Source organism: Lysobacter sp. Hz25 (assembly GCF_046097045.1).
GTDB classification, from domain to species: domain Bacteria; phylum Pseudomonadota; class Gammaproteobacteria; order Xanthomonadales; family Xanthomonadaceae; genus Lysobacter; species Lysobacter antibioticus_B.
In genome coordinates, this window is the sequence record NZ_CP175666.1 from 4,636,821 (window position 1) to 4,694,491 (window position 57,671).

Consider the following 57,671-nt stretch of genomic DNA (forward strand, 5'->3'; position numbering starts at 1 on the left):
AGCAAGATCAAACGCCAAAAGCTTCCGCCACTAAAGCGGCGGGTTACTTTCTTTTGTCATAAGCAACAAAAGAAAGGTAACCAAAGAAAAATGCTTTTCTTTGAATCACAGGCCCGCACGTTCGGTGCCAACGCGGGGATTTTTCATACGGGACATCCCTGTCCCGATGAAAAACGGCCCGCATCCATGCGGGCCGCCCTCCGGGTCTTCGATTGCCTTCGCTAGTGCTGGGCGACGCACTGCAACAGCAACAGCGCCGACATCAACATCAACATCAACATCAACATCAACATCAACGGCACAGCCTGGGACTGCAGCCGTCATGAAAGATGCGACGCCAACTTGAGCTACGAGTCGCGGCTCACGCCGCTCCTACAAAGGGGGCCTGCCAATAACTCACCGTCGGGAACTGCGCTGCTTCTATCGCGAAGATTTCGCCATCGCCACATCGCGCTGCCAATAGCCACGCAACTGCTCGCGTTGCCGCGGGCTCAGTCCCTCGCTGCAGGCCTCCAACAATTCGTTCGCAGCGGCCGCATCGCCGGCCACCCAGGATTCGCGCGCCGCCTCCAGCAGGGCGCGGCGGCGTACATCGAGGTTGCCGAACGGGTCGAACCAGGAATCCACGCGCGCGGCATCCTTGACTCCGGTCCAGGCGAAACGCGCATCGCCGGCGTCGGCGGCGATGGCGCGGTAGCGCGCGATGGCGTCGCCGCGCTCGATCCGCCCTTGCAGCATATCCAGGCGAACCCGGAACAGCCGCGCCTGCGGCGTCGCGCCGTCGGCTTCCAGCGCCGCCACCGCGCGTCCGACGTAGCCGTAATCCACCGGACCGGCTGCCGATTGCTGGCCGAGCAGGTTGAAACTCGCGATCGCGGTGCGGTACTCGGTGCGGTCGTGCGCCGCGATCGCTTTCGCATCGGGCCGCCCCAGCGACGACGGTTGCACCAGGCGCACGCCGGGTTCGTCCTTGACGATCGCTTCGATATCGTGCTTGTGGAACTCGCCCACGACCACCACCACGGTGCCGCCCGGATGCGCACGCGCCGCGGCGGCGATGCGCTGCGCCTGCAGATAAGTGCGGTAGAGATAGAGCCGGCGCGGCAGGTCGTTCTTGGCGCGGGCGGACGGCGTCGCCGCCCAGTTCGTCACCTTATGCAGCTTGGCCGGGTCGTCGGCATGGAAGAAGTCGCGCGTCGACGCTTCCTGGCCGAAGGCGAGAAAGCCCATGAAACCCTTGGCCGGGCGCAGCTCCGGCGGGGCATCCAGGCTCAGGCCGAAGCCAAGCCGCTGGTCCTCCGCCGGCGGCTCCCAGTCGATCGGGCACAACTCGATCCCATGCCGGCGCGCGAACGGCACCGCCACGTCCTGGACTTCATAAGTGAACTCATAGAAATCGCCGCGCGCGAATGCTTCCGGCGCACGCTCGATGCAGATCGCATCGGGTTTGGCGCGATCGAGGAACGCGTCCAGCAGTGCCGGCTGGTCGCGCTCGGACACCAATTGCGCCGCGTGGTCGACGCCCAGGACGATCACCGTCGCCGGCGTCGCGCCGGCTTGCGCCGCCTGCGCGCCGAATGCCTGCGACGGAAACAGCAACAGCACCGCCAACCACCACTTGCTCATGTGCGCTCCGCTCCGATTCGACGACCCGGCCACGCTGTCACGGCACCGCGGCGCGCGCCCGTGCCGTTGGTCGCGGTCGGTCGCGCTACTGCTGGCGCAAGGCCTCGATGGGGTCGAGCTGCGAGGCCTTGCGCGCCGGGTAATAGCCGAAGAACAGGCCGGTCGCGATCGAGAAGCCCGCCGCCAGGGCGATGATCTGCCCGTTCAAGGCGATCGGCAGGGCGCCGAACTTGCCGACCAGGATCGTGCCGACCACGCCGATGGCGATGCCCAGCGCACCGCCGATCAACGAGATCAGCATCGCCTCGGCCAGGAACTGGCGCTGGATGTCGCTGGGGCCGGCGCCGACCGCCATGCGCAGGCCGATCTCGCGGATGCGCTCGGTCACCGACACCAGCATGATGTTCATGATGCCGATGCCGCCGACGATCAACGAAATCGTCGCCACCGCACCGAGCAGCAGGGACATCAAACGCGTGGTCTGGGTGCGGGTGGCGACCACCTCGGCGATGTTGCGCACGCTGAAGTCGTCGTCGCCGCCAGGCTGGATCTTGTGACGCTGGCGCAGCAGCCCTTCGATTTCCTCTTGCGCATAGGCCACGTCCTCGGCGCGGCCGACGCCGACCGCGATCTGCATGACCGCACCGGTCGGCAGCCCCATCGCGCCCAGCAATCGCCGGCGCCCGGTTTCCAACGGCACCAGCACCACGTCGTCCTGGTCCTGGCCGAAACCGCCCTGCCCTTTCGGGTTGAGCGTGCCGACCACGGTGAACGGCACGCGCCCGAGACGCACGGTCTGGCCGATCGCGTCCTCGTCGCCGAACAGTTCGCGCCGCACGGTTTCGCCGAGGATCACCGACTTGGCGCCGCTGCCGTAGTCGCGCGCCTCGAAGCTGGCGCCGGAGGCGATGGTCCAGCCGTTGATGTCGAAGAAATCCGCCTGCACGCCCTGCCACTGCGTCGACCAGTTGTTCTCGGCGTAGACCGCCTGGGTGCCACCGCGCAACGAGGCGGCCACGTACTGCACTTCCGAGACTTCGTTGCGGATCGCCTCGCCATCGGCCTCGTTCAGGGTGAAGAAACTCGATGCGCTCAGGCGCACGCCGCCGGTGCCGCGTCCGCCGCCGCCCGAGCTGATGTCCAGGCGGTTCGAACCCAGTCCCGAAACCAGTTTGTCGATTTCCGACTGCGTGCCCTGGCCGACCGAGACCATCACGATCACTGCGGCGATGCCGATGATCACGCCGAGCGAGGTCAGCGCGCTGCGCAACCAATTGCCGCGCAGGGCGAAGATGGCGGTGCGCAGGACTTCCATGAAACTCATGCGCCGGCCTCCTGCACGTGCAGTTCGCCGTCGCGCATGACGAAGGTGCGATCGGCGTGCGCGGCCACGTCCGGGTCGTGGGTGATCAGTACGACGGTGTGGTCTTCGGCCTGCAGACGCTTGAACAGAGCGAGGATCTCCTCGCCGGTGCGGGTGTCGAGCGCGCCGGTGGGTTCGTCGGCGAGCAGGATCGGCGGACGGTTGATCAGCGCGCGCGCGATCGCCACGCGTTGCTGCTGGCCGCCGGACAATTCGCTCGGCCGATGGCCGGCGCGGCCGCTCAGGCCGACCGCGTCGAGCGCCTCCTGTGCGCGGAGCATGCGCTCGTCGCGCGGCACGTTGGCATAGCCCATCGGCATCGCCACGTTCTCCAGCGCGCTCATGCGCGGCAACAGGTTGAAGCCCTGGAACACGAAGCCGATCTTGTCGCGGCGCAGGATGGCGCGCTCTTCGGCGTCGAGGCTGGCCACGTCGATGCCGTCGCACAGATACACGCCGCTGGTCGGCGTGTCGAGGCAGCCGATCAGGTTCATCAGGGTCGACTTGCCCGAACCCGACGGCCCCATGATCGCGACGAACTCGCCGCGCGCGATCGTCATCTCGACGCCTTGCAGGGCGATCACTTCGGCCTCGGTGCCGGGCGAATAGACCTTGCCGAGCGCGCGGGTCTCGATGACCGCGGTGGCGTCAGCGGTGTCGCCGCTCATTTCGTGCCGCGTCCGCTGCCGACCACGATCTCGTCGCCTTCCTGGATGTTGCCCGATACCTCGGTCCAACTGCCGTCGCTGGCACCGACGCGGACCACGATCTGTTCCGGCTCGCCCTTGACCAGCTTGTACAGCGGCACGCGGCGCGCGGTGACCAGGTTGGCGATCTCGGCATCCCACTGCTTGCGCTGGGCATCGCTGAGCGTGGCGCGGAACGGGCCGAACTGCTGGTTGAAGCGTTCCTGCATGCGCTGGCGCGCCGCGCCGGAGACCGCGCCGCCGTTGCGATTGCCGCGGTTGTTGTTGCCGCCACCGCCGCCCGGGCCGCGCCCGCCGCCGATGATGATCGGCGCGCCGCCACCGCCGCCCGGCGCGGCTGCAGTCGGCGCCGCGGTGCGCGCGGCCATGCGTTGCTTCATCTGCTCCAGTGCGGCGTCGAACGCCGCCTGCTGGTTCGTATCGAGCTTAAGCGCCTGGGCCACCCGGGGCAGATCGCCGCTGAGGCCGCCGCGCGCGCCGCCGGCCGGACCGTTCGCGGCGCCGGCACCGGCCGCTTCGTCGGCCGGCTTGTAGCGCAGCGCGGCATTGCTGACCCGCAGCACGTCGTCGCGGCGGCTGACCTCGATCTCGGCGTTGGCGGTCATGCCCGGCAGCAGCACGCCGTCGCCGTTGTCGACCGAAACCACGACCGGATAGGTGATGACGTTGCTGGTGTTGGTCGCCGACAGCCGCACCTGCTGCACGGCGCCGCGGAACTGACGATCGGGAAACGAGTCGACGGTGAAATTGACGCTCTGGCCCGGCTTGACCTGGCCGATGTCGGCCTCGTCGATGGCCAACACGATTTCCATCTTCGACAGGTCTTCGGCGATCTGGAACAACACCGGCGATTGCAGGCTCGCGGCCACGGTCTGGCCGGGCTCGATGCTGCGCGTCAGCACCACGCCGTCGACCGGCGCGCGGATCACCGTGCGCTGCAGATTGAGGCGCGAGGTCTGGGTCGAGGCGATCTGCTGGTTGATCTGGGCTTCGGCGCCGGCCAACTGGGCGCGGGCCTGGTCGCGCGCGGCGCGGGCCAGGTCGGCGTCGCTGCGCGCGACGAGCTGGTTCTTGGCCAGTTCCGACTTGCGCTGGTAGTCGAGCGCGGCGTTGCGCAGGGTCGCCTGCGCGGTGGCGAGGCTGGCGCGGGCGTTGGCGACCTGGGCCGAGCCCTGGGCGATCTGCGCCTCGTAGGTGGCCGGATCGATGCGCGCGATTACCTGGCCCTTGGTCACCCGGTCGTTGTAGTCGGCCAGCACCTCGGTGACCTGGCCGGAGATCTGGCTGCCGACGTCGACGGTCGAGATCGCCGAGAGTGCGCCGGTGGCCGAGATCGCGACACGGATGTCGCCGCGTTCGACCTTGGCGGTGCGGTAGGCGCCCGCGGCGTCCTCGGCATTGCGCTGACGGTAGTAGGTCCAGGCGCCGCCGGCCACGGCCAGCGCCACCGCCGCGACGACGATGCGCTTGGGCCACGGCGATTTGCGGCGCCCGTTGTTTTTCGTCGCGGGTGAGGTCGGCTTGGCTGCGCTCATGGGACTCGGATCGTGGGCTATGAAAGCGCGAACGCGCGTGGCTGAATGCGGTTGACAGCGCTCGCTGTATTGACCGCATCGGGCGCGAACGGTTCAGTATCCGCCACGGCCGGTGCAGGCCAAGCGAGCGCTTGGCGACAGGCGATTCTGCACAGGGATTCGCCAGGGCGCGAAAGCGTCGCAGCCCGCGGCCGGGCTTCAGGCGCCGGGTCGGCGCGGCAGCGGCGGCATGTGGGTGCTCAGGGTGGCGCTGCCGGGGCGGAAGCGGATCACCGCGGTGGTGCCCTGCTCGGGCGCGCTGGTCAGGGTGACCGGCCAGCCGAAGCGTTCGCCGAGCCGGCGCACGATCGACAGACCCATGCCCTTGCCGTCGCCGACCGAGAAGTCGGCGCGGTAGAACGGGGTGAAGGCCTTGGTCAGGGTTTCCACCGACATGCCGATGCCGGTGTCGCGGATCTCGATGCTGTCGCGGCTCAGGCGCACGTCGATGCGGCCCTGGTCGGTGAAGCGCACCGCATTGCTGAGCAGGTTGCCGACCATGACCCCGAGCGCGTGCGGCGGCGCGGTCAGGCGCGGCCCGCCCTCGTCGTAAAGATGCAACTCGACCGGTTTGCCGTTGAGCAGCGGCAGGATGCGCTCCATCTCGTTGTCGACGATGTCGCGGACCAGGAAATCTTCGGACTGCGGCTCGACGTCGGACTCGCGCGCCAGGATCAGGAAGGCGTCGATCACCGCCTCCATGTCGCGCCCGGCGCGTTGCACGCGCAGCAGCGAGCGTTGCGCGCGCAGGGGCGTGTCGGGGTCGGCCAGCATCAGGTCGGTGGCGACCCGGATCACCGTCAACGGCGTGCGCAGTTCATGGCTGGCGTCGCGGGTGAAATCGCGCTCGCGCTCGACGAAGTCGCTGACTCGTTCGGCCAGGCCGCTGAGCGAGCTCGACAAGCGGCGTACTTCGCTGCCGGGGTCGTAGGGAAATTTGATCGGCTCGATCAGGCTGGTGTCGGGATCGCGCGGGTCCCATTGCGAGACCACGTTAGCCAGCCAGCTCACCGGCGAGACCAATCGCTTCGAGGTGCGGTAGGTATGCCAGGAAATCAGATAGGTCGTCAGCAACGACAGCAGCAGCGAGAACAAGCCGGTGTAGAGGATCGCCTCGTCGATCAGCTCGGTGGCGTAGATCATGTAGAAGGTGCCGGGCTCGCGCCGGTCCACCAGCACCACCCGGCCGCCGCCGGGCAGGTTGTGCAGGCCCGAGTCGACTCCGCGGATCACCATCGGCAGCAGCGAGTCGCTGGCGCCGGTGGGGACGAAATGGCCGCGCGTGGTCGAGGTGCGCGGCAACGGATAGTTGGGGTCGCGGATGCGCCCGGCCCAGTAGTCGTCGGCCTCGCGCTGCATGCGCTGTTCCAGCACTACGTGGCGCACCGCGAGTCCCGCCAGGAGGATGCCCAGCGTGATCGCGATGCTGCCGATCAAGGCTTGCAGAATGAACGCGAGCTTGATCTTGCGCGGTAGCCCCTGCGGCATGATCGCGGCCGGTCAGTCCGGCGGCTGGGAGATGTCTGCCACCCGGTAGCCGGCGCTCTGCACGGTATGCAAAAGCTGCTTGTCGAACGGCTTGTCGATGGTCTTGCGCAGGTTGTACAGATGGCTGCGCAAGGTATCGGAATCCGGCAAGCCGTTGCCCCAGATCTCGCGCTCGATCTCTTGGCGGCTGACCACGCGCGGCGATTCGCGCATCAGGATGGTCAACAGGCGCAAGCCGATCGGCGAGAGCTGCAACTCGCTGCCGCCGCGGGTGACCCGCAGGCTGGCCGGGTCGAGCACCAGATCGGCGACCTTGAGCACCTCGCCGCCGACCTGGCGGCGCTCGCGCCGGATCAGGGCGCGCAGGCGCGCTTCCAGTTCCTGGATCGCGAAAGGCTTGGTCAGGTAGTCGTCGGCGCCGGCGCTCAAACCGGTGAGCTTCTCGTCGAGCGTGTCGCGTGCGGTCAACATCAGCACCGGCGTGGACTTGCGGGCCTCTTCGCGCAGCTTCTTGCAGACCTCGATGCCGTCCATGCGCGGCAGCATCAGGTCCAGGACGATCACGTCGTAACTGTTCTCGGTGGCAAGGCGGTAACCGTCGAGACCATCGGCCGCATAATCGACCTCGAAGCCGCGGCTTTCGAGGTACTCGCCGACCATTTCGGAGATATTGCGGTTGTCTTCGACGATCAGGACCAGCCCCCCGTCTCTCGTACCCTGCATGCAGCCTCTCCATTCCTTCAGTTTTGTGAAGGTTGCCCTCGCCAAGGTGGACGGCCCGTGAAGACCCTCGTTACGCTGACCGCCCACTCCGTCACGAAACGCCCCGATGCTCGCCGAACGCCTCTACCCGATCCTGCTTTTGCTCGGTTCGAACATCTTCATGACGTTCGCCTGGTACGGCCATCTCAAATACAAGTCGTCGCCGTTGATGATCGCGATCGCGGTCAGCTGGGGCATCGCCCTGTTCGAGTACTGCCTGCAGGTGCCGGCCAACCGCCTCGGCAGCGCGGTGTACTCGGCGCCGCAGCTCAAGGGCATGCAAGAGGTCATCACCCTGCTGGTGTTCGCCGGCTTCTCGGCCTGGTACCTCGGCGAGCCGCTGAAGTGGAACCACTGGGCCGGGTTCGGCCTGATCGTGGTCGCAGCCTGGCTGATTTTCCTGGATTGAGCTTCCCGGATTGATCTTCGCGAATCGAGCGCGGCGCAACGACCCGATCAAGGCCCGCACAAGGACTCGACCTCGACCTCGCGCTGCCAGCGCTGACCACGGACAGTCACCGTCAGATGGCCCTTCCAGCGGGTAAGGGTGCTGGCGTCGTCCATCCCCGCGCGCGCCTGCACCGCCTGCGCCGCCGGCAACCGGGTCCAGCGCCCGTCCTCCTCGACCGACAGGGTCGGCGCGCCCAGGCGCAGCTCCGCCGAAAGCTTCTCGCCCGCATCGGACCAACGCAGGGTCTGACCGCGCTGCCGCTGCAGGCCCAGTGCTTCGATATCCGAATGCGCGCCCTCGCGGCGCAAGGCATAGGGCTGGCCGCCGATGGACAGATGCAGCGCGGGCCAGGCCGCCAGCGCCGAGTTTTGATCGTCGCGGTTGCGCCACAGCGTCGCCAGTGCGGAACCGCCCTCGGCCGATCCGGCCCCGGCCAGATAAACGTGGACGATGGGACAGGTCTTGCTGTCCATGCTTTCGCTGAGCCATGGCGACACGCGCATCGGCACATCGGGCTGCGCGGCGGTCGCTGCCGACACCAGGCCCGGCCACAGGCAAGTCAACACGAGGCCACACACAGCGATCTTGAGATTCACGACATCTTCCTTGATGGATGGGAGCCGGCGCGACTCGCCCACTTCGCGTCTATTGTGGGGTTGTTTCTTGGGGCGCGTTCGGGCGGGTCGCTCAGAACTTGATCTTGCCGGTCAGGATGTCCTTGAACATCACCCAATCGCCGACGAAGGAATACAGCGGATGCTTGAAGGTGGCCGGACGATTCTTCTCGAAGAAGAAATGCCCGACCCAGGCGAAACCGTAGCCGCACAACAGCGCCGCCAACAGCAGCCAGGGCCGGCCTTGGGTCAAGGCCAGCGCGAGCAGCACCAGCACGCCGCAACTGCCGATGAAGTGCAGACGCCGGCTGGTGCGGTTGCTGTGTTCGCTCAGATAGAACGGATAGAACTCGCGGAAACTCGCAAAACGGTTCGCCATGTCCCTGTCCTCGCCTGATCGCCCGCGTCGCTCAATCGCCGGCCTTCGCCGCGTCGCCGCCGAACATGCCCCGCGCCTTCAGCACCGTGCGCTTCTTGACCTCGAACAACTCGTCCACCGGGCTGCCGGTCAGACAATACGCCTTGTCGCCGTCGATGCGGAAATGCTCGCTCGCAAACAGCTTGCGCCGGTCCTTGCTGGACCACTCAGGCTTCAGCGGATGGTAGGCATCGCTGCCCCATGGCATCGGCCTGGCTTCGGCGATGCCGCGACGATCCTCGCTATCGCGCTCGCCCACCGGTCCGCAACCGAACCAGGCGCCGGACGGGGCCCTGAACACCGGGTAATACTGGTATTTCTGATGGTAAAGCTGGTTGCCGTCGCGCGATACGAACAGCAAGACGCTGGAGAATTGCGCGAACGCCGGCTCACCATAATGGTCGTAGGCCTCGAACTCGATCGTATCGCCCTGATACTCGCCATAGACAAGCTGCTCGACCCGGTACCTCGCCTTGAAGGCGGCGTCTATCAGGATTGTGTTCTCGTCGAGCACGGGCTTGAACCGTTCGACCGACAGTTTATTGCCGACGAACACGATCAGGTTTTCCTGCTCCGTTGCTTCGACCGAGAAACATGCGGCTAACAGACAGGCCAGCGACCACCGGCGCATGCGATGATTCATGGCGTTCCCTCGCTTATCGATCCTGCACGCATCCTGCCGTGCCGCTCGCAGCGCCGCAAGATCGGGCGCGCCGCTGGGCGCGAACGCCGCGCTCAGGATTCGCCGCGTTCGGCGCGCTTGCTCTTGTCCCAGTACGCGTCCTGACCTTCCAGCGGCAACTCCGCCAAGGCCAGGCCGTCTTGCGCGGCCAGGGTTTCCATCGCGCGGAAACGGCGCTCGAACTTGAGGTTGGCGCGACGCAACGCGGCACCGACGTCGACCTTGCCGTGGCGGGCCAGATTCGCGCAGACGAACAGCACGTCGCCGATCTCGTCCTCGAGGCGGTCGTGCGCGGCCGCATCGTCGGGCGCGGCGGCGACCGCGGCGAACTCGGCGCGGACTTCCTCGATTTCCTCGTGCAGCTTGGCGATCACCGGGCTCACGTCGGGCCAGTCGAAACCGACCGCGGCCGCGCGCTTTTGCAGTTTCACCGCACGCTGCCACTCGGGCAGGCCGCGGGCGATACCGGCCAGCGCCGAGGTGTCGACCTCGCCCGCCGCCTCGCGCTCGCGGCGCTTCTGTTCTTCCCAGGCCACGGTCTGGGCCTCGACGTCCTCGACGCTGGCGTCGCCGAACACGTGCGGATGACGGCGCACCATCTTGTCGCTGATCGCCGCGACCACGTCGTCGAAAGCGAACGCGCCCTGCTCCTCGGCCATGCGCGCATGGAACACGACCTGCAGCAGCAGATCGCCGAGTTCGTCCTTCAACGAGACAAGGTCCTTGCGATCGATGGCGTCGGCGACTTCGTAGGCTTCTTCGATCGTATACGGCGCGATCGAAGCGAAATCCTGTTCGATGTCCCAGGGGCAGCCGCTGTCGCGATCGCGCAGGCGCGCCATGATCGTCAACAGCCCGGCGATGCCCGGCGGCAGGTTCAGCACTTCAGCCATCGAGCCACTCCTTCCACGGCAGAGCCAGGTCGCCCACGGCGACGAAATCGCCGTTGAGAATGCCGGCGCGCTGGTTGTAACGGAACGGCCGGCCCTGCGGGTCGAACACCGCGCCGCCCGCGGCTTCGAGCACGCACTGGCCGGCGGCGGTGTCCCATTCGCTGGTCGGGCCGAAACGCGGGTACAGGTCGAGACCGCCTTCAGCGATCCGGCAGAATTTCAACGACGAACCCAGGCTGAGCATGTCGATGCCGCCGGGCGCTTCGCGCTGCAGGCGCGCCATCGCCCGTTCGGCGCGGTCGCTGTGGAAGGAGCGGCTCGCCGCGATTCGCAGCGGCTGCGCCGCCGGTGCGCGCACCTGCACTTCGCGCTCGTCGTCGCCGTCGCGGCGGTAGGCGCGGCCGCCGCGCTGGGCATGCCACAGCGCTCCACCGACCGGTGCCTGGATCAGGCCGAACACCGGCACGCCGTGGTCGATCAGGGCCAGATTCACCGAGAACTCGCCGTTGCGCTTGACGAATTCGCGGGTGCCGTCGAGCGGGTCGACCAGCCACAGGCGCGACCATTCGCGGCGCTGCTCGAAACTGACCTCGTGCGCGGATTCCTCCGACAGCACCGGGATGTCCGGGGTCAGGCGGGCGAGCCCGTCGACGATGAGGTGGTGCGCGGCCATGTCGGCGGCGGTGACCGGCGAAGCGTCGGCCTTGCGTTCGACCGCGAACTCGCCATCGTAGACGGTCAGGATCGCGGCCGCGGCGGCGCGGGCGATCGCGATCGCGCCTTCGATCTGTTCCGGGCTGAGCAGGGCTGGTTTCACAGGGGCTGCGCTCACGCTTGCGGCTCCGGGTGCGGCTCGCCGTTGCGCAGCCATTCGCGGGCGATGAACAGCGCGGCGATGCTGCGGCCTTCGGAGAAATCCTCGCGCAGGATCAACTCATGCAGGTCATCGAGTTTCCATGGCACCACTTCGAGCTCTTCGGGTTCGTCGCCGGGCAGGCGCTCGGGGTAGAGATCGCGCGCCAGCACCAGATGCGCCTGGTGGCTCATGTAGGTGGGCGCCAGGGTCAACGAGCGCAGCACCTTCAACGAGCGCGCGCCATAGCCGGCTTCTTCCTTGAGCTCGCGGTCGGCGGCCTCGATCGGGCTTTCGCCGGCGTCGATGCGGCCCTTGACCAGGCCGAGCTCGTAGCGGTGCACGCCGGCGGCGTATTCGCGCACCAGCAGCACGGTGTCGTCGTCGATCATCGGCACCACCACGACCGCGCCGTGGCCGCGCCCGTGCAGGCGCTCGTACTGGCGGCGTTCGCCGTTGGAGAACTCGAGATCGAGCCGTTCCAGCCGGTACGGACCGGCCTCGTGCTCGGTGACGTGATGAATGGTCGGCAGCCGCCGGGTCATGGCGCGGCTCCGGGCGTGAGCAGGGAGCGGAAAGGCACGATAATAGGGGGATGCGAGAGATCACTCACGACACGACGATGCTAACAGAGCCGGGCGCCGACGCGGCGGACTCCTGGCGCGAACGCGACCTGGCGGTGCTGTGGCACCCCTGCACCCAGATGCGCGAACACCCCCATACGCTGCCCTTGCTGCCGATCGCGAGCGGGCAAGGGCCGTGGCTGATCGGCCGCGACGGGCGTCGCTATCTGGATGCGATCTCGAGTTGGTGGACCAACCTGTTCGGGCATGCCGAACCGCGCATCGCCGAGGCCATCGCGACCCAGGCGCGCACCCTCGAACACGTGATCCTGGCCGGCTGCTCGCACGCGCCGGCGGTCGAACTCGCCGAACGCTTGCTGGCGCTGGCGCCGCGCCAGGACGGGCGTGCGCCGCTGAGCAAGGTGTTCTACGCCGACAACGGCTCGGCCGGGGTCGAGGTGGCCCTGAAGATGGCCTTCCACTGGTTCCGCAACCGCGGCATCGAAGGCCGGACCAAGTTCATCGCCCTGGAGAACGGCTACCACGGCGAAACCCTCGGCGCCCTCGCGGTCGGCGACATTCCGCTGTACCGGCGCATCTACGCACCGCTGCTGGCCGAGTCGCTGTTCGCGCCATCGCCCGACGCCTACCTGTGCGAACCCGGCCAAACCCCGGCCGAGCGCGCCGAACAGGCGGCGACGGCTTTGCGTCATCTGCTCGAACGCCATGCCGACGAAGTCTGCGCGCTGATCCTGGAGCCGCGCGTGCAATGCGCCGGCGGCATGCGCATGCACGACCCGCTGTATATCAAGCTGGCGCGCGAACTGTGCGACGAGCACGGCGTGTTCCTGATCGCCGACGAGATCGCGGTCGGCTTCGGCCGCACCGGCACCTTGTTCGCGAGCGAGCAGGCCGGGGTCATGCCCGATCTGCTGTGCCTGTCGAAGGGCCTGACCGGCGGCGCCCTGCCCCTGGCCGCGGTGCTGACCACGCAATCGATCTACGACGGCTTCCTCGATGACTCACGCGAGCGCGCCTTCCTGCATTCGCACAGTTACACCGGCAACCCGCTCGCCTGCGCGGCGGCGCTGGCCAGCCTGGACATTTTCCGCGACGACGACATCCTGGCCCGCAACCGCGCCAGCAGCGCGCGCATGGCCCGGCTCGCCGCCGATTTCGCCGATCATCCGCACGTCGCCGACGTGCGTCAGGCCGGCATGATCGTCGCCTTCGAGCTGACCCGTAACGGCGACAAGCGCACGCCGTTCGACCCGGCCGCACGCATCGGCCTGCACGCCTACCGCGCCGCACTCGACCGCGGCGTGCTGCTGCGCCCCCTCGGCGACGTGCTGTACTGGATGCCGCCCTATTCGATCGACGAGGACGCCCTGGGCTTGCTCGCCGAGACCACGCGCGCGGCGATCGATCATGCCGTGCGGGAGGCCGACGCATGCGCCTGACCCGAGTCCATGTCGATGCCGATCTCGCCGCCGGTCGCGAGATCGCGCTGCCCGAAGGCCCCGCCACGCACCTGGCGCGCGTGCTGCGCCACGAAGTCGGCGACGCCTGCGTGCTGTTCAACGGCGACGGCCGCGACTACCACGGCCGCATCGTCGCGCTCGGCAAGCGCGAGGTGCGGGTGGCGGTCGAATCGGCGCAGGAGGTCGAACGCGAATCGCCGCTGCCCCTGGTGCTGCTGCAAGGCATCGCCCGCGGCGAGAAGATGGACCTGATCCTGCAGAAGGCCACCGAGCTCGGCGCGCACGCCGTGCATCCGTTGTGGTCGCAGCGCAGCGAGGTCAAGCTCGACGAAGCGCGCGCGGAGAAACGTCATGCGCATTGGCGCAGCGTGGTCGCGTCGGCCTGCGAACAGAGCGGGCGGGCGCGCGTGCCCGAGGTCTCGGCGCCGCGTTCCTTGGCGGCGACGCTGGCGGCGCTGCAGCCCGGCGGCCTGCGCCTGATTCTCGACCCGGAAGGCGAACTCGCCTTCGCCACCTTGTCGGTCGAGATCGAGGCACCGGTACTGCTCGCGATCGGCCCGGAAGGCGGCTGGTCGCCGCTCGACCGGCAGCAACTGCGCGATGCCGGCTTCCAGGGCCTGCGCCTCGGCCCGCGCATCTTGCGCACCGAAACCGCCGGCCTGGCGGCGATCGCGGCCTTGCAGGCGAAGTTCGGCGATCTGGCTTGAGCGACGTCTCGTTGTCGCTTTAAAGGCAAAAGCAAAATCCCCCCTGCCCCCCTTTTCAAAGGGGGGGGAACTGCACGCTTCGACCGCTGCTGTTGCCCCTTCCGGAAGAGCCGGCCTCTTGCCTCTTCCAGAAGAGCCGGTGCTGTTGCCCCCTTTGGAGAGGGGGCGGCGCCTGCGCAGCAGGTGCGGGGGATTTGCTGTTGCTGTTGCTGTCGCCCCATCCGCCCCGGGGCAACAACGCTCAGATCTTGAAATAGATCCGCCGCGCGTCCAGCCAGCGCACCACGCCCCACCACAGTGCGACGAAGACCAGCGCGAACGCCAACGAAGGCAGATAAGGCCCGAATAGCGGCGTCATCCAGTCGGCGAAACCGCGGCGGTAGATCGGTTGCAGCCAGCCCATACCCATCAGCAGATACAACAGCAAGGCCGAGCCGCCGTAAGCGGCGATGGCGTTGACGCCGAAAGCGCGTCCGAGCGCGGGCCAGCCGCGACGGTCGATCAGGTCGTGGAACACGGCCAGCACCCAACACGACAGACCGCCGCTCCACAGCACGTAGGCGGGGGTCCACAGGTTCTTGTTGAGCGGCTGCCAATACGCCCCTACCCAGCCAGCGAGCAGGCAGACCGCGCCGGCGATCCACAACGCGCGCAGATGGCCGCGACGCAGCCAGTCGCCGGCGCGCAGGCCGAGCAAGGCGGTCGCCAGCGCGCCGAGCGTCGACACCAGGCCTTCGGGGTCGTGGCCGCGGCCGCTGGCCGGGTCGATCTGGAAAACGTGGACGCCGAACAGCGCGCTGTCGAAACGACTGGCGATGTTCTCGAAGGGCGCATAACTGCCGCCGGCTGCGAGCAAAGCCGCATAGCCGAACAGCAACGCGCCCCAGGCGAGCCACTGCGCCCGCGCCGGCAGGTACAGCGCGATCAGCGCCGCCGCGGCGAAGCACAGGCCGATGCGCTGCAACACGCCGGGCACACGCAAATGATCGTGGCCGATCGCCCACATCGCGCAGACATGCAGCAGCAGGCCGAGACCGACGATGCGCAACGCGCGCCACAGCGCCGGACGCAGCAAGATCGCGGCCGCCACGCCGTGATCGCGGCGAGGCATCAGCGCCAGCGCGATCGACACGCCGACGATGAACAGGAACATCGGGAATACGAGGTCGGTCGGGGTGAACCCGTGCCAGTGCGAATGCAGCAAGGGCGCGTAGACATGGCCCCAATCGCCCGGATTGTTGACCAGCAGCATCGCCGCGACGGTGAGCCCGCGCAGGGCGTCGACCGAGGCATAGCGTTTCGGCGCCGCCGCGGCCGATGGCGGGCGGGACGGCAGGCCAGACGGCGGCGGCGCGCCGCGTTCCTGCGGCGCCGGACTCACGCCGCTTGCGCGAGCGCTTCGCCGATCATCGCTTCCAGCGCTTCCAGATCGGGCAGCAGGGCCGGATCGTCGTTGAGCAGCACGCGCGCCTGCACGGCATGCGGCAGCACGTCGCCTTCGCGTCCGGCGACCGACAAGCTCTCGCGCGACACCGTGACCAGGCGCGGGAAGCCCTGGGTCAACAAAGCGAAATACGGCAGGCGCGAGGCGGCGCTGAGCGCCTTCAGCACCACGACCTTGCTGCCCAGGCCGCCCTGTTCGCGGGCGAGCCCGGACAGTTCGCCGAAAGCGACCAACGGTAGATGCCAACCGCGCCAACGGATCTGGCCGAGCAACCAGCGCGGAGCGTCCTCGATCGGCGCCGGCGGCGCGTAGGACAGCACCTCGGCGATGGTCGCGTTGGGCAGCAGCAGGCGTGCGCCGCCGACCTGGATCAACACGCCGCGGATGTCGGCCTGCGAGGTGGCTTCAGGGGCTGCGTCGCTGATCTGGTTCTCGTTCGACATCGCTTCGCGTCCTCGCCGCGGATTGCGCGGCCTTCAACGGGTGGAACTGTTGCGGTGGATTCCTTGATGCCGGAATCCGGGATTCGGTGCCGTCGCCAGGCGGCGACGGCGTTCGGGCGCTTGGCCTGAGGCCTTAGATCGCGCTTTGTACGGACCAACGCGAGGCCAGCTTGGCGGCCAGATCGGCCGGCTGTCCGCTGCCGGCGCCGCGCGCGATCGCCGCGCTGGCCGCGGCCGCGTCGTAGCAACCGTCGGGCGACTGACCGGCGACCATCGCGCCGTGCGCGGACAGCTTCATCGCCGTATCGACCTGGGCCGGGTCGGCGCCGCTGAACAACAACACCGCGCTGTCGGAGGCAGGCAAGGCGTCGATCACTTCGGCGCCTTCGACGAACTGGATGCCGCTGTCGCTGACATCGATGCCGAGCCCCGCCGGCAGGATGTAGATCACCCCGTCGATGGTGCGCGTGCCGGGTTCGGCGAGCTTGACCAGCACCGAGGTGGCGCGCTGCATCTGCGCGACCAGTTTGTCGTAGCGGCCACCGTCGAGACGCTGTTGCACCAGCACCGGCCGACCGAAATTCTCCGGCAGCGCGCCGAGCAACTGGCGCACCGCATCGGGTCCGCCGATACCGGCGAGCACGAGCACGGCGCCATTGCGGGTCGAGGTCGGCACGCTGTCGTCGACCAGTTCCAGGCCGGAAATACGGCGCTCGATTTCGTCGAGATCGTGCTTGCCCACGCCTGCGTTGCCATGCGCACCGCTTTGACCGGTCGCCGCGCTGACCAGGCTGGCCTCGTCGCTGAACGACCAATCCGGCACGGCAGGCGCCGGCGGCAACGGCGCTTTCGGCGCCGCTTGCAGGTCTTCGTTCAAGTCGAATTCGAAGTCGCTCTCGAAGTTGCGCGCTTCGGCCGCGGCGCGTTCGTTGCGGCCGTCGTCGAAATCGAGCGGCGCGACCGTCGATGCGGATTCGGGCCCTGACTTGTCGTCCTGGATCGAGAAGGCGCTGTCGAAGTCGATCAGCTCGCGGACCTGGTCCTGCGGCGGCGCGCGCCACACTTCCAGATCGCCCAGCCCGGTTTCGTCGAGCGCGGGCACGTCGGCATGGGCCGCGGCCGGCTCGCCCCACTCGCCGAGCGTCTGCGAATACGGCGCGGCGTTGCCCGGGACCTCGTCGCGGCTGTCGACCGCTTCCAAGGTCAGGTGGCCGATGTCGAAATCGTCGGCGGCGACCGCTTCGGTGGCGATGATTTCTTCGGCTTCGAGCTGTTCGGCTCCGTCCTCGGCCATCGCTTCGGCGGTGATGAATTCGATACGGTCTACGGCCGGCGGCGGCGACGGTGCGACCCGCGCCAGCTCGCCGATCTGTTCGGCGGCGACGAACGACAACGGGTCCAGCGAGGCTTCGGCCGAGGCCGGATCGAACCCGACCGGCTCCTGCGCCAACGGCGATCCTGCCGCGAACGGACGCTCGAACCCGGTCGAGATCAGCATCGGATCGGGTTCCGGCTCGGGCTCGCGGCCGGGCGGCAACACGTCGTCGTGGCGGTGCAGCTTGGCGCTGAGATGGCGCGCCCAACGCGCCTCGTCCCAGCCCTCGCGCGACACCGTCAGTTCGGCTTCCTCGAAGATCACCTCGATCGAGGGATCGACCAGCAGGTTCTCGAAACGGTCCAGCGCGTCCTCGGTGGCCGGGTCGAGCACGACCACGACCACGTCCGGATCGGCGGCGTCGAGCGCAGCCGGTTCCAGCGCGGTCGGATCGCCCACCAACACTAGGTTCGCGCCGGCATCGCCGAGCGCGCTACGCAAACGGTCGCAGGCCACGCCGGCCCGCGCCAACAACGCTACGCGACGTTCTGCTTCAGCCATGATGACGCGCGATTCCAAGCAGTTCGAACACGTTGCGGATCAATTCAAGCTCCTGATAAGGCTTGCCGAGATAGCGCTCGACACCGATCTCGAACGCGCGCTGGCGATGTTTCTCGCCGGTACGCGAGGTGATCATCACGATCGGCACTTCGCGCATGCGCGCGTCGGCCTTCATCTGGGTGGCCAGCTCGTAGCCGTCCATGCGCGGCATTTCGATGTCGAGCAGCATCAGGTCGGGCACGCGCTCGGCCATGCGTTCGAGCGCATCGATGCCGTCCTTCGCGGTGATGACCTCGAAGTTGTGGCGTTCGAGCACGCGGCCGGTGACCTTGCGCATCGTCACCGAGTCGTCGACCACCATCACCAGCGGCACGCGGCGGGTCTCCGCCGGCGCCGGCGGCGGCTCCACCACCTGGGCGAAGTCGAGCAACTGCGCGGTGCGGCGGCGCACCAGCGGCGCGACGTCGAGGATCACCACCACGCGGCCGTCGCCCATGATGGTCGCGCCGAAGATGCCCGGCACCGACGCCACCTGCGGGCCGACCGGCTTGACCACGATTTCGCGGTTGCCGATGACCTGGTCGATGGTGATGGCGGCGCGCAGATCGCCGGAGCGGATCAGCAGCAACGGCATCTGCAACTGGCCTTCGGCCTTGGCCGGCGCGTGGCCGATCAGGGTGCCGAGGTCGTGGACGAGATAGTCTTCGCCGCCGTAACGGTAGCTCGCCTCGCCCGCGTCGAGCAGTTCGCGCGACAGGCGGCCGACGCCGCGCACCGAAGCGATCGGCACGGCGAAGGTGATGTCGCCGATGCGCACGAACACCGCCTGGGTGACCGCGAGCGTCTGCGGCAGGCGCAAGGTGAAGTGGACGCCGTGGCCGGGACGCGAGTGGATGTCCAAGGTGCCGCCGAGCTGACGCACTTCGCTAGCGACCACGTCCATGCCGACGCCGCGGCCGGCGAGGCGGCTGACTTCGTCGGCGGTGGAGAAGCCCGGCTCGAGGATCAGCGAGTCCAGGTCGGCTTCGGCGATGACCGCGTCGGCACGCACCAGGCCGCGTTCTTCGCCGCGGCGACGGATCGCCGCACGGTCGAGACCGGCGCCGTCGTCGGCCACTTCCAGCACGACTTCCGAACCTTCGCGGCGCACCGCGATGCGCACCGTGCCTTCGTCCGGCTTACCGGCGGCGCGACGCTGTTCGGGACGTTCCAGGCCATGCGCGACGGCGTTGCGGAGCATGTGCTCCAGCGGCGCGGTCATGCGTTCGAGCACGTTGCGGTCGAGTTCGCCCTGGGTGCCTTCGAGCTTGAGCGTGACCTGCTTGCCCAGTTCGCTCGAGGCCTGGCGGACCACGCGGCGCAGACGCGGCAGCAAGGTGTCGAACGGCACCATGCGCGTGCGCATGAGGCCTTCCTGCAACTCCGAGCTGACTCGCGACTGCTGCAGCAGCAGCGTTTCGTACTGACGGGTCAGGTCGTCGAGGGTGTTCTGCAGGCTGTTCTGGTCGGCCGCGGATTCGGTCAGCGCGCGAGAGAGCTGTTGCAGGGTCGAGAAGCGGTCGAGTTCCAGCGGATCGAACGACTGGTCGCCCGAATCGCCCTCGCGCTGGTAGCGCGCGATGATCTGCGCTTCGGTCTCGATTTCCAGACGGCGCAACTGATCGCGCATACGCAGGTTGGTCTGCGCCATTTCCGCGATGGCGCCGCGGAACGCACCCAACTGCTGCTCCAGGCGCGCGCGATAGATCGCGACTTCGCCGGCGTAGTTGACCAGGCGGTCGAGCAGGTCGGCGCGGATACGCACCTGTTCCTGCGGCGCCCGCACACCGATCTCGTCTTCGTCGCCCAACGGCGCGTCGACGATCGGCGCGGACAGCGGCTTGAGGCCGTCGTGATCGGCCACGACCGGCTGCGCCTGCGCTTGCGGCTGCGCGGCTTCGGCCGGCTCCAGGCCGGCGAAGCTCGGCATCGCCTCGCCGCGCCAGCGCGCTTCGAACACCGAGATCAGCGCTTCCGGCATCGCGATCGCGCGACCGGTGCCGACGCGGGTGACCATGGCGTGCAGACGGTCGAAACCGCGTTCGAGCAGGACCAGACCGTCGCGACCGAGTTCGGTGCGATGGTCGACGACCGCTTCGAGCAGCGATTCCATGACGTGGCCGAGTTCGCCCACGGCCATGATGCCGGCCATGCGCGCACCGCCCTTGAGCGTGTGCAGATCGCGCTGCAGCCCGACCAAGGGCTCGCGCTCGCTCGGCGTCTCGCGCAACTGCGCGAGCAGACCGTCGGAATGGTCGAGCAGGTCGCCGCCCTCTTCGACGAAGATGTCGACGAGTTCGGGATCGAGTTCGCTCACATCGAGCGCTTCTTCCGGATCGGGATTGGCGTTGGAGGCATGCGCGAAGATCGCGGCCAGCGCGGCCGGCACGCCGGCGGCGATGCCGGTCTGCACGGCCGTGCTTGCGCCTGCGGCCAGCGCTGCGGCCGGACGCTCGACCTCGGCGCTGGGCGCTTCGTCGTTGTCGTTTGCCGCGGCTTCGCTGTCGGCGCCGCGGTCGTCGAGACGGACCTGGGCCAGATCGGTCGCCGGCTGTTCGGCATCGGCCTGAGCTTCGGCTTCGGCCTGCTCGCGTGCGAGGCGTTCGGCTTCGGCGTACTCGGCTTCCAGGCGTTCGTATTCGAGACGCTCGGCTTCGGCTTGCTCGGCGGCAATGCGTTCGGCTTCGAGGCGTTCGGCTTCGGCCTGCTCGGCGGCAAGGCGCTCGGCTTCGAGACGTTCGGCTTCAGCCTGCTCGGCGGCAAGGCGCTCGGCTTCGAGGCGTTCGGCTTCGGCCTGCTCGGCAGCAAGGCGCTCGGCTTCGAGGCGTTCGGCCTCGGCCTGCTCGGCGGCAAGGCGTTCGGCTTCGAGACGTTCGGCTTCGGCCTGCTCGGCGGCAAGGCGTTCGGCTTCAGCCTGTTCGGCGGCGATGCGCTCGGCTTCCAGGCGCTCGGCTTCGGTCTGCTCGGCCGCGATGCGCTCGGCTTCGAGGCGAGCCGCTTCGGCCTGCTCGGCTTCCAGACGCGCCTGCTCGGCGCGCTGAGCTTCGGCGGCGTATTCGGCTTCGAGACGTTCGTATTCGAGACGTTCTTCCTCGGCCAGGCGTTCGGCTTCGGCTTTTTCCGCAGCGATGCGCTCGGCTTCGGCCTGCTCGGCGGCCAGGCGTTCGGCTTCGAGACGCTCAGCCTCGGCCTGCTCGGCAGCAAGACGCTCGGCTTCGAGGCGCTCTGCTTCGGCCTGTTCCGCGGCGATACGTTCGGCTTCGAGACGGGCGGCTTCGGCCTGCTCGGCGGCAAGGCGCTCGGCTTCGAGGCGCTCTGCTTCGGCTTGTTCCGCGGCGATACGTTCGGCTTCGAGACGGGCGGCTTCGGCCTGCTCGGCGGCAAGACGCTCGGCGTCGAGGCGCTCTGCTTCGGCTTGCTCCGCAGCGATACGTTCGGCTTCGAGACGTGCGGCTTCGGCTTGCTCGGCGGCAAGGCGCTCGGCGTCGAGGCGCTCTGCTTCGGCTTGCTCCGCAGCGATACGTTCGGCTTCGAGACGTGCGGCTTCGGCTTGCTCGGCAGCCAAACGCTCGGCTTCAAGACGGGCCGCTTCGGCACGCTCGACTTCGAGACGCGCGGCCTCGATGGTGCTGTCGGCGAAACCGACCGGCAGCAGGTCGAGACCGAGGCTCAGCTCGTCGCCGTCGAAATCGGTCCGGGAGACCGGCTTGGCCGAGGCATCCTCGTTACCGGCGATCTGGGCGAATTCGCGCGAGGGATCGTAATCGCCGAACGCGCTGAGATCGTTGACGGTGAGCTCGGACAGATCCTGGCCTTCCGGCAGGACGTCGTCGTGGTAGAGCTCCTCGGTGATCATCGGCGAACGCGCGTCGGGCAGGCTGTCGCGCAGCGCGGCGATGCGTTCGGGCAGGCCGACGAACATCGGCACGTGCGGCATCGGCGACTTCAGCGCTTCGACCGTAGTGCGGATCGCATCGGCCACCGCGGTCAGCGCGGCCACGCCTTCGGCGCTGGCCGGCGCGGCGCTGGCGAGCAGACGCTTGACGTAGGCTTCGGTCGGCGCGGTCACGTCGGTGATGACCGGCACTTCGGTCATCGCGAAGGCGCCGTTCAAGGTGTGGATCGAACGCTGCAGACCGTCGCTGGCGAGCTGCGGTTGCGGGTGCGAGGCCGCCAGCCAGGCTTCGATGGTGACCAGGTGGCCGGCCACTTCGCCGTCGAGGATTTCGAGCAGGACCGGGTCGACCGAAGCCGGCACGTAGGGCCCGTCGATCGCGACCGGAGCCGCGGTTTCGGTTTCGGCTTCGACCGCGGCTTGTGGGGGCTGATAGAAGGCTTCTTCGCCGGTCGCGAGCAGATCGGCGTGCGCCTCGATGCCGGCGACGTCGACGGTCAGCGGGCCCTGGTTGCGCAGAGCCGCGTAGAAACCCGGCAGCGCGCGATGGGCATGTTCGACCAGGTCGATCACTTCCGGGCTCGCCGCGCGGCCGTGTTCGCGCACGCGGTTGAGCAGGTTTTCGATGTTCCAGCTGAACTCGCCCAGGGTACGCGCGCCGACCAGGCGGCCGCTGCCCTTGAGGGTGTGGAACACGCGCCGTACCGGCTGCACGCGGGCCAGATCGTCCGGCGCTTCGCGCCAGGCCGGCAGCAGGTTGTCGAGGTTGGCGATTTCCTCCTCGAATTCCTCGAGGAAGATTTCCCGCACTTCGTCGTCGATGTCGTCGACTTGTTCGAAACCGCCGGTCGCCACCGACTGTCCGAGCATCGACGGCGGTGCGTCGGGCACGGCGTTGAGCAAGGAGGCGTCGATCAGCGCGCCGCCCGCGGCGACGGACGCCACGGTTTCGGTCGCGGTGGTTTCGCTCGTGATGGATTCGGTCGCGGTGGTTCCGGGCGCGGCGTCGGATGCCGCGGCGAGCGTCGGCTCGACCGGCTCGGCCGCGACGGCGTCGCCGACCGCTTGCGCGTCGACGGTCAGTTCGCTGCGCTGGAGGTCGAGGCTGTCGGCAGCAGCGGATTCCGGCGTCGAGGTCTCGACGACCGGCGCCTGCGCTTGGGTCGTATCGACCGGGGCGGCTTCGACGGCTGGGGTCGCGGCGACCGGGATGGCTTCGGCCGCCGGCTCGACCCGGATCACGTCCGGCAACGGCCAGTAGCGCAGGGTTTCCAGGCTCTGGCGGGCGATGTCGAGAATATCGTCGCGGTTCGGGCGCTGCTCGCGCAGCGCCTCGAGGTAGTACTCCAGGCTCGCCAGCGCATCGGCCAACGTGTCGAGCTGCTGGCCGCTGGGCACGCGGCGGCGGCCGATCAGTTCGACTTCGGTGTAGCGCTTGACGCCGGTCAGGTAGTCGGCCGCCAGCGGCAGCTCGATCATGCGCAGGGCGCCGGCGACTTCGTCGAGCACGCGCGGCACTTCGGTCAGCTCGTCGTGATCCCACTTGGTCTCGACGAAGGCAACGAAAGACTGGCGCGCGTCGCCGAAATTGGCGATGGCTTCGCGTGCGACCACGTCGAGCACCTTGCGCGCCTCACCGGCGAGCAGGTTCTCTTCGGCCTTGTCTTCGGGCAGGCCCAGGCGCGAAACCTGGTCGTCCAGCGAAGCGTCGACATAGAGCAAGGCGCCGGCCACGTCGAGCAAGGTGCCTTCGTCGGCGGCGCGGCGGCCTTCGACGATTTCGTGCATGGCTTCGCGCTGCTGCAGCACCACGGTGCGGGCCATGCCCAGCCCCATCATGCCCAGCGTGTCGCTGACCCGGGCCAGGGCGTCGACTTGCGGACGCAGCTCGCCCGGGTCGGTCTGGTTGGTGCGCAGGTGCAGGTCGAGGGCGTCCTTGACCCGCAACAAGTCTTCTTTGATCGCCGCCGCGACGGTGTCGAGCAGGGCGCGGTTGCGGCCGCTGAGGCTGCCGCGGGCGTGTTCGAGTTCGGACTCGCTGGGCAGGTGCGCGGCGAGTTCGAAGGTCTGGCGCAGGTCGTCGAGCGCCGGATGGCGGCCGTCGCTATGGGCGACGTGGTACAGCAACTGGCGGGTCGGCTCGGCCGCGGGTTCGCCGCGCGGCGCGCTGAAGCCGTCGTCGGACAGCATCTGCCGCGCTTCGCGGTCGACGCCGCCGAAGGCCTGGCGCAGCGCGCGGGTGGCCGGCAGGGCGCCGTCGCGCAGGGCATGGGCGACCGACGAGGCCACCCACAGCATGCGCCGTACCGGTTCCAGCACGACGTCGGCGAGCAGGCCGTCGATAGCGGAGGCGAGCTGGGCCGGATTCGCCGGCGCGCCGTCTTCCGGCCAACCGGCCAGAGCGTCGCGCAGCGAGGCGAGATGCGGCGCGCTGGCATTGCGGCCGGCGGCGCTGCCGACCGGCAGCGGCGGCGGCAGGTGCGCCGGCAGCGGTCGGTCGAGATTCGGTGCGAACAGGACGCTTTCGTTGAGCCCGGACTCGCCGCGCGTGGCGCGCAGTTCGTTGAGCAACGGCAGCAGCACGATCGGAATGTCGCGATGCCCGCCCTGCAAACGCTCCAGGTAGTCGGGCAGCAGCACCACGCCGCGCATCAGCGCCGCGCAGGCCTCGTCGCGGTCGGCGACCTGGCCCTGCTGCAGGGCGATGGCCAGACGCTCCATCTCCTCGGCGACCATGGCCGGCGCATACAGCTCGACCATGCGCAGGGTGCCGTGCACCTGGTGCAGATGGTTCGCGCACACCCGCATGCGCGAGGCGTCGGCGGGATCTTCGGCGAATGCCTCGATCTCCTGGCGCGCCTGGCGCAGGGTTTCGTCCAGCTCGGGCTTGATCCAGCCCAGCGTGGTGGTGTCGATCGCTTCGCGCAACGCGGTCATGACGTGACCCGCCCGTCGGCGGGACCGCGTCGCAGACGCGGACCGTGGCTCTGCCAGCGATGTGTCGGAAGCTTCATCCTCGATACAACCCTTCTTTTAATCCCGTCCCAAAGCCGCCGTTCAAAGCGCCGCGTCGTGTCTCGGCTGCCGCCGGGTCAGGCCGGCAGCTTGAAGTCGGCGACCGAACGGCGCAGGTCGGCCGCCAGTTGCGCCAGGTTTCCAATCGACGCTGCGGTCTGGTTGGCGCCTTGCGAGGTCTGCGAGGTGATCTGCTGAATCGTGTTCATGGTCTGGGTGATGTTCGAGGCGGCGCTGGACTGCTGCTGCGCCGCACTGGAAATGCCCTGAATGAGGTTGGACAAGTCGGACGACACCTTTTCGATCTCGCCCAGCGCGGTACCGGCGTCCTCGGCCAGTCGCGCACCCGCGACCACTTCCGAGGTCGTCTGTTCCATCGAGCTGACAGCTTCGTTGGTGTCGGACTGAATTGTCTGAACCAGCGTCTCGATTCGCTTGGTTGCGTTGGAGGCGCGTTCTGCGAGTCGCTGCACTTCGTCGGCCACGACCGCGAAGCCTCGGCCCGCTTCACCGGCGGAGGCCGCCTGGATCGCGGCGTTCAGCGCCAGGATGTTGGTCTGTTCCGAGATGTCGTTGATCAGTTCGACGATCGAGCCGATTTCCTGCGAGCTTTCGCCCAGGCGCTTGATTCGCTTCGAGGTTTCCTGGATCTGGTCGCGGATCGAGTCCATGCCCTGAATCGTCTGCCGCACCACGCCCGCGCCCTTGGTCGCGATCTGCACCGAGCGCTGCGCCACGTCGGCCGACTCGGCCGAGTTCTTCGAGACCTGGTCGATCGAGGCCGCGATTTCGCTGATGCGGTCGGAGGCGGAGTTGATTTCCTGAGCCTGGTGCTCGGCCGCTTCGGCCAGGTGCATCGCGGTGGCCTGGGTTTCCTGGGCGCTGGAGGCGACCTGCACCGAGGTGTCGGTAATGGTCTGCACCAGGCTGCGCAGCTGCTCGACGGCGAAGTTGATCGAGTCGGCGATCGCGCCGGTCATGTCCTCGGTCACCGTCGCCTTGACCGTCAAGTCGCCTTCTGCGAGCGAACCCATTTCGTCCAGCAGGCGCATGATGGCCTCCTGGTTACGGTCGTTGAGTTCCTTGGTGGTCTGGTAGCGGCGCTGCTGGGCGTAGTTCAGCGAGAACAGCAAGCCGGCGATCGCGACCAGCGCGGCCAGACCGGAGATGATCGACAGCCACAGGTTGCCGAACACGCTCTTGTCGCGCAGCGAACCGAAGGCGGTGAAGGCGCTGAACAGCGATTCGCTTTCGCTCAACAGCCGCTCGGAGCCGCCGGTGATCGATTCGGCCGCGGCCTGGGCCTGGAACAGGTCCTTGGAGCTGGCCGAGATCGCGTCCAGGTCCTTCTTCATTTCCAGCCACAGCGCTTCGGCCTGGCCGAGCGCGGCGAGCGCGCTGGAGTTGGACAGCGCGGTCACGCCGAACGAGGTGTCGCCCTTGCGCAGGCCGGTGAGGACGTTGCCGAACACGGTGGCGTCGCGGACCAGCGCTTCGCCGGCCATGCCGGCGCCGCTGCCGCCGGCGCGGATTTCGGTGATGCGTCGGGCCATGGTCGCCGACAGCACGACCTGGCGCAGGGCGATGTAGACCTGCGAGGACGGCGAGCCGGAGGCCGACATGGCGCGGACCAGTTCGTCGAGGCGGGCCTGCAGCTGCGGGACGCGGCTGGAGAAGCTGTCGGCGTTGCCGGCCAGGGCCAGCACCGCCTTCTCGCTCGCGATCACCTGTTCGGCGCTCTGCCCCAGCGGCTGCCAGCTCTTGCTGACCACGCCGATCGGGCCCGACACGCCGGCGGTGTCGCCGAAGTTGTCGTTGAGCGTCTGCACGTCTTCGTCGATCGCGGCCTTGGTCTTCTTAAACTCGGCGAAGGCGTCTTTCGCGCCGCCGACCGCTTCACGGCCTTGAATGGCGAGCTTCTGCGAATTCACCTGCAGGTTCGACGCCGCCGAGCCGGCGCCGCCGAGCCTGGCGCCTTTCCAGGTCGCGTAGCCTGTGTTGAGACCGAACACCAGCACCGATACGGCCAGTACGATCAGCCAGGTGTTGGCGCCCAGAAGGCGGCTCTTGCCGGCGTTGTCCATCACAGTGCTCATGGTTCGCAAACCTCGGTGAACTTACTAGTCGGGCTGATGAAGGGAGCGGCTCAGGCCGCTGCTTGTCGGAATTCGGGAGTACGGGCCAGGCGGTCGAGGCTGAAGATGCCCCAGTACCGGTCGTCCAGGCGGTAGGCCCGGTCGATGAAATACGCGTAGCGGCCCTCGGTGAGGCCCTGCTCGGCGCCTTCCTCGAGAGCGATCTGCTGCTGGTCGTGGAAACTGCGCTGGCCGTAGAGCTCGTCGATCAGCACGGCGACGTCGCCGCCGGGCTGGCGCACCAGCAGGATGCGCTGGCCCTCGTGCAGCACCGTGCGCTCGCCTTCCAGGAATTGCTTGAGGTCGACGATCGGCAGCAGGTTGCCGCGCACGTTGGCCAGGCCGAGCATCCACGGCTGCGAGCCGGGGACGTGGGTGACCTGCGGCAGCGACAGGATTTCCACCACCTCGGCGAAGGTCGACGCCAGGCGCCGGTCGCCGATGCGGTAGCCGACGCCGCGCCACAGGCCGGGCGCGTCGAGCTGTTCGGGCAGGCCGGGCACGTGCGCCAGACTGCGGCGCTCGTAATCGGTCAGCACATCGAACGGCGGCTTGAGCGTCATCGTTTCAGTTACCCAGCAATGCGTTGATCCGCGCGATCAGTTCGTCCTCGCGCGGCGGTTTGACGATGTAGTCGCGCGCGCCCTGGCGCATGCCCCAGGCGCGATCGGTTTCCATGCCCTTGGTGCTCACGATCAAGACCGGGATCGCACTGGTCTGCGCGTCGCGGCTGAGCGCGCGCGTAGCCTGGAACCCGTTCATGCCCGGCAACACCACGTCCATCATCACCAGGTCCGGCAGCTCGCGCTTGCAGGCTTCGATGCCGTCCTCGGCGCTGCCCGAAGCGAAAACTTCGTGCCCATTGCGTTGCAGCAATTGGGTCAGGACCGCGGTATCCGTCGGCGAGTCCTCGATAAGCAGGATGCGTGCCATGGTGTGCCTTACCCCCCGGTCAGGCGTGTACGTGCTTGCGAATCGCGTCGAGGAGTTCCTCGCGCGTAAAAGGCTTGGTCAGGTATTGCTCGGACCCGACGATGCGGCCCCGCGCCTTGTCGAACAGGCCGTCCTTCGAAGACAGCATGATCACCGGCGTGCCCTTGAACAGTTGATTGTTCTTGATGAGCGCGCACGTCTGATAGCCGTCCAGACGCGGCATCATGATATCCACGAAAATGATCTGTGGCTGCTGGTCGGCGATCTTCGCCAGCGCTTCGAATCCGTCGATGGCCGTGACCACCTCGCACCCTTCGCGTTTCAACAGTGTCTCGGCGGTTCGACGGATGGTCTTGGAATCGTCGATCACCATGACCCTTAGACCATCGAGGCTGCCGCTACGAACCTCGTCGAGCATTCTTTGTATCCCCCATTGCAAACGCCGATATCCCCGGGCGTCGCGAAGCCGTCTTTATTCCAAGCCGCACGCAGGCTGTCAAGCGCGCATTCCGTGCCTGGAAACTGAATACGCAGCGATTCCGTCATCCGGAACAGGCTCGCCGTGCGCTACCGAACGTTGTGCAGGCCGATTACTCGGTCCGCGCATCGCCGCCCCGTCGCATCGCGCAGTAGCCTTGATCGCTGCGTGTCGCAAATGGACGCAGCGCGACCGTTTCCGACCCCGTCATCATGACAGATACCGGCGACCTGCCTGCTACCATCGCCGTCAATCTTTTAGGATTCCGTTCCCATGCCGTTGGACATCGTCGTCGTGATGGACCCCATCGGGTCGATCAAGATCGCCAAGGACTCGACCTTCGCCATGCTACTGGAAGCGCAGCGCCGCGGACATCGGCTCTGGTACGTGCAGCCGGGCGGACTGAGCCTACACGGTGGCCATGCGGTGGCGAAGGTGACGGCGCTGGAAGTGCGCGACGACCCGAGCGGCTGGTACAAACTGGGAACTTGGTCACAAATCAAATTGACGACCGGTCACGTTGTACTGATGCGCAAGGACCCGCCGGTCGACGCCGAGTACCTGCACGACACCCAGATCCTGAGCATGGCCCAGCGCGCCGGCGCCTTCGTGGTCAACGATCCGCAGGGCCTGCGCGACTACAACGAGAAGCTCGCCGCCCTGCTGTTCCCGCAGTGCTGCGCGGCGACCCTGGTCAGCCGCAACCCCGCGGCGGTCAAGGAATTCCTCGCCTTCCACCAGGAAGCCGTGCTCAAGCCGCTCGACGGCATGGGCGGGCGCTCGATCTTCCGCGTCCGCGCCGGCGAGCCGAACGTCAACGTGATCCTGGAGACCTTGTCCGACGGCGGCCGCCACCTGGTGATGGCGCAGAAGTACCTGCCGGAGATCAGCGACGGCGACAAACGCATCCTGCTGGTCGACGGCGTGCCGGTCGACTATGCCCTCGCCCGCATCCCGCAGGGCGACGAGTTCCGCGGCAACCTCGCCGCCGGCGGCCGCGGCGAAGGCCGCCCCCTCAGCGAGCGCGACCGTTGGATCGCCGCCGAAGTCGGCCCGGAGATGAAACGCCGCGGCATGCTGTTCGTCGGCCTGGACGTGATCGGCGACTACATGACCGAGCTCAACGTCACCAGCCCGACCTGCATCCGCGAGCTCGACGAACAATTCGGCCTCAACATCGCCGGGCTGCTGTTCGACGCGATCGAGGCCCGCGTCGCCGCCCAGGCCGCATGAGCGCCGTCGCCCCCGCCTCCCCGGCCGGCGGCATCGCCGGGCCGCAGCGCTTCAGCGCGACCATGGTGCTGTCGCTGCTGGTGCACGGCATCGTCGTGCTCGGCGTCGGCTATACCCTGGAGCAGGCCGCGCCGGTGGTGCCGACCCTCGACGTGATCCTGACCCAGACCCAGACCGCGCTGACGCCCAAGCAGGCCGACTTCCTCGCCCAGGCCAACAACCAGGGCGGCGGCGAGCACGACAAGAGCACGCGCCCGCGCGACAACCAGTCCGGCCCCGCCCCGCAGGCCGAGGCCGGCGTCGCCCAGATGGCGCTGCGCGCCCAGTCGCCGACCGCCCAACCCGAGCCGGTCGCGCGCGTGGTCAGCAGCACCCGCGGCGAAACCGTGACCGCGCGCGACCGCAGCACCCAGACCCCGACCGAGCGGCCGCTGCCGACCGGCCCGCGCAAGATCGAGCACGACATCGAGATGGCGCGCCTGGCCGCCGAGATCCACATGCGCTCGGAGCGCTACGCCAAGCGCCCGACCCGCAAGTTCGTCTCGGCCAGCACCACCGAGTACGCCTGGGCCGGCTATCTGCGCGAGTGGGTCGACCGCGTCGAGCGCGTCGGCAACCTCAACTACCCCGACGAAGCGCGCCGCCGCCGGCTCGCCGGGCAAGTGGTGATCAGCGTGGCCGTGCGCCGCAACGGCAGCGTCGAACGCGCCGACATCATCCGCAGCAGCGGCATCGCCCTGCTCGACGCCTCCGCCCTGCGTATCGCCAAACTGGCCGAGCCTTACCCGCCGCTGCCCAGGACCGAGGAAAACCCGGACATCCTCCACGTCACCCGCACCTGGAATTTCCTGCCGGGCGGGTCGCTGGTCGACGAGTAAGGCAAGGCCGCCAGGCCGGGTTTCCGCTCCCCATGCGGCCATGGCCGAACCTGTCCGGCTCAATGGATTGATCGCAATGCACGCCTCCTTCAAGTCCTTTCGATGGCTGCCCGTCTTCACGATCGGCCTGGCCTTGTTGACTGCGGCATGCGGCAAAGCTCCCGCACCGGCCGACGCGGCTGCCACGGACGCCCGTTGGGCCTCGCTCGGCGAACGCCTGTTCAACGACAAGAGCCTCAGCAGCGATGGCCGCACCAACTGCGCGAGCTGCCATCGCCCCAGCCAAGCGTTTACCGATGGGCTGGCGACTTCGGTCGGCGCGCAGGGCCGAACCGGCACCCGCAACGCGCCGTCGCTGCTGGACGTGGCCGAGCTGCCGCAGTTCTTCTGGGACGGGCGGGAGTCGAGCCTGGAAACCGTGGTCCTGCAACCCCTGACCAACCCGGTGGAAATGGGCCTGGCTTCGACCGAGGAACTCGTGCGCCGTCTTGAACGGACTCCGCAGTATGCCGAGGCCTTCAAGCCGCTCGGGGGCGTATCCGGGGAATCTGCCGCCAAGGCTTTGGTCGCCTATCTGCGCACGCTGCGCAGCGGCGACAGCGCCTACGACCGTTTCGTGGCAGGCGACCGCAATGCGCTCGGCCCCGACGAACAGGCTGGCCTGGCGCTGTTCACCGGCAAAGCAGCCTGCAACGAATGCCATGTCCTGCAAACGCCACGCGCACGCCTCACCGATGATCGCTTCCACCACCTCGGCGTCAACGACGACGCCATCGCCGGCAAGGTGGCGACGCTTATCCCGCGCATCGCCGATCGAAAACAGCTCGGGCGGATCGTCCTGACCGAGACCGACGTTGCTGGACTCGGGCATTTCGTCGCAAGCCGCAAACCAGCCGACCTGGCGGCGTTCCGCACGCCGTCGCTACGTAACGTCGCGCTGACTGCGCCGTATATGCATGACGGTTCGGTGGCGACTTTAAATGAGGCTGTAGAGCAGGAGATCTATTATCGAAGCCTCAGCAAAGGGTTGCCGGTGCCATTGATTGTAGAGGAACGTATGCAATTGATAGCGTTCTTAAACGCACTATCGCCCTAATAAATCTCGCCCATGTTTTGCCGCTTGCTCAGATCGACGCAAAAAAGGATCTTTATCAGATTGGCGCAACCGCAACTCATGGGAACCTATTCGGCAGCGATGCAGCCCTAGCCTCCTGTTCAACCCAGGTCACTCGGAGTTTTGCGTCGCAGCCAAGTGCCTAATGAAATATCACGAAATCAGCGTCGCTACAAAACTGCAATCAGCACATCAGCCCATCGCTCAATCCTGCTTAAATCGCACGCCGAGCCGACTCTAAAAGCCGCAAAGGTCAATATATTTAACGACACCACCACTATCACTCTCGCCTTCGCTGGAGCATGGCAGCTAAACCTATGCCAATAAAAAAAGGCATTCCGAACCAAACTGCCACAGGAAATAAAGCATTCATCTCTTTCGAGAATGTTATCGGCACCATACACAATGCGAACCAAAGTACAAAACCCAGCACTCGAAGCACAAAGATAGTCGCAACACCGAAGCTGGCCGAGGCGACGCGCTTGGCGGCTCTAGGTTTTGCAATACGAACCGCAAATAGTCGCATCGGTAAATCCATTACATACGGAGTTGCGGAACCGAATGCGAGCACGTATGCCATCACAAACCAAGGATGAGCACTCATTTGCAGCCGCAGCCGCCACTTGGCTCCGGAGTGTTGCCGTACAAGCCGCCTCCAACATTCCTTATCAGGCTATTCGCTCCGGTGTTGGCCGCTATGTCATTCATGTTATTCATACGACGTGCCACTCCTGAAGCGAGCCAAGGGGATGTTTCGTCCCAGCGCACACGTGAGCGACTAAACGCACCGCCGATTAGCCCTCCTCCCGCACCCGTTACAGCGCTCCAACCCAGACCAGCAGCGTCGATCGGCTCGTTGTTGGACAACTGAGTCAACCCATACTGAGTTACGTTCGAACCCGCGCCAAGCGCGGCCGCTGCCAACCCGGTCGCAGCAAAAGGTGCCAATGCACCGGTTACAGCCCCGACACCCGTAGCGATCCCTACATCGCCCCAGTCGATGCAGTCCCAGTTTCCTCCGTCCTGCATCAACTGCATGGCGAGATTCGTTCCGCCGCCCACAAGGCCGCCGATCAAGCCGGTCACAGCATTGACGAGCAGCTTCCCATCCGGGTCTACATAAACAACGGGGCTGCCTCCAACGTAGGCGTAGGCATTCAATCCGCCAGCCAACCCGATCGGGTCCTCGCTAATGAAGCGCGCCATCCCCGGGTGATAGTAACGCGCTCGGTAGTAGTACAAGCCACTCGCGTCTAGTTCACGTCCTGTGTATTGGTACGGATTATCGAAACCGTTCTGACTCGCTTGCGTTTGCCCATACGGCGTGTAGTCGTAGCGCTGAACCATTGCACCGCTTCCATTAACCAGCGCCTTGGTGCTACCCAATCCATCGACTAAGAAGTAAGTGCGGCCAGAAGCTTCCGTGCGCGCAAACCGTTGATCGATCCCCAGCCCTGTTAGTACACCGTTTACTTGTGAGCCGCGCGCTTCCTGCACCGTATCTAATCCGTCGTAAAGATACTGCACGGTCTGGCCGCTTTCGGTCTTACTGATACGCCGACCGAGCGGATCATAGGCATAACTCGCGATCAACTGCCCGCCCTGCTGAATAGCCACCAATTGATTACGACCGTTCCAGACATAAGTTCGAACACCATCCCCGGTCAGATTGCCGTTGGCGTCGTAACTCAAAGTCTGCCCCTGGAACTGAATCTGTCGATGGTTATCGTCGAACGCATTGCCCGTGCTCGCGGCAGGCAGCAAGCTGTTTGCCCACGAGCCCGTCTGGGCCGTGCGCCGCCCAACCCGATCGTAGCCATAGCCCATGGCACCCAAAACGGCGCCGTCGGATTTCGCGTAAGCGAGCCCAGTCAGATCGCTGGCCTCGTTGAACGAATACGCTGCAGTCACCCCGTTGGGCAGGGTCATGCTCTTGCGACGGCCGATCTCGTCGTAATCGAACTCAACGACCTCGCTGCCCTGCCAGAGCCGCTTGAGTTGATCGCCATCGTCGTAACGGTATTCGACCTTCGCCTGGCTGCCAGCGGTCATGCCTATCCGACGCCCCATGGCATCGTACTCATAGGTGATTATGCCGGCCGCGCCTGTTTCCTTGCTCAGCCGATCGAAATCGTCGTAGTCCCAACTGACAGTGCCGGCCAACGAATCCAGTAACTGGCGTGGACGGTCCGCTTCGTCATATACCGTGGTTCGCGTACTACCATCCGGCAGCGTTGTGGTCTCCGGGCGCCCCAGTGCATCATAAGCGACGCTGGCCATCTGGCCGCCTCTAGTCTTGTAACTCTTCAAGCGGTCGTCTTCGTAAGTCCAGGTTTCTGCCTGATCGAGACTATCGCGCCGCTCCTTGATCCGATCTCGGGCGTCATAGGCATAGGTAATGCCGTTGCCGTGGGGTAACAGCACCGCCTCGACATTGCCGTTGTTGTCGTAGCTCAGCTCCGTGGCCTGCTGCATCGGATCGATCACCCTGCGTAACCGATCGTTGCTGTCGTAGCTGCGACGGCTAATGCGAGCATCTGCATCGCGCACCACTACGAGTCGGCCGAGCGTGTCATACGCCAACCCCGTAGCTCGCCCCATCGGATCTACCATGGCAGTCAGTTGACCCGCTTCGTAGCGATAAGTCGTGACATAACCCTTCGCATCGATCACCTTCAGCGGCTGGCCGGATGCATCACAGACGATCTCGGTACTACGATTCAAAGGATCAGTGATCCGGCTCAAGCAGCCGTCGGTATACTCCAATATTGTCTTCCGATGCAGCGCATCGGTCACGCTCTTAATCTGGCCATCAGGGTGATAGGCCATATTAACCGTCTGCGATTTTGACGTCCCCGCGAGCCCCGTAATCTGGATGATCTGGCCGGCTGCGTTGTACTGATACGCGGTCTTTCGGCCTAGCGGGTCAGTCCGCACCTTCACTTGACCCGACGAGTAACGTTCGAATAAATAGGTTTGCGACTTGGCCGTACCATAGCCATGCGTGTCGCTAATCGGATAGGGCGTAGCCGACTCATCGAAGACTACCCGCCGCTTCACCCCATTCGGGCGTGTCACGAGGACTGCAAAGTGCCCCTCCGGCGTACTGCTGTAACTGAATGAATAAACGCTATTGTCAGCGAGGGTCTGCTTAGCGATTCGGCCGATCCAACTGCCGTGACGGGGATATTCGTTGAACACCACCCGGTTGCCGCGGCGGTCGGTCACCGACTCCATCACGTGTTGCAGCAGAGTCGTTCCGAACTGCTTGTGCTGCTTCGCGTACAGGCAGAACCGCGGATCCACGTTGATCCCGGCCGGACAGACATCGAAATCGTCGGCGAACGTACCGACGATATAGGTATAGCTCTTCGTCGTCAGATCGGGGTAGGTCACCTTCTTGAGCAGGTCGCGCTCGTCGTACTCATACCCCCACGCCCGGCCGGTATGATCCGTCGCAGTCTTGATCCGGTTCTTGGTGTCGTAAACGAACGTCAGGATGCGTCCGTTCGGCGACACCAGTTGCGTCAGCAGCCCTGCGGTGTATCCCAGGCGCGTCTGATTGCCGAAGCGGTCCTGCACCCATTGCAGCTTGGTGTTGTTGTAGCTGCCGAACTGCATCGTCGACCCGTCGCGCAGGGTCACGCGATAGGCCCGCCCATAGGGCTGCTCCGGGTCGGCGTCGTAGACGGTGCGCATCACGGCACCGGCAAACGAGCTACGCGACCCGTTCTGTCGCCATTCGCCCTGCGCGCCGGTGCCCGACAGACGGTCGAATTGCACAGCCGATCCGTTCGGCAACACCATGCGGATCGCGGCATAGTCCTCCGACGTACGCTGCAGATAATAGTTGTAGCCCAACGACATGCCCAGTCCGAACTCGCGACGTACCATGTCGCGCGGACGGTAGTGCCGGCTGAGCGATAAAGGCACCACATCGGCAAGGATCACGTCAGTATCGCTATAGATAAAATCGCCCGTGTGCAAATCGACCGGATCGCCATCGTTTGCGGAGCCACCACAACCCTTTTTCGAATCGCATTTATCGCCGTCCGGCGGCATCCCATCCTTCGGCGGCGGATCGTTATTAGGCACGCTGTACATCCCGCCCATCGTCTGGTGCAGGGCCACGCCGCGCTCAGGCTCGAACTGTTTGCCGTCTTCCGAGACCGTGCCTTGGCCGTAGACCCGCCAGCCTTCGCGCGGGTCGTAGATCCAGAAGTCCGCCACGGTACCTGCCGGCTTGCGGTCGTAATTCGGGTAAAACACCCGGATTCCGCCCGAGGCGGCCGGGGTCAGGCCTTGTACTTGCGCGCCGCCCGGCTCGAGGGTGAACGCCATCGGGTGGTTTTCTTTCACCGGGAACGGGGCGCGGTTCACCGGCGTCGGAACGATCGCCAGTTCCGTCACCAAGCGTCCCCTGCGATCGCGGATGACTGTGTCGGCCGGAATCCGCAGCTCAAGGCCCGGAATATCGGGATGCCCCACCCGCAACTCCTGCTTCAAAGGCGAGGAGATGCGTATCTTGTCGCGCGCAGTGATCCGCGGCAGGTGCAGCAGATAGCTCAGTTCCGTCAGCCGCGCCTTCGCGACCCGCATACCGACGACAAACTGCCCGTATTCCGCTTCGGGTCCGTTGGCCGTGCTGCCATCGACATAGAGCTCCTGCCAGCCGGCAGGCGCATCCAGCAGCGTGAACCAACCGTCCGCGTTGGTCAGCGCCTTCTGGCGGCCGATGCTGACCTCCACGTTCGCGACGGGCTGCTCATCGACCCGCACCACTCGTCCACGCACGGCCGTGACGCCGTACAGCGCCGCTGTCTTGGCCATCGATGCGTTCGGCGTCGGCCGCTGGTCCGGCGTGTAGATTCGCCATCTACTGTCGGTGTTGTCCGCGCCCGGGTACCACACGCCGTCCTTGAGTTCAGAACGTGCGCGGCACGGCGCATACCACGCGCCCTTTTGCGTGCAGACTCGGGCGGCGCCCTGGCCGGTTACCTGTACCTCGGTCGGCTCGGTCGCCGCTACCTCATCGGCATTCAGCGCAACCGTCCGGAAGTCGATCGCGGTCGCTGCCAGCGGCTGGCCGTTGCGACCGCGCACCCCATCGATCAGCAAGGTGTAAGCCGAGCCCGGAAACAGCGCCTGCTGCGGCGTCACGAAGACTAAACGACCGCCTTCCACCGGCACCACTCGCACCGCTGTGCGTCCGCCGGGGCCGAACAGCACCACGCTGCTGGCATTCACTTCCGACACCCGCAAGGGTTCGTTGAAACGCAGCCACAAACGGGCATCCGGCGACACCTCCGCCGACTTCGGCGCAGGCCAGGACCCGGACAACACCGGCGCGCCCGAACCCGTAGACGCAGCCTGCTTCGCCGCCGCAACGAACATCTGGCGCTCGGGATCGAACTGATCCTCCTTCACCAGGCGCCGCCCTTGCGCGTCCACGCCACCCGACAATCGCACCCGGCCGTCAGCACCCAAGGTGCTGGCATGGCCGAGTCTCGGCGGGCTCCACACGCCTTGCGCCACCTGCACCTTACCGTCGCGCTCGTCCCACAGTTCGGACTTCGTCACTCCCGCCACGCCCGGCGACCAACCGCCCGTCAGCAGCAGCCGACCATCGCTGAGAACGGTCGCCGCATGACCTGCACGCGGCACCAGCGCCAGCGATACGGTCGGCGTCAATGTCTGCGTCCCGAAGTCGAACCACAGCCCCTGCGGTTGGGCGCGCCCCTGCTCGTCCACGCCGCCCCATACCAACGCACGGCCGCTCGGAAGCAAACTCAGGCTGGCCAAGCGACGGACAGCCGGCAGCGACCAGCGCCGCAATGCCTTGGACGAGTCGCTGCCATCGCGGAGTTCAAGGGAGCGTCCGTCGCGCGCGAGCAGCAGCCAGCGACCGTCCGGCATCTGCGCTCGCGCTTGCGGCGCATCCAACGCCAATTGCTGGGATAACGGCGACGGCAGCGGCTCCAGCGCCGCGCCGACTTCGCCCGGACGCATGGCCGTCATGCCTAATGCCAAACCCAGCGCCAGCACCGCTGCGCCCATCCGCCAGCCCTTGCGCTTTCCCTGTCCGATGTGGCTCATCGCTTACTTCCTCGATCCGTACGCTGTTGTTGCGATCCAAACATTGCCTGAGTCGTCGATTGGTACGTCATGGCGAACTCAATGACAGCTGCGCGCTGACTGTTTCGCCGTACATGGGATCGATGAAGACCATGTATTCGCCCGCAACCGGCAGATTGGGGAAGCTCATCGTCAAACCGGTCTTGGTATTGCGTTGCTGCGACAAGGTCCCGTCGGGCTTGTACAGCGTGTAATACACATCGCGCCCGGCCGGGTTCGTGCTCTGACCCGAAATTACGAACGTGAAACTCTGGCCAGCCGTCGAAGTGAACTTGAAGCGTCCGTTCCGTCCGCGCCGGTCCACTGCGAAGTTCAGCGGTGTACCCAGCGGCGAGGTCACTACCGAATCGGCACTGATGGATACCTTGAAGCTCATCGAACCGGCATCGGCATGCGGCACCACTTTTGCGCTGTAGTTGCCTGCGGCCAGATTCCAAAGATCGATCTCGCAGCCGCCATCCGACGCGCTGCAAGCTTTGCTGGACACTTGGCTTCCGGTCGGCCCATACACATAGAGGTTCGCCGGATAGGGCGCTCCCGGGGTCAGCAGGTCGGACAAACCGATGCCGAGATTTGCGCCCGCAGCAACGGTAAAACTGAAATAGGCTTCTTGGCCAGGCACTTGCGTTGCAAAACTCTTCGGCTCGGCCCCGGTCTCTACCGCGCCTGTTGCGCCCGAAGCCAGCAGTACCGCGGCGCTCAGAGTCTCGCCACGCTCGGGATCCACAAAGACCATGTAGCTACCGCTCGCCGGCAAATTGGACAAGTTCAACGTCATACCATTGATGACTCCGGTCTGCCGGAGCACCGATCCATCCGGCTTGTAGATGGTGTAGGCCACCTGCCTATTGATCGGATTGGTGGTTGGATTCGACACATTGAAAGCAAACGTCTGGCCCGCCGTCGCCGAGAACATCAATCTGGCGTTCTCGCCCAGGCGGCCAAGCGCCAAGTTCAATGGCGCATCCGGCGTGAGTGTATGGACAGCATCCGGACTCAAGGTGGCGGTGAAGCTCATGGTGCTGCTTTGATTGGGTACCACTTTCACCGTGTAGTTACCGGCGTTCAGGTCCCACAGATCCAGTTCGCAGCCGCCGTCCGAGGCATAGCAAGTCTTGTAGGTCAGCTGGCTGCCGTCCGGACGAAGCACGGAAGTCGTCACCGAGCCGGTACCGGTTGGCGTCGCCAGAGCGCTGATAGCCAGCCCGATGTCGGCCCCCTGCTGCGCAGTGAACCTCAGATACGCCTCCTGGTTCGGAGCCTGCGTCTGGAAACTGGCCGGATCGGCGCCTACCGAAACGGACTGCACCTGGCCCGATATCAGCGTTGCCTGGGCCGTCATGGACTCGCCCAGGCTCGGGTCGACGAAGACCATGTAGTTGCCGCTCACCGGCAAGTTGTACAGGTTCATCGTCAGGCCGCTTGCGGCAGTCGGACGCGTCTGGAGTACCGTGCCATCCGGCTTGTAAACGGTATATGCCACCTCCCGATTGATCGGCCCGGTGCTCTGGCCTGCCACGTTGAAAGCAAACGTCTGGCCCGCCGTCGCCGAGAACATCAATCTGGCGTTCTCGCCCCGACGAGCGAGCGTCAAGCTCGCTTGAGTATTCGGCGTGAGCGTACGGACTATGTCCGGACTCAAGGTCGCGTTGAAGCTCATGGTGGTGCTTTGGTTCGACACCACTTTCACCAAGTAGCTGCCAGCGGCCAAGTCCCACAGATCCAGATCGCAGCCGCCGTCCACCACATAGCAAGTCTTGTAAGTCAGCTGACTGCCATCGGGACGATGTACCGAGGTCGTCACCGAGTTGGCACCTGTTGGCGTCGCCAGATCGCTGATAGCCAGCCCGAGGTCGGCCCCCTGCTCCGCATTGAAAGTCAGGTATGCCTCCTGGCTCGAAACCTGGGTCAGAAAGCTGGAAGGGTCGGCGCCCACCGAAACGGATTGCACCTCACCGGATATCAGCGCGACTTGCCCCGTCATGGACTCGCCCAGGCTCGGGTCGACGAAGACCATGTAGTTGCCGCTCACCGGCAAGTTGTACAGGTTCATCGTCAGGCCGCTTGCGGCAGTCGGACGCGTCTGGAGTACCGTGCCATCCGGCTTGTAAACGGTATATGCCACCTCCCGATTGATCGGCCCGGTGCTCTGGCCTGCCACGTTGAAAGCAAACGTCTGGCCCGCCGTCGCCGAGAACATCAATCTGGCGTTCTCGCCCCGACGGCCAAGCGTCAAGCTCAATGGCGTATTCGGCGAAAGTGTATGGACTGCGTCTGGACTCAAGGTCGCTTTCAAACTGATGGGGCCGTTTCCTGTCGGAACCAATTTCACTTTGTGGCGGCCGGCACCTAGATCCCACAGATCGAGATCACAGCCCCCGTCCACCGCATAGCAGGTCTTGCTTGTGATCTGGCTGCCGTCCGGACGATACGCGTAAGCAATTACCGCACCGGTCGAGCCGGGCGTAGCCAGGTCGCTGATGCCGAGCCCCAGATCCGCCCCCTGCTCCGCGTCGAACGTGAGATAGACCTCCTGCTTCGAGGCTTGCGTCGCCAGGCTTGTGGGTTCCGCGCCAAACTCCAAAGCACCCACTTCACCTGACAACAGAGTGACTTGTGCGCTAAGTGTTTCCCCCTTTTCCGGATCGACGAACACGAAGTATTCGCCGCCAACCGGCAGCGCAAACATGTTCATCGTCACGCCGGTGCTGGCAGCGGATTCCTGCAGCAGGGTCCCGTCCGGCTTGAACACCGAGAAATGCACATCGCGGCCGACGGGGCCGGTCGTTTGGCCGGACACGTTGAACGCCAAGGTCTGTCCGGCAGCGCCAGCGAATTTCAGGCGGGCATTCTCTCCGCGCCGTGTCAATTCGATGTTGACAGGCGTGTTGATAGCCAAGGACCTGACTTGATCGGCGCTCAAGGTCGCTTTGAATGCCATGGTTCGATTGCCGTTTACCGGCGGCGTTACCGTGACGTTGTAGGTGCCTGTTTGCGGAATGGACAGATCGACGTCGCAGCCGTTGCTCTCTGCGGAGCACTGTTTACTCGTCAACTGGGTTCCGTTCGGCAGATACACGTAGACCGTGACGTACGCGATCGTTCCCGGCGTAACCAGATCGCTGAGTCCCAAGCCTAGATTCGCCCCCTGCTCGGCAGCGAAATTGAAATAGACATTCTGACCCGCTGTCTGCGTCTCGAAGCTGCCGAGCGAACCGCCCGGATCCGGGCCTCCCACTTGCCCCGCGATGAGCTTGACCTGCGCGGAGGCCGTCTCGCCGCGCCCCGGATCCATGAAGACCAGATAGCTTCCAGTCGAAGGCAGGTTCGCGAGATTCAATGTTAAGCCTGCCACGGTGTTGCCTTGTTGCAGCACGCTCCCGTCGGGCTTGTACACGGTGTAGTACACATCGCGATCCGCTGGCTGGGTCGACTGCCCAGCCACATTGAAAGCGAAGGTCTGCCCTGCCTGCGCGGTGAAAGTAAGTCGCGCATTCTGTCCACGGCGCAGCAAACTCACCGACAACGGCACGTCGACGGTCAAGGGCAGCACCTCGTCGGCGCTCAGAGTCGCCTTGAACGCCAGCGTTCTCGCTCCGTCAGACGGCGGCGTCACCATTACTGCATAGTTGCCAGCCGGCAGACCGGCAAGGTTTACGTCGCAACCACCTTGATTGGCGTAGCAATACTTGTAAGTAAGCTGACTGCCATCAGGGCGATACACATAAACACCAACCGCTCCGCCCGTGCCTGGCGTCACCAAATCGCTGATGCCGAGCCCCAGGTTCGCTCCTTGGCCCGCGTTGAAGTTGAAATAAACATTCTGAGCCGATGTCTGCGTCGCAAATTCGCCCGACTGTTGCCCGGCCGTCAATTCGCCGCTTTGACCCGAAACGAGCACGACCTGGCCCATGAGTGCCGCCCCATAATTCGGGTCGACATAAATCCAGTAATTGCCGCCGACAGGCAATCTCGGCATGTTCTGGGTAAGCCCCGCCTTGGTACTGCCTTGTTGCAGGACGCTTCCGTCCGGCTTGTGTACGGTGTAGTACACATCGTGATTTACCGGCGATGTAACTTGCCCGCTGACATTGAATGCCAACGTTTGCCCGGCTTGCGCTGCAAACGTCAACCGCCCATTTTGGCCTCGCCGCCCCAGGGTCAGCGGCGCTGGTGCATCGGGCACCAATGCCACGCGCTGGTCGGCGCTCAGAGTGGTTTTCAACGAGAACGTCCGCGCGCCCTCGGACGCAGGCTCGAACACTACGCTGTACTGCCCCGGCATACTCAGCGATGCCAAGTTCAAGTCGCAGCCACCGTTCGTGGCGAAACACAGCTCATATGCCAATTGGCTGCCGTCCGAACGGAATACCGTCGTTCGCATGGACTGCGTCGTGCCCGGCGTGACCAGATCGTGCACGCCGATGCCGAGATCGTCTCCCGCCGCGACATTCAGCAGCAAGCGCTTGCTCTGATACGGAGTGCCCGTCGTTACCGCGCTGGGCTCGGCCTGCGTCCCCAGTAACGAATTCTTCTCCCAGACAAGATTCCACGACAATGGCCCGGCGGGCTTGAGCAACAATAGATGCGTACCTGCGCTCAGATGGGGCAGGTGCACGGACGGCTTGGTCGCGCTCACATCGCCGCTCGTCAGCTTGCGATTATCCGGCCCGTACAAGGCATAGGTCATCGGCGATGCCGACAGCGCGCTGAACTGCAGACTCGTCAGATCCCGGGTTGCCGAATCCAACAGCAACGCGACTTGTTGATTGTCGGCAGCCGTGGATACCGCACGCGGTGTATCGAGCGAAAGTCGGCCTGCGTTTACGGCATCGGCGGCATTCACCCCATCCGGCAAGACGACGAACTCTTCGATGCTTTGTACACTGCCGTAGGGAGTGCTTACGGTGACCCGCCCGGAGCCGGCTCGTACCGGAACGGGAAAAACCAGTTGGGTGTTGCCGATGGTATTCGGCACCGCCACGCGACTACCGAGAAGCACTCGGGTGAGATCCGGCGCGGGGTACAAACGCTGGCCAGTGACCGTCACCGCCGTGCCACTGTGGCCGATCAACGGACTGATGCCCGTAATCACCGGAGGTTGCGCACTCTCGTCGATCACGAAATCGGACGGGCCCGTCGCCGTTTGGCTACCCACCGTTACGGTCAACGGCCCGGTGCTAGCGCCAGCCGGCACCAGCACGTCGAGTTCCGTCGCCGCAGCGTGGGTTACGGTCGCCGCGGTGCCGTTGAAGCGCACGATATTCTCGGCCGGCGTGGCGCCGAACCCTTGGCCCTCGATCCTGACCGGAACGCCGACACCACCACGGGCAGGCAGGAACGTGAAAATGGCGACTTGACCGGCAGCCAGGCGTTCGATCCGCAGCAGATTGCCTACTTTGTCGTAGACGTAGCGCGCGCTTTCACCGGACTGCTCGTTGACCGTTACGACCAGTCGGCCGTTGTCGTCGTATACGTACTTGGCCGCCAACGCCAGCGAGCCGCCGATCAATGCGACGACGCCGAGGAGCAAAGCCAGCCACCAGACGGGGCCTCTGGATACCGTTCTTCGTTGACGAGCGGAAACCATTCCGCATCGAACTTCATCACCCGTCGCCCGACGGCCCAGCCCTACGTCCTGTTCCATATTGCTCTCTCCAAGAGCAGCCCGGCGCACCAGGCTTCCTGAATTTGAATTGCGTCCGTTTCGGCGCGCCGGGACTCCCTCCGGCGCTTCGTTCATTGCCTGAACCCAGGATCCCCCGGATACCCAGACATCGTCCCCAGCCTAAGGTCAGGCCCCTGCAGGTAACGCCTGGACCACTTCGATCTCCTGTTGGCCCGCCTTCTTTCCATCGATGCTCACCTCCACGAGATAGCGGCCGATGGCCCAGGCAGGCGCCTGCTTGGAGAACTCGAAGTTGGAGGTGGCATCGATCGAGGTCGTTATGCTCTTGCTGACTTCACCCACCACCTGACCATTGGCCATGGCGATGAGCTTCGCGGTCACCGGAACGGACACTGCCTGCCCCTTGGTGCTGACCGAGGCGATCAGCTTGTCGGTGGGCACGAACAGCGTTGTAGGGAATACGGAGCCGTCCGTTTGCTGGCTGTTGCCCACATTCAGGGCGAACAAGCTGAGAGCCGGCGACCTGGCTTGTACGACTTTCGCCTCTGCAGCTTTTTCGCCGTCTCCTTTCTGTGCGCAACCCGTCACAAAGAAGGACATGGCTAGAACTGCAGATAGTAGAAGCTTCGCACTGCCCATTGATCCATCCCCACTGTTGAAGATCCGCATCTTACATTCTCTTTCCCGAAGCTTTCGGTTACCGGCACGGCGAACTGGCACGCCCTCAATTGAATATCCTCAGAAAGACAGAAGCAGGCCGCAGGCGTTAAACCTGAATGGCAAGGCGGGACACATTTCACGCGAGCCGCTCAACTTGCATAGCTTGTGCCCAACCCCATTCGCCGGCGTACCGACTCGTATTCTTCGCAAGCAGCAGGCATTGCTCAGCACGGCCCCGGGAGACGAGTAGTTCGCTCCCACCTCACGCCTGTTGCCAAACCTCCTGGTGATTCGCCGGTCGACGAGCGAGGGGTCAAGCGTCGGGACTGGATTCGGTCTCGGCTTCGACCACCAGCATGACTTCCTCCAAGCGCATCGAGCGGCATGCGACCACGATCGCCAGGCCGTCGTCGAATTCGATCGCGTGCTCGAACTCGCCCTGCTCACCCACCCGGAACTCGTGCATCAGCAGGTCAGGGTGCCCCGGGCGACGTCGGGGTCGCTGAGATATCGAATAGCCCAGGATGTCGGTGTAATGCAGGTGGAAGATCCGGTCGTGATACGGACCGAGCAGTTCCAGATGCAGGTTCTGCGTCATCCGACGTTCGGCAAGCTCGAATGAGTTCAGCGAAAGACGACGCAGCCAAGAATCGTGCAGGGATGTCTTCGACAAATCGTAGCGACCGGAGTCGCTGAGGAAGGTATACAGATCGTCGTCGATCGTTCCTTTCAGCCCAGCGAGATAGTCCAGATAACGATCGATGCAGAGATCGAACTCGCTTTCGTAGATATAGCGAAACATAGCTGCGCTCAGTCCTTCAGCGCCGCGCCCGCGTGCGCTTCGACCAGCTTCCACGGGATCACCGGCCACTGCGGGTATTCGCAGGCACGGCCCACGCGCGCGAAGATCGGGCCGACGTACAGGCCTTCCGGGCGCAGGTGCCAGGACGGGAGGTTCCAGTCTGAAAGCTCGCGGTAGTCGCAACCTTGGTCGGCCTTGGGCGCCGCCATCTCGGCCGGATACAACTTGCTCAGGGTCGCGACCAGCCACGGCGCCAGGGTGTCGTCGCGGTAGCCGCTCCAGCGCTGGTACTCGGCGCGATCGTCATCGTTCGGCCGCGGCGGACGGCCCTTGCCAAGCCACAGCACGTCTTCGAGTTCGAGCTCGCGGCCGCTGCGCACGTCCAGATTCAGGGGCGAATCGCCGAAGTCCGGGTGCGCGCCGCCGCAGTCGTAGGAGGTGAACAGGCTGACGCTGAGGACGCGTTCGTCCATATAACGCGGGATCGTCGTCTGCTCGTACTCGCCCATCTCGAAGGACTTGCACTGGAAGTAGGAAGCGACCGACTTCCACTGCCGTTCGCGCAGGACCGCATTGATCCGCGCCAGGGTCGCTACGTCGTAGCCGGACTCCACCTGGAACAGGTCGATGCCGCTGCGCGGTTCGACCCACCATTGCAGGCGATGACCAGCGAAGGTCTCGCGCTTGCCGCTCTTGAGTTCGAGCGCGCCGATGCGCAAGGCTTCGTAGCCGTCGTCGACGCCGCGCCGGTAGCGCGCGCCATCGGCGCCGGCACGCAAGGCCGCGATATCGACCTTGTGCAACTGGATCGGCAGTTTCTTGCCCTTGCCGCCCTGCCATTGCCCCAGCAAGTCCCGTCCCTTGGGCCACAGCTCCCAGCGCTCGGTGACTTCGCCGTCGCGGGTTTCGACCCGCAGATGCAGATGCGCGTCGTCGTCGCGCCGCCCTTGCAGGCGTTGGTCGAGCAGATGCTTGCGATAGAAATACTGGCCGTCGATGTCGGTGTCGCCGTCCAGGCTGACCACGACCGGCAAGCCGCCTATCGAGCCCTGCCAGAGTTCGGCGGCGGCGATCGCGGGAAACGATGACAGCGCGAGTGCGGCGGCGCACAGCAAGATTCGATTCACGGTCATGCTGCCTTCCTTGAGCGACAGCGCGGACGCTGCGAATAGATGAATCAGGGCGCGGCCTTGCGTTCGCTGCGCAGAGCGACCTGCTCGGCGATGGTCAGGGCGACGTTGTTGCGCAGGTAGGCGGGCTCGACCAGTTCGGGGGCGACCGCTTCGCCGCGCGCATACGCCAGCGCCGCCAGCCGCGCGAGATCGGCCGCATGCGGCAGGGCTTCGGCGTCGACGCCGGCGAAACGCGCGCCCAGCCGATGTTGCAGGGCGCCGTGGGCGGCTGCGAAACCGGTGCCGACGCCGAGCCAGCCGGCGGCATCGCCGGGCACTACGGCCGCATCGGGCGCGATCACGGTTTCTTCGTCGAGCGCGTGCGCGTCGCCGCCGCGCAACTCGAAGGCACCGGTGTAAACCTCGCCCATGCGCGCATCGATCGCGGTATACACGCGCAACGCGTCGTCGCTGCCGGCGTTCGCTGCGAGCGGATGCGCGCGCAGGGCGAGCACGGCCAGAGTCGATACCGGCACGATCGGCCGGTCCAGGGCCAGGGCGATGCCCTGCGCGATCGCGATCGCCAGGCGCACGCCGGTGAACGCGCCGGGGCCGCGGCTGATCGCGATGGCATCGAGTTCGGATCGCCGCACGCCGGCTTCGGCCAACAGCTGCTCGGCCCAGGGCAAGGACAGTTCGGCGTGGCGCCGCGGCGCCAACTCGAAGCGCTCGCGCACTTCGCCGTCCAGCCACACGGCGACGGAACAGGCTTCGGTGGCGGTTTCGAACGCTAGCAGTTTCATGGGGCTCGGCGGGGTCGGACGGGCGTTTCGCGCCGCGATTGTCTCATGCGGGCGCTCCTGGAACCTCCGCCGCACTTTGCCCAGCGCTGCACACGGGGTCGCGCCGGCGGGGCCTCGCCGGTGCCCCCTTCACTCGCCGTCGGCAACCGCGGGATCGTTCGGGTTCGGCTGCCACAGCTCGATCAGGCCGCCTTCGGGGTCGAGCACATAGCCGAACTTGCCCTGCTCGCTGTCTTCACCGCGATCGAGCACCTGGCAGCCCTCTTCGCGCAGCGCGAGCAGCATCGCGTCGAGGTCGTCGACGCGGAAATTCACCATGTAGGGCTTGCTGCTGGGCTGGAAGTACTCGGTGTCGGCCTTGAACGGCGACCACACCGTATAGCCCGTCTGGCCGGTCGGCTGGCCGTCGGCATCGAGCCGGCCCCAGGGGAACAGGGCGCCGCCCCAGTCCTCCACGCCGACGCCCAGATGCCTGGCGTACCACGCCGCCAGCGCGGCCGGATCGTCGGCCTTGAAGAACACGCCACCCAGGCCGTGCACACGCGGTTTGCGCTCCGTCATGCTCCTACCCTCCTCGCGGATCAGCGGTAGTGGTCCTCATCGACCGACAAGGACGATTCTAGACGCAAGGGCTCGCCGGCGAAGAAGCTGGCCACGTCCTCGACCCGGCGCGTGCGCGGCAGCGGCGGCAGCGAATCGAGGAAGGTCTTGCCGTAGCTCTTGGAGATCAGGCGCGGGTCGCACAGCACCAGCACGCCGCGGTCGGTCTCGCTGCGGATCAGGCGTCCAGCGCCCTGCTTCAGCGCGATCACCGCCTGCGGCAGTTGTTCGTCGCGGAACGGGTTGCCGCCGCCGCGGCGGATCGCGTCCAGGCGCGCCTCGAACACCGGGTCGTCGGGCGCGGCGAACGGCAGTTTGTCGATCACCACCACGCTCAACGCCTCGCCTGCGACGTCGACCCCTTCGCGGAAGCTCGCCGCGCCGAGCAGCACGCCGTTGCCGGAGGCGCGGAAGCGCTCCAGCAACACGTGGCGCGGCGCTTCGCCCTGGACGAACAAGGGCCAGGGGCCGCCGCGCAACAGCTCGGCGGCTTCGCGCAAGGCGCGGTGCGAGGCGAACAGGACGAAGGCGCGGCCGCCCGAGGCTTCGAGCACCGGCCGCAGTTTGTCGACCATGCTCTCGTTGTAATGGCGCACCACCGGATCGGGCAGCCCGGTCGGCAGATAACACAGCGCTTGCTCGGCCCAGTCGAACGGACTCGGCGCGAGCAGGGTCTTGGGCTCGACCAGGCCGAGCTTGGTCGCGTAATGCTGGAACTGGCCGCCGATCGCCAAGGTCGCCGAGGTGAACACCCACGACGCGCGCGAACGTTCGCGATGCTCAGCCAGCGGGCCGGCGACGTCGAGCGGCGTACGGCTGAGGCGGAACCCGCGCGCGGTCAGTTCGTACCACAGCACGCTGCTGTCGGGGCCGGCGGGCGTTTGTTCTTCCTCGTCGTCGTCGGCGGCGTCCGTGTCGACCGCTTCGGCCGCGACCTCCGCCAGCGGCCGGCGCGGCGGTTCGAAATCGTCGTCTTCCTCGACGACCGGCTCGGGCGGGCGTGCGACGGTCGGGCCGCGCCAGCGCCGCAGCTTGGTCTCGAAGTCCTTGGCCCGTGCATGGCAGCTCTCGAAGCCCGGCGCGGCGGCGCGCAGCGGTTCGAGGGTGGTGCGCATGCTGCGCAAGGCCGCGGCCAGCGTATCGAACGCCGCTTCCACCTCGGGCAATTCGGCGGCGCGGCGACGGGTCGCGCGCACCGGCAGCTCGTCCATGGCCGCACGCACGGTGCGCACCGCCTGTTCGAGCTCGCGCGCGGGCCCCTGCACGCTGGCGAGCGCGCCGGTGACCTGCTTGCATTCGGCCAGGGCGTCGCGGGCCAGCTCGACCAACGGCCGTGCGCTGATCGCCTCGCCGAAGAACTGCGAAGCCAGGTCAGGCAGCTGATGCGCTTCGTCGACGACGAAGGCCTGCGCGCCCGGCAGGATTTCGCCGAAGCCTTCCTGCTTCAACGCAAGGTCGGCGAGCAACAGATGATGGTTGACCACGACCAGGTCGGCGGCCTGGGCGCGCTGGCGCGCCTGAATCACGAAGCAGTCGCCGAACATCGGGCAGTCGCTGCCGAGGCAGTTTTCCGCGGTCGAGGTGACCATCGGCAGCAGCGGCGAATCTTCCGGCAAGGCGTCCAGTTCGGCCAGATCGCCCATGCGCGTGCGCCCGGCCCAGCTGACGATGCGCTGGAACTGGGCGGCGTATTCGCGGCTGGTGAAACGCGGTTCGCCCTTGGCCTGCTCGGTGCGGTATTTGCACAGATAGTTGGCGCGGCCTTTCAGCAGCGCGGTCTTCAAGCCGACGCCGAGGGCGTCGCGCACCCGCGGCAAGTCGCGGTGATAGAGCTGGTCCTGCAGCGCGCGGGTGCCGGTCGAGACGATGGTCTTGAGCCCCGACAGCAACGCCGGGACCAGATAGGCGAAGGTCTTGCCGGTGCCGGTGCCGGCTTCGGCGAGCAGGGCCGTACGCGATTCGAAGGCGTCGGCGATCGCCGCCGACAAATCCTGTTGCGCCGAGCGCGGCGCGAACGCGGCGATGTTGCGCGCGAGGTCGCCGCCCTCGCTCAGCGCGGCACGACTGGCTACGCCAAGGCGGCTGGGTTCCATATCCGATTCAATACCGCGCTGGCGCTGCGACCGTGCAGGCGTCGATTTTAGCCTGTGCCTGCTTCTTCGCCTCGGTGAGCTGGCTGCGCTGCGGCACCAGGGCGTCGTAATGCTCCTGTCGCTGCGCCAGCTTCATCGCCGCGCCGACACCGTCGAGCTTCGCCTGCCGCACCTGGGCGATGGTCGCCCAATGACGGCGACACAGCGGGCCGACCTGGGAGCCGGAATCGAAGGCCTTCTGTGCATAACGCTCGGCATCGTCGAGACGGTGCTGCAGCAGCGCCGCCTCGGCGCGTTCCTGCAGCAGGGCCGGGTCGGCGGCGTTGATCTGCAGCGCCTGGTCGAGCGCCGCGGCGGCTTCGACGTACTTGCGGGCGCGTTCCAGTTGCGCGGCCTGCTGGCGCAGGTCTTCGACCTGCGGATCGCGGATCGGTTGCACGTCGAGTTCGCGCGCTGCGCCGCCGGCGGCGGCGCGCACCGCGGCGACCGCGGCCTCGCCGTTGAAACTCGCTTCGGCCAACTGCGCCGGCTGCGGCGGCGCGACCGCGCAGGCGCTCGCCAGGCAGGTCAGGACGACCAGGACGACGCCTTTGCGCCGGGCACCTCGGGGGAAGGCGCCGGTGAACTCACTGCACTTCATGACTTACTGCTCCGGGGGCGGGGAATCGGGAGACGGCGCCGGTTCGCGCGCAGGTTCTTCCTTGTCCTTGCCGATACCGAACCACTCGCGCCAGCCGCCGCCGGAGGCTTCGCCTTCGGCCTGCGGCGCCGGGCACGGCGCGTATTCCGGCGCGAAGCCGGCCACGAACGGGAAGCGGCGCGCGCCGACGCAGCTCGCGTCGGTGGTATGGGTGCCGATCACCGCCTGCCAGTCCAGGCCCTTGTCGGTGACCTTGAGCGGCGCGGTCGGCAGGCGCGAGAAGATCGCCGACCACACCCGCATCGCGCCGGTCGCACCGTACAGGCCGGTGGTCTGGTTCTGGTCGTTGCCGACCCAGATCACCGCCAGGTGATCGCCGGTCCAGCCGGCGAACCAGCTGTCGCGGCCGTCGTTGCTGGTACCGGTCTTGCCTGCGGGCGAGAGACGGCCGAGGCCGTCGCCGATCAACTGCCGGCCGGTGCCGTTGCTGACCGCCTGCTGCAGGGCGATGGTGATCAGGCGCGCGGCGATCGCGTCGCCTTCCTGCGCCGGGGCCGGTTCCTTGTCGTAACGCTTGACCGCCTTGCCGTCGCTGCCGAGCACGCCGCGCACCGCATGCAGGGGCTGGATTTCGCCGCCGGAGGCGAGGAACTGGTACAGCTGCGCCATCGCATACGGGCTCTGGTCGACCGCACCGAGGATCAGCGAGGGGTTGTTCGGCGCTTCGATGCCGGCCAGGGTCTTGATCAGGTCGGCGACGCGTTCCGGCGCGACCTTCATGCCGATGCGCACCGTGGCCTGGTTATAGGACATGGCCAGCGCATCGATCATGCGCACCAGGCCATGGCTGCGGCCGTCGGAATTGCCGGGGTTCCAGTTGCGGCCGCGGCCGAGCTTGACCGTGACCGGCGAGTCGTCGACCCACGAGGCCAGGCTGAATTCGTTCGGCTGCGCCAACGCCAGCAGGTACACGAACGGCTTCAACAGCGAGCCGACCGGCCGCTGCGCTTCGACCGCGCGATTGAACCCGTGCTCGGTGAACTCGCGGCTGCCGACCACGGCCACGACTTCGCCGTTGTGCACGTCGGTGACGACCAGGCCAGCCTGCAACGGCGGGCGGCGCTTGCTGTCCAGGCTCTTGAGGGTGCGCGCGACCGCGCCCTCGGCCTGCGCCTGCGCCGACGGCGACATGCCGCTCATGACGCTGAGGCCGGCGCCGGCGAGCGCATCGGCCGGGTAGTCGCGCGCGAGTTGGCGGCGGACCAGGTCGACATACGCCGGGAAACGATTGGCGGCGACGCTGCCGGGATTGGAGGTGATGCCGAGCGGCGTCTTCAGCGCGCGCTGGTATTCCTTGTCGTCGATCAGCTGGGTCTCGTGCATCTCGCCGAGGACGAAATTGCGCCGCTCCAGCGCGCGCTCGGGATTGCGCCGCGGGTCGTAGTAGGACGGGCCGCGCACGATGCCGATCAGCAACGCAATCTGTTCGGTGTTGAGGTCGCGCAGGTCGCGGCCGAACCAGAACTCGGAGGCCGCAGCGACGCCATGGATGGCCTGCGAGCCGCGCTGGCCGAGATAGACCTGGTTGAAATACGCCTCGAGGATGGTGCGCTTGTCGTAGCGCGCCTCCATCAGCAGGGCGTAGATGATTTCCTTGCCCTTGCGGGTCAGGGTCTGTTCCTGGCCGATGCCGAGCAGGCCGCTGCGCGCGAGCTGCTGGGTCAGGGTGCTGGCGCCCTGCTTGGCGCGGCCGGCGGCGACGTTCTTGAACGCCGCGCGCGCCATGCCGCTGAGGTCGATGCCCATGTGATGGGCGAAGTCGCGGTCCTCGACGGCCTGCAGGCCGGTGACCAGCAATTCGGGCACTTCCTCGATCCGCACCAGGCGGCGCTCTTCCTGCTTCTGCCCATACAGCGTGGCGATGCGCGCCGGGTCCAGGCGCGTGGTCTTCAGCGACTTGCGCGAGGTCAGGTCGCGCAGGCTGGCAACGCGGCCGCCGGACACCACGACTTCGATACGCCGTGCCGGCACGGCGCCGTCGACATCGTTGAAACCGCGGCTGGCGACGGTGAAACGGCCGCCCTGGCGGGCATAGGTACCGGGGCGCTCGCCGCTGTCCTCGCGATAGGAGGCGGCGTCGAGTTCGGTCTTCAGCGTGCCCGGATCCAGGGCCTGGCCCGGCGCCAGTTCGAGCGGACGCGCATAGACCCGGGTCGGAATCTGCCAGCGCAACTGACCGAAGCGCTGGCCGACCTCGTGATTGAGATAGAGCGTGTACGGAATCAGGAAACCGAGCCCCAGGCCGATCGCGGCCAGGGCCCAGGTCACCAGTCGGCGGCGCCAGGTCGGCGCATGGCCGTCGCCGTCATTACCGTCGTTGTCGAGCTCGTCTTCGTCGTAATCGATTCGGGCCACGGATATGCAACACAGGGAGTCGCGGCAAGTCTAGCGCAGGCATCCGGAGCCCGTGCCTGGGGCCCCGCGGCGGCGGCATCGGCGTTCATACCCGGTGAATGCAGGCTGAGGCTGGGGCTGGAGGGGCCGGCGGGGGTGGATGCGATGCGGTCTGGGCGGGGTGATTCGGGGGCAGCGGCCGGAGCTGGCGATGGCTGGGGCGCTAGGGCCGACGGGGCGGTCGACGGGCCTCGGGCGATGGCTGGGCACGCAGGGGCTGCCGGGTCGCGGGTTGCCGGTGTTTTTGGCCGGGGCGATGTCGCGCTTGGGCAGAAGCTTCGGCTTTGTTTTTACCGAGAGGGAGTTAGGACGAGTCGCGCGGCCGGTGCCGGCGGGGTCGCTCGGTCGTAGGTTATGGGTGGTTGCTTGGGCGGGGGCGATGTCGCGCTTGGGCAGGAGCTTCGGCCTTGTTTTTCAGCCGAGATCACGCGGCATCACCCCGTCGCGGCCTCGCAGGCCGTCGCGCAGGCCGCGCAGCATCGCGCGCAGATAGGCCATGCGCGGCTTCAACAACAAGGCGGTGCCGACGAATTTCAGGACCAGCCGCGGCAGGTCCTGCGCCATCCAGCGGCGCGGCACTTCGGCGCGGCGGTACAGCAGCACGCGGTTGCGCATCATGTAGTACAGCCGGGTCGGGCTGTGCACGACGGTGCGGTAGGGAACCAGACGGGAGACCTGGACCAGGTCGCCGATGCGGTGCTGCATGCGCGCATCGCAGATGCCGTACAGGCGATAGCCGCGATGGCGCGCGCGCGAGCTCCATTCGATGTCGACGTTGTCGATGAACAAGCCCTCGTCCATGCCGCCGACGGTGTCGAGCACGTCCAGCGGCAACAGGGTGCCCGAGGTGATCAGGAAATCGCAGTCGACCACCTGCCCCGGCCCGCCGTAGAGCTTGCGGTTCATCGGGAAGGCGATCTGCACGAACGGTGCGACCTCGCCGGTGCGTTCGTCGCGGAACTGCGGCCCGACCGCGGCCACCGGCCCCTGCCCGCGCAGCTGCTGCAGGTGGCGCATCAGCACGGCGACCATGTCCGGGTCGACGATGCTGTCCTGGTCCATCAACAGCACCTGCCCGAACCCGGCCGCACGCGCGGCGCGCGCGGCGTGGTTGATGGCGCTGCCCAGGCCGACGTTGCGCTCGGAGCGGAACACCTCGATGCCCTGCCCGCGCAGCCGCTCGAAATACGCCTCCAGCGCCTCGCCGGTGCTGGCGTTGTCGAAGATCTGCACGCGACCGACCTGGTCCCTGACCGCGGCGATCACGCGTTCCAGCAGCTCGATCTGCGGGTGGTAGGTGACGATGGCGGCGCTGACGTCGATGCGAGGGTTCGCCGTGGCCTGGCTGGCGCTGCTCATGTCAGCGCGATCCGGGCCGACTGCGAAGCGATGCTTGCCGTCCAAGCAACGATCCGCGGGGTGCTCGTGGACGCAGTCATTCCCCCGCCCCTTGTCTGCCCGAACGAACGGACTGCATGGACGAGCAGTGAGCGGCAAAGAAAGTCGGATCGGGACAAGGAAGGTATCGCGGACTGGCGGGCATCGGCGCCATTATCGCTCAGCGGCGGCCGGGGCGCCGTGCGTCGATCCGTCGGATCGGACCGCGGATCGAAGTGCGGGCGCGTACGAGTGGGCGCCCGCCTCAGTTCGAAGCCGCCTCGGCGCTGCGCACGCGGGCACTGAGTTCTTCGATGCCGGCGGCGCGGGCGTCGAGCGAACGGGCGGCGTCGAGCGCGCTGCGGGCGGCGCGCAGTTCGCCGGCGCCGAGGCGTTCGTCGCCGACCGCGATCCAGCGCTGGGCCAGGCGCGCGGCGGCTTCGCGCGCCGGCGCACCGCCGCCTTCGAGCGCGCGCCGCGCATCCAGGCATTCGCCGGCGCGCGACAGTCGGTTGGCGCTGAGTTCCTTGTCGAAGCAACGCTTGGCGGCCGGCAACAGGCGCGCGGCGGCGGCGCGCACCGCGGGGTCCTGCGGCGCGATCGCCTGAGCCGCGCGCAATTTGTCGTAGGCGCTGTCGCCCGGCGGGGTCAGCAGGTCGCCGCGCTGCTCGGCGGCGGCGGCTTCGCTCAACAGGCGGCGCAGCGATTGGCGTTGCGCGGCCGGCGCCTGCTGCTCGAAGCGCTTGCGCGATTCGCGGGCGCGGTCGAGGTGCTGCTGGGCCAGCGCGACCGCCGGCACCTCGATCGCCGCGCTCTCGGCGATACCGCGCGCCTGCAGCAGCACGGCCTCGGCCTCGGGGACACGGAAATCCGCGGCGAGGCGCTCGCTGCGCGCGGCATAGGCGTTGGCGACCGCGGCCAGCCCGCGCCGCGCCGCGTCGTCGTCGGCATGGACGGCGAGCAGGTCGCTGTAACCGGCGCGCGCGTCGTCGAAACGCTGCCGGCGCAGCGCCAGGTCGCTGTCGCGGCGGCGCCGTTCGACATGGCTTTCGAGCAGGTTCAGCGCATCCGGCAGATCGGCATGACCGGGGTCGGCGGCCTGTACGCGCTGGATGCCCGCCGCGCCGCGCGCGAGGTCGCCGTCGGCCAGCGCCTTGCGCGCCGACTGCAGCAGATCGGCGAGGGTATCGTCGCGGCCTTCGAGGGCGTCGTTGCGTTGCGGTTGCAGCGCGAGCACGCGCAGATACAGCGGCAGCGCCGCATACGGCGCACCGTCGAGCCGGCCCTGCGCGCGTGCGCTCGCGGCTTCGGCGACCAGCCGGTCGAGCCCGGCGTGGGCCGCCTCGCGTTCGCGCAGCCGGCGCGCCATGGCCTCGACCCGGTCGCGCGGCGTCGCCAGCTGGCGAGCCAGATCGAGCTGTTGGCGGGCGAAGTCGAAGTGTCCGCGGTCGATCGCCTGGCCGGCCTGATCGAGCGCGACCCGGCCGACCTTGACCAGGCCTTCGCGGGCGTCGCTGCGGTCGGGGTCGAGGGCCAGCGCGGCCTCGAACAACTCGCGCGCGCCGTGGCCATCGGCCGAACTTAGCCGGCCTTCGGCCAGGGCCTGGGTCGCTTCTTCGCGCAGGCTCTGCGCGCGGGTGTCCGGCCACAGCCATTCCGACATCGCCTGCCGTCCGAGGACCAGCACTAGCAGTAAACCGGCAGCGACCAGGATTGCGCCACGCAGACCCCAGCGCCGGGCACGCAAGCCGTTGTCGCGCTCCCCGGGGGGTGCCCGATCGAAGCGCAGGGCACTGTAATCCCCGGCCAGCGGTTCGATGCGCACGGCAGAGGTGTCGGAGGGAGACGGCGGATCGCGCTTCACCGCGACAGGATAACGCCGGTGCATGACTGCCGCGTCTTCTTCAGCGTGTGTGCCAATTGTCTCCGGGGACGCATCCGCCTTGGGGCGGAAACCGTAGCCCTCCCTGTAGGAGCGGCGTAAGCCGCGACCGTGGAAACAGAACTGCGACATTACCGTCAGGAGACTGCGTATCCATCGAAAAAGGCCGGCTGATTTTCCACGCGGGACCGGTTTCGCGGGCTGGTGCCGATTCGCGGTCGCGGCTTACGCCGCTCCTACAGGGACAGCGCGCGGCGCGGGAATGATGCCGCGCCTGCGCCTCAATGCCGCTGCGCATACTCCACGCCGGGCAGCGAGGACAGCTTGCCGAGCAGGGTCGAGAGCTGGCCGTAGTCGGCCACCCGCAGGCGCAGGCGCAGGCGGATCTGGGCGCTGCTGCGCTCGACGTCGCTGCGGATGCTGATCACGTGGGCATTGGCCTGGGCGATGACGTTGGTGACTTCTTTCAGCAACCATTTGCGATCGAGCGCCAGCACTTCGATATCGACCTCGTAGCCGCTGCCCTTACGGCCCCACTCCACCGGCAGCACGCGCTGCGGCTGGGCCGCGGCGAGGCGGACGAAGGCGCTGCAGTCGGGACGGTGCACGCTGACGCCGCGGCCGCGGGTCAGGTAGCCGGCGATCGGCTCGCCAGGCAGCGGCTGGCAGCAACGCGAGATCTGCACCAGCAGGTTGCCGACGCCCTCGACGGTGAAATCGGTGGACTTGCCGGGGGTCTTGCGCGGCGCCGGTGGGATCGTGGTGGTCGAGGTCGGCGCGGCCGACGGTGGTGGCGCCGACAGCGCGCGCTCGTGTTCGAGCAGAACACGGCCGATCTGGTGCGGACCGATGTCGCCCAGCGCGACCTGCACGTACAGGTCCTCGTCGTTGGCCAGGTTGAACCGGGCGCGCGCCGGGGCCAGGTCGGCGCCGAGCACGCCGAGCCGGCGCAATTCCTTGTCGAGCAGCTCGCGCCCGGCCTGTTCGTTGCGCGAACGGTCGAGCTTGTGGAACCAGTTGCGGACCTTTTCCCGCGAACGGTTGCTGGCCAGGAAGCCGTTCGCCGCGACCAGCCAGTCGCGGCGCGGTTCGCCGGTCTTGGCGGTCAGGATCTCGACCCGGTCGCCGCTGCGCAGCTTGTGGTCGAGCGGGACGATGCGGCCGTCGACCTTGGCGCCGCGGCAGCGGTGCCCGACCTCGGTGTGCACGTGGTAGGCGAAATCCAGCGGCGTGGCGCCGGTCGGCAGGTCGATCACCTCGCCCTTCGGCGTCAGCACGTAGACCCGGTCCTCGACCAACTCGGTATCCAGCTCGCTCGCCAGCGCGGCATCGGCGCCGTCGCTGCCGCCTTCGCTCTTGCTGTCGAGCAGGCGCCGCATCCAGGCGATCTTGCGGTCGAACGCGGCGTCGGCACTGTGGCTGCCGACTTCCTTGTATTTCCAGTGCGCGGCCACGCCGAGTTCGGCCTGGCGGTGCATCTCTTCGGTGCGGATCTGCACTTCCAGGGTCTTGCCCTCGGGCCCGACCACGGCGGTGTGCAGCGAACGGTAGTCGTTGCGCTTGGGCCGGGCGATGTAGTCGTCGAACTCGCTCGGGATCGGCGTCCACTGCGCATGCACCACGCCGAGCGCGGCGTAGCACGAGGCCAGGTCCTCGACCATGACCCGCACCGCGCGCAGGTCGTAGAGCTCGCCGATCGGCACGTCCTTGCGCTGCATCTTCTTCCAGATGCTGTAGATGTGCTTGGGCCGGCCCGCGACTTCGGCCTTGAGGCCCTGCGCGGCCATCGCCTCGCGCAGGGTGCGCTTGACCTGTTCGA

At 66.7% G+C, this 57,671-nt stretch carries 40 protein-coding genes and 3 pseudogenes (1 of these 43 only partly in view); 7 read left to right on the forward strand and 36 right to left on the reverse strand.

Annotation, left to right across the window (positions count from 1 at the left end; genetic code table 11):
- A partial coding sequence (locus ACKN61_RS19105) for a hypothetical protein (RefSeq protein WP_408950806.1) occupies positions 1 to 225 on the forward strand: 225 nt, incomplete at its 5' end.
- A gap of 195 nt (positions 226 to 420) precedes the next feature.
- Here ACKN61_RS19105 and ACKN61_RS19110 read toward each other — a convergent pair.
- From ACKN61_RS19110 to ACKN61_RS19135, 6 genes are all read right to left on the reverse strand, one after another.
- The gene (locus tag ACKN61_RS19110; protein WP_408950807.1) at positions 421 to 1,626 is read right to left on the reverse strand and encodes a hypothetical protein; all 1,206 of its coding nucleotides are present in this window, start codon (positions 1,624 to 1,626) and stop codon (positions 421 to 423) included.
- 85 nt (positions 1,627 to 1,711) lie between these two features.
- Complete coding sequence (locus ACKN61_RS19115) at positions 1,712 to 2,950, reverse strand: ABC transporter permease (RefSeq protein WP_408950808.1); 1,239 nt, start codon at positions 2,948 to 2,950, stop codon at positions 1,712 to 1,714.
- The gene (locus ACKN61_RS19120) at positions 2,947 to 3,657 is read right to left on the reverse strand and encodes an ABC transporter ATP-binding protein (RefSeq protein ID WP_408950809.1); all 711 of its coding nucleotides are present in this window, start codon (positions 3,655 to 3,657) and stop codon (positions 2,947 to 2,949) included. The genes ACKN61_RS19115 and ACKN61_RS19120 overlap by 4 nt, the downstream gene beginning before the upstream one ends.
- Positions 3,654 to 5,231: an efflux RND transporter periplasmic adaptor subunit gene (locus ACKN61_RS19125; RefSeq protein WP_408950810.1), complete on the reverse strand. Its 1,578-nt coding sequence runs from the start codon at positions 5,229 to 5,231 to the stop codon at positions 3,654 to 3,656. The genes ACKN61_RS19120 and ACKN61_RS19125 overlap by 4 nt, the downstream gene beginning before the upstream one ends.
- A 198-nt stretch (positions 5,232 to 5,429) precedes the next feature.
- On the reverse strand, positions 5,430 to 6,758 hold the full coding sequence (locus tag ACKN61_RS19130; protein WP_051885307.1) for a HAMP domain-containing sensor histidine kinase: 1,329 nt from the start codon (positions 6,756 to 6,758) through the stop codon (positions 5,430 to 5,432).
- A gap of 12 nt (positions 6,759 to 6,770) precedes the next feature.
- Positions 6,771 to 7,481, reverse strand: coding sequence for a response regulator transcription factor (locus ACKN61_RS19135; RefSeq protein ID WP_031373577.1), 711 nt, complete (start codon positions 7,479 to 7,481; stop codon positions 6,771 to 6,773).
- Positions 7,482 to 7,587: 106 nt separating this feature from the next.
- Between ACKN61_RS19135 and ACKN61_RS19140 the strand changes: the two genes are divergently transcribed.
- Positions 7,588 to 7,929 (forward strand): DMT family protein, encoded by a 342-nt coding sequence (locus ACKN61_RS19140; protein WP_031373576.1) that lies wholly within the window; start codon positions 7,588 to 7,590, stop codon positions 7,927 to 7,929.
- Positions 7,930 to 7,976: 47 nt separating this feature from the next.
- Here ACKN61_RS19140 and ACKN61_RS19145 read toward each other — a convergent pair whose 3' ends face one another.
- From ACKN61_RS19145 to nudE, 6 genes are all read right to left on the reverse strand, one after another.
- Complete coding sequence (locus tag ACKN61_RS19145; RefSeq protein ID WP_408950811.1) at positions 7,977 to 8,567, reverse strand: hypothetical protein; 591 nt, start codon at positions 8,565 to 8,567, stop codon at positions 7,977 to 7,979.
- Between the two features lie 91 nt (positions 8,568 to 8,658).
- Positions 8,659 to 8,964, reverse strand: coding sequence for a DUF962 domain-containing protein (locus tag ACKN61_RS19150; protein ID WP_057972717.1), 306 nt, complete (start codon positions 8,962 to 8,964; stop codon positions 8,659 to 8,661).
- A 31-nt stretch (positions 8,965 to 8,995) separates the two neighbouring features.
- Positions 8,996 to 9,646, reverse strand: coding sequence for a hypothetical protein (locus tag ACKN61_RS19155; RefSeq protein ID WP_408950812.1), 651 nt, complete (start codon positions 9,644 to 9,646; stop codon positions 8,996 to 8,998).
- Between the two features lie 92 nt (positions 9,647 to 9,738).
- Entirely contained in the window at positions 9,739 to 10,578 is an 840-nt protein-coding gene (gene mazG / locus ACKN61_RS19160; RefSeq protein WP_082638868.1) for a nucleoside triphosphate pyrophosphohydrolase, read from the reverse strand.
- Positions 10,571 to 11,383 (reverse strand): 3'(2'),5'-bisphosphate nucleotidase CysQ, encoded by an 813-nt coding sequence (gene cysQ, locus ACKN61_RS19165; RefSeq protein WP_408953865.1) that lies wholly within the window; start codon positions 11,381 to 11,383, stop codon positions 10,571 to 10,573. The genes mazG and cysQ overlap by 8 nt, the downstream gene beginning before the upstream one ends.
- 23 nt (positions 11,384 to 11,406) lie before the next feature.
- Positions 11,407 to 11,976 (reverse strand): ADP compounds hydrolase NudE, encoded by a 570-nt coding sequence (gene nudE / locus ACKN61_RS19170; RefSeq protein ID WP_408950813.1) that lies wholly within the window; start codon positions 11,974 to 11,976, stop codon positions 11,407 to 11,409.
- Positions 11,977 to 12,053: 77 nt separating this feature from the next.
- Here nudE and bioA point away from each other — a divergent pair, with 77 nt between their 5' ends.
- Together bioA and ACKN61_RS19180 are read left to right on the forward strand one after the other, a co-directional pair.
- Positions 12,054 to 13,454 carry an adenosylmethionine--8-amino-7-oxononanoate transaminase gene (bioA, locus tag ACKN61_RS19175; RefSeq protein ID WP_408953866.1) on the forward strand — a complete coding sequence of 467 codons (1,401 nt, stop codon included), beginning with the start codon at positions 12,054 to 12,056 and terminating at the stop codon, positions 13,452 to 13,454.
- A complete protein-coding gene (locus ACKN61_RS19180; RefSeq protein ID WP_408950814.1) occupies positions 13,445 to 14,182 on the forward strand; it encodes a 16S rRNA (uracil(1498)-N(3))-methyltransferase in 738 nt (245 codons plus the stop codon). Before bioA ends, ACKN61_RS19180 begins: the two co-directional genes overlap by 10 nt.
- Positions 14,183 to 14,423: 241 nt before the next feature.
- Here ACKN61_RS19180 and ACKN61_RS19185 read toward each other — a convergent pair whose 3' ends face one another.
- The 10 genes and pseudogenes from ACKN61_RS19185 to pilG form a co-directional block, all read right to left on the reverse strand.
- On the reverse strand, positions 14,424 to 15,434 hold the full coding sequence (locus tag ACKN61_RS19185) for an acyltransferase family protein (RefSeq protein WP_408953867.1): 1,011 nt from the start codon (positions 15,432 to 15,434) through the stop codon (positions 14,424 to 14,426).
- A 125-nt stretch (positions 15,435 to 15,559) separates the two neighbouring features.
- Complete coding sequence (locus ACKN61_RS19190) at positions 15,560 to 16,069, reverse strand: chemotaxis protein CheW (protein ID WP_408950815.1); 510 nt, start codon at positions 16,067 to 16,069, stop codon at positions 15,560 to 15,562.
- A gap of 133 nt (positions 16,070 to 16,202) precedes the next feature.
- On the reverse strand, positions 16,203 to 17,945 hold the full coding sequence (locus ACKN61_RS19195; protein WP_408950816.1) for a chemotaxis protein CheB: 1,743 nt from the start codon (positions 17,943 to 17,945) through the stop codon (positions 16,203 to 16,205).
- Positions 17,938 to 20,778 (reverse strand): annotated as a pseudogene (locus ACKN61_RS19200) (response regulator); the annotation flags it as partial. The pseudogene ACKN61_RS19200 and the gene ACKN61_RS19195, both read right to left, overlap by 8 nt.
- 1,701 nt (positions 20,779 to 22,479) lie before the next feature.
- Positions 22,480 to 24,177 (reverse strand): annotated as a pseudogene (locus tag ACKN61_RS19205) (Hpt domain-containing protein); the annotation flags it as partial.
- Between the two features lie 138 nt (positions 24,178 to 24,315).
- Positions 24,316 to 24,816: pseudogene (locus tag ACKN61_RS19210) on the reverse strand (Hpt domain-containing protein); the annotation flags it as partial.
- A 155-nt stretch (positions 24,817 to 24,971) separates the two neighbouring features.
- Positions 24,972 to 26,990 (reverse strand): methyl-accepting chemotaxis protein, encoded by a 2,019-nt coding sequence (locus tag ACKN61_RS19215; protein WP_408950817.1) that lies wholly within the window; start codon positions 26,988 to 26,990, stop codon positions 24,972 to 24,974.
- 50 nt (positions 26,991 to 27,040) lie between these two features.
- Positions 27,041 to 27,592, reverse strand: a complete 552-nt coding sequence (locus ACKN61_RS19220; RefSeq protein WP_408950818.1) for a chemotaxis protein CheW — start codon at positions 27,590 to 27,592, stop codon at positions 27,041 to 27,043.
- A 4-nt stretch (positions 27,593 to 27,596) separates the two neighbouring features.
- Positions 27,597 to 27,962: a response regulator transcription factor gene (locus ACKN61_RS19225; RefSeq protein ID WP_031372855.1), complete on the reverse strand. Its 366-nt coding sequence runs from the start codon at positions 27,960 to 27,962 to the stop codon at positions 27,597 to 27,599.
- Between the two features lie 19 nt (positions 27,963 to 27,981).
- On the reverse strand, positions 27,982 to 28,380 hold the full coding sequence (gene pilG, locus ACKN61_RS19230) for a twitching motility response regulator PilG (protein ID WP_031372856.1): 399 nt from the start codon (positions 28,378 to 28,380) through the stop codon (positions 27,982 to 27,984).
- Positions 28,381 to 28,713: 333 nt separating this feature from the next.
- Between pilG and gshB the strand changes: the two genes are divergently transcribed.
- Genes gshB through ACKN61_RS19245 form a run of 3 tightly spaced genes read left to right on the forward strand, consistent with a single transcriptional unit; the run spans position 28,714 to position 31,647 of the window.
- The gene (gene gshB, locus ACKN61_RS19235; protein ID WP_408950819.1) at positions 28,714 to 29,673 is read left to right on the forward strand and encodes a glutathione synthase; all 960 of its coding nucleotides are present in this window, start codon (positions 28,714 to 28,716) and stop codon (positions 29,671 to 29,673) included.
- On the forward strand, positions 29,670 to 30,551 hold the full coding sequence (locus tag ACKN61_RS19240; protein WP_408950820.1) for an energy transducer TonB: 882 nt from the start codon (positions 29,670 to 29,672) through the stop codon (positions 30,549 to 30,551). Before gshB ends, ACKN61_RS19240 begins: the two co-directional genes overlap by 4 nt.
- 40 nt (positions 30,552 to 30,591) lie before the next feature.
- A complete protein-coding gene (locus tag ACKN61_RS19245) occupies positions 30,592 to 31,647 on the forward strand; it encodes a cytochrome-c peroxidase (protein WP_408950821.1) in 1,056 nt (351 codons plus the stop codon).
- Positions 31,648 to 31,945: 298 nt separating this feature from the next.
- Here ACKN61_RS19245 and ACKN61_RS19250 read toward each other — a convergent pair whose 3' ends face one another.
- The 14 genes from ACKN61_RS19250 to ACKN61_RS19315 all read right to left on the reverse strand — a co-directional run.
- Complete coding sequence (locus ACKN61_RS19250; RefSeq protein ID WP_408950822.1) at positions 31,946 to 32,203, reverse strand: hypothetical protein; 258 nt, start codon at positions 32,201 to 32,203, stop codon at positions 31,946 to 31,948.
- Positions 32,204 to 32,265: 62 nt separating this feature from the next.
- Positions 32,266 to 37,761: an RHS repeat-associated core domain-containing protein gene (locus tag ACKN61_RS19255; protein WP_408950823.1), complete on the reverse strand. Its 5,496-nt coding sequence runs from the start codon at positions 37,759 to 37,761 to the stop codon at positions 32,266 to 32,268.
- Between the two features lie 67 nt (positions 37,762 to 37,828).
- The gene (locus tag ACKN61_RS19260) at positions 37,829 to 43,447 is read right to left on the reverse strand and encodes an IPT/TIG domain-containing protein (protein ID WP_408950824.1); all 5,619 of its coding nucleotides are present in this window, start codon (positions 43,445 to 43,447) and stop codon (positions 37,829 to 37,831) included.
- A gap of 147 nt (positions 43,448 to 43,594) precedes the next feature.
- On the reverse strand, positions 43,595 to 44,098 hold the full coding sequence (locus tag ACKN61_RS19265; RefSeq protein ID WP_408950825.1) for a hypothetical protein: 504 nt from the start codon (positions 44,096 to 44,098) through the stop codon (positions 43,595 to 43,597).
- A gap of 304 nt (positions 44,099 to 44,402) precedes the next feature.
- The gene (locus ACKN61_RS19270; protein ID WP_408950826.1) at positions 44,403 to 44,960 is read right to left on the reverse strand and encodes a hypothetical protein; all 558 of its coding nucleotides are present in this window, start codon (positions 44,958 to 44,960) and stop codon (positions 44,403 to 44,405) included.
- Positions 44,900 to 46,024, reverse strand: a complete 1,125-nt coding sequence (locus ACKN61_RS19275; protein ID WP_408950827.1) for a hypothetical protein — start codon at positions 46,022 to 46,024, stop codon at positions 44,900 to 44,902. Before ACKN61_RS19275 ends, ACKN61_RS19270 begins: the two co-directional genes overlap by 61 nt.
- A gap of 44 nt (positions 46,025 to 46,068) precedes the next feature.
- The gene (tsaB, locus tag ACKN61_RS19280; RefSeq protein WP_408950828.1) at positions 46,069 to 46,806 is read right to left on the reverse strand and encodes a tRNA (adenosine(37)-N6)-threonylcarbamoyltransferase complex dimerization subunit type 1 TsaB; all 738 of its coding nucleotides are present in this window, start codon (positions 46,804 to 46,806) and stop codon (positions 46,069 to 46,071) included.
- Between the two features lie 129 nt (positions 46,807 to 46,935).
- Complete coding sequence (locus tag ACKN61_RS19285) at positions 46,936 to 47,367, reverse strand: VOC family protein (RefSeq protein ID WP_031372862.1); 432 nt, start codon at positions 47,365 to 47,367, stop codon at positions 46,936 to 46,938.
- A 20-nt stretch (positions 47,368 to 47,387) separates the two neighbouring features.
- The gene (locus tag ACKN61_RS19290) at positions 47,388 to 49,499 is read right to left on the reverse strand and encodes an ATP-dependent DNA helicase (protein WP_408950829.1); all 2,112 of its coding nucleotides are present in this window, start codon (positions 49,497 to 49,499) and stop codon (positions 47,388 to 47,390) included.
- Between the two features lie 7 nt (positions 49,500 to 49,506).
- Positions 49,507 to 50,139 (reverse strand): hypothetical protein, encoded by a 633-nt coding sequence (locus ACKN61_RS19295; RefSeq protein WP_408950830.1) that lies wholly within the window; start codon positions 50,137 to 50,139, stop codon positions 49,507 to 49,509.
- Between the two features lie 3 nt (positions 50,140 to 50,142).
- Entirely contained in the window at positions 50,143 to 52,545 is a 2,403-nt protein-coding gene (mrcB, locus tag ACKN61_RS19300; protein WP_408953868.1) for a penicillin-binding protein 1B, read from the reverse strand.
- 462 nt (positions 52,546 to 53,007) lie between these two features.
- A complete protein-coding gene (locus ACKN61_RS19305; protein WP_408950831.1) occupies positions 53,008 to 53,952 on the reverse strand; it encodes a glycosyltransferase family 2 protein in 945 nt (314 codons plus the stop codon).
- A gap of 283 nt (positions 53,953 to 54,235) precedes the next feature.
- Positions 54,236 to 55,633, reverse strand: a complete 1,398-nt coding sequence (locus ACKN61_RS19310) for a hypothetical protein (protein ID WP_408950832.1) — start codon at positions 55,631 to 55,633, stop codon at positions 54,236 to 54,238.
- Between the two features lie 500 nt (positions 55,634 to 56,133).
- Positions 56,134 to 57,671: the 3' portion of a RelA/SpoT family protein gene (locus ACKN61_RS19315; protein WP_408953869.1), read on the reverse strand. 607 nt of this gene lie beyond the right edge of the window; the window shows 1,538 of its 2,145 coding nt (coding positions 608-2,145); its start codon lies off the right edge, out of view — the gene reads right to left on this strand; it ends in the stop codon at positions 56,134 to 56,136.

Bases quoted from the DNA above. Each gene is read 5' to 3' on its own strand.
- ACKN61_RS19110 (WP_408950807.1), bottom strand. From the start codon at position 1,626: ATGAGCAAGTGGTGGTTGGCGGTGCTGTTGCTGTTTCCGTCGCAGGCA.
- ACKN61_RS19115 (WP_408950808.1), bottom strand. From the start codon at position 2,950: ATGAGTTTCATGGAAGTCCTGCGCACCGCCATCTTCGCCCTGCGCGGC.
- ACKN61_RS19120 (WP_408950809.1), bottom strand. From the start codon at position 3,657: ATGAGCGGCGACACCGCTGACGCCACCGCGGTCATCGAGACCCGCGCG.
- ACKN61_RS19125 (WP_408950810.1), bottom strand. From the start codon at position 5,231: ATGAGCGCAGCCAAGCCGACCTCACCCGCGACGAAAAACAACGGGCGC.
- ACKN61_RS19130 (WP_051885307.1), bottom strand. From the start codon at position 6,758: ATGCCGCAGGGGCTACCGCGCAAGATCAAGCTCGCGTTCATTCTGCAA.
- ACKN61_RS19135 (WP_031373577.1), bottom strand. From the start codon at position 7,481: ATGCAGGGTACGAGAGACGGGGGGCTGGTCCTGATCGTCGAAGACAAC.
- ACKN61_RS19140 (WP_031373576.1), top strand. From the start codon at position 7,588: ATGCTCGCCGAACGCCTCTACCCGATCCTGCTTTTGCTCGGTTCGAAC.
- ACKN61_RS19150 (WP_057972717.1), bottom strand. From the start codon at position 8,964: ATGGCGAACCGTTTTGCGAGTTTCCGCGAGTTCTATCCGTTCTATCTG.
- ACKN61_RS19155 (WP_408950812.1), bottom strand. From the start codon at position 9,646: ATGAATCATCGCATGCGCCGGTGGTCGCTGGCCTGTCTGTTAGCCGCA.
- mazG (WP_082638868.1), bottom strand. From the start codon at position 10,578: ATGGCTGAAGTGCTGAACCTGCCGCCGGGCATCGCCGGGCTGTTGACG.
- nudE (WP_408950813.1), bottom strand. From the start codon at position 11,976: ATGACCCGGCGGCTGCCGACCATTCATCACGTCACCGAGCACGAGGCC.
- bioA (WP_408953866.1), top strand. From the start codon at position 12,054: ATGCTAACAGAGCCGGGCGCCGACGCGGCGGACTCCTGGCGCGAACGC.
- ACKN61_RS19180 (WP_408950814.1), top strand. From the start codon at position 13,445: ATGCGCCTGACCCGAGTCCATGTCGATGCCGATCTCGCCGCCGGTCGC.
- ACKN61_RS19185 (WP_408953867.1), bottom strand. From the start codon at position 15,434: ATGCTGCTGGTCAACAATCCGGGCGATTGGGGCCATGTCTACGCGCCC.
- ACKN61_RS19190 (WP_408950815.1), bottom strand. From the start codon at position 16,069: ATGTCGAACGAGAACCAGATCAGCGACGCAGCCCCTGAAGCCACCTCG.
- ACKN61_RS19195 (WP_408950816.1), bottom strand. From the start codon at position 17,945: ATGGCTGAAGCAGAACGTCGCGTAGCGTTGTTGGCGCGGGCCGGCGTG.
- ACKN61_RS19215 (WP_408950817.1), bottom strand. From the start codon at position 26,990: ATGAGCACTGTGATGGACAACGCCGGCAAGAGCCGCCTTCTGGGCGCC.
- ACKN61_RS19220 (WP_408950818.1), bottom strand. From the start codon at position 27,592: ATGACGCTCAAGCCGCCGTTCGATGTGCTGACCGATTACGAGCGCCGC.
- ACKN61_RS19225 (WP_031372855.1), bottom strand. From the start codon at position 27,962: ATGGCACGCATCCTGCTTATCGAGGACTCGCCGACGGATACCGCGGTC.
- pilG (WP_031372856.1), bottom strand. From the start codon at position 28,380: ATGCTCGACGAGGTTCGTAGCGGCAGCCTCGATGGTCTAAGGGTCATG.
- gshB (WP_408950819.1), top strand. From the start codon at position 28,714: ATGCCGTTGGACATCGTCGTCGTGATGGACCCCATCGGGTCGATCAAG.
- ACKN61_RS19240 (WP_408950820.1), top strand. From the start codon at position 29,670: ATGAGCGCCGTCGCCCCCGCCTCCCCGGCCGGCGGCATCGCCGGGCCG.
- ACKN61_RS19245 (WP_408950821.1), top strand. From the start codon at position 30,592: ATGGCCGAACCTGTCCGGCTCAATGGATTGATCGCAATGCACGCCTCC.
- ACKN61_RS19250 (WP_408950822.1), bottom strand. From the start codon at position 32,203: ATGGATTTACCGATGCGACTATTTGCGGTTCGTATTGCAAAACCTAGA.
- ACKN61_RS19255 (WP_408950823.1), bottom strand. From the start codon at position 37,761: ATGAGCCACATCGGACAGGGAAAGCGCAAGGGCTGGCGGATGGGCGCA.
- ACKN61_RS19260 (WP_408950824.1), bottom strand. From the start codon at position 43,447: ATGGAACAGGACGTAGGGCTGGGCCGTCGGGCGACGGGTGATGAAGTT.
- ACKN61_RS19265 (WP_408950825.1), bottom strand. From the start codon at position 44,098: ATGCGGATCTTCAACAGTGGGGATGGATCAATGGGCAGTGCGAAGCTT.
- ACKN61_RS19275 (WP_408950827.1), bottom strand. From the start codon at position 46,024: ATGACCGTGAATCGAATCTTGCTGTGCGCCGCCGCACTCGCGCTGTCA.
- tsaB (WP_408950828.1), bottom strand. From the start codon at position 46,806: ATGAAACTGCTAGCGTTCGAAACCGCCACCGAAGCCTGTTCCGTCGCC.
- ACKN61_RS19285 (WP_031372862.1), bottom strand. From the start codon at position 47,367: ATGACGGAGCGCAAACCGCGTGTGCACGGCCTGGGTGGCGTGTTCTTC.
- ACKN61_RS19290 (WP_408950829.1), bottom strand. From the start codon at position 49,499: ATGGAACCCAGCCGCCTTGGCGTAGCCAGTCGTGCCGCGCTGAGCGAG.
- ACKN61_RS19295 (WP_408950830.1), bottom strand. From the start codon at position 50,139: ATGAAGTGCAGTGAGTTCACCGGCGCCTTCCCCCGAGGTGCCCGGCGC.
- ACKN61_RS19305 (WP_408950831.1), bottom strand. From the start codon at position 53,952: ATGAGCAGCGCCAGCCAGGCCACGGCGAACCCTCGCATCGACGTCAGC.
- ACKN61_RS19310 (WP_408950832.1), bottom strand. From the start codon at position 55,633: ATGTCGGAATGGCTGTGGCCGGACACCCGCGCGCAGAGCCTGCGCGAA.